Here is a 41,580-nt window from a genome sequence, read left to right on the forward strand (position 1 = left end):
GACCTGTAGCAGGTGATTCTGCACCATGTCGCGGAGCGCGCCGACGCCCTCGTAATAACCGACGCGCGAGCCGACGCCCTCCTCCTCGGCCACGGTGATCTGCACGTGGTCGATGTAGTTGCGGTTCCAAATCGGCTCGAAGATCGTATTGGCAAACCGAAGCACAAGCACGTTCTGCACGGTTCCCTTGCCGAGATAGTGGTCGATGCGATAGACCTGCCGCTCGGAGAAGACCTTGTGCACGGCCGCGTTGAGACGTTGGGCGGTGGCCAGGTCGGTGCCGAACGGCTTTTCGATGACGATTCGCCGCGTGCCGCGCGATTCGTCGGCCAGCCCGGTCGCGCCGAGCTGCTCGGCGGCCGGTTCGTAGAATTGCGGCGCCGTGGCCAGATAGTAGACTCGCGTGCTCTCGGCCCCTTGTTCCAATTCGTCGAGCAGCTTCTTCAGTCCGACGAAGTCATCGCGATGGCCAATGTCGCCCGCGTGATAGAAGATCGACTGGGCGAACTGCTGCCAACTTCCCGCGTCGAATTCCGAGCCGGCGAATTCCTTAGTTGAATCGGTGAGCTTTGCCCGCCACTGGTCGTGCGAAAATGACGAGCGGGCAAAGCCGACGATTCGCGTCCCCTCCGGCAGCCGCTTCTTGCGGAACAAGCCGTACAGGGCGGGGATCAGCTTGCGGCTGGTCAAGTCGCCGGAGGCGCCGAAGATAACGAGCGTGTGCGACATGATTTCATAGCCTCATCGCGGTGAAACCGCCGTCAACATAATATGCCGCGCCGGTGATGAAGCTCCCCGCCGCGCGGGACACGAGCAACAAAGCCGCGCCGATCAGCTCTTCCGGCGCCCCGAATCGGGCCAGCGGAGTTTGGGCGATGATCTTTGCCGTTCGCTCGACGTCAAGAATCTTGCGATTCTGTTCGGCCGGAAAAAAACCGGGGCACAGCGCGTTTACGCGGATATTGTGCGGCGCCAGCTCCCGGGCAATATTCTCCGTCAGATTGACCACTGCCGCTTTTGACGCCGAATAGGCGAACACCCGCGACAGCGGCAGATGGGCCGTGACGCTGCCGATATTCAAAATCGCCCCGCCGTTGCCGGCCGCGATCATCTGGCGAGCGAAGATCTGGCAGGCCAGATGCGTGCTCGTGAGGTTCGTCTGGAGGACCCGGTTCCAGTCGTCGTCGCTAACCTCAAGATAGACCGAAGCCGAATTGACGCCGGCGCAATTGACCAGGATATCAACGCGCCCGCGTAGGGCGAGGGTCGCTGCGAGCAAAGCCTCGATCGACTGGCGGCTGGTGACATCGCAGGCGACAAACCTGGCCTCGCTGCCGAGTTCTTCAATCGCCCGAACCCGCGCCTCACCCCGCTCCGCTCCGCGCCCCGCGACAACGACAAACGCCCCAGCCTGCGCCAGCCCATCGCAAAGCGCACCACCAAGCACCCCGGTGCCGCCGATCACCACGGCGACCTGGCCCTTAAGACCGAACAGTTTTTCGACGTAGCCTCCCGCCATGCCTAAATCCGTTGGCCTCATTTGGGAATGATGAGCGTGCGGCGCAGCCGCAGCCAGTCGCTGTGGAACGTGCCCGGTTTGTCGGTGCGTTGATAGGTGTGCGCGCCGAAGTAGTCGCGCTGCGCTTGGAGCAAGTTTGCGGGCAGCCGTTCGCAGCGGATGCTGTCGTAATACGAGAGGGCCGTGGTGAATGCGGGGATCGGTATGCCCGTCGCTGCGGCTGTGCCGATGACATGCCGCCACGATGCCTGGGCCTCGTCGATCGCGGCGGAGAAATAGGGAGCGAGCAACAAGTTCTCGAGATTGTGGTCCGCGTCGAATGCGTCTTTGATCCGCTCGAGGAACCGGGCGCGGATGATGCACCCGCCGCGCCAGAGCATCGCAATGCTGCCGTAGTCCAGCGGCCAATCATGTTCTTTCGCGGCCGCGGCAAGCTGCACGAAGCCTTGGGCATAGCTGCAAATCTTCGAGGCATAGAGCGCATGCCGCACGGCGTCGATGAACGCTTGGGGCTTTCCACGATAGGGCTGTGGCGGCGGGCCTTTGAGCACGCGGCTCGCGCGAATCCGCTCTTCCTTGAGCGCCGAGAGACAGCGAGCGTACACCGCTTCGGTCACCAGCGTGCTCGGCACGCCGAGGTCGAGCGCCAACTGGCTCATCCATTTGCCGGTCCCCTTCGCGCCGGCCGCATCGAGGACCATGTCGACCAGATAGTTCTTGGTCTCCTCGTCCTTGACACTGAAAATATCGCGAGTGATTTCGATCAAGTAGCTATCCAGCTCGCCGCGATTCCAGGTGGCGAACACATCGTACAATTCGTCGTTCGAGAGGCCGAGCACCGTCTTGAGCAGGAAATACGCTTCGCAGATCAACTGCATGTCGCCGTATTCGATGCCGTTGTGCACCATCTTCACGTAGTGCCCCGCCCCGCGCGGGCCGACCCATTCGCAGCAAGGGATGTCTTGGCCGGGGCCGACCTTGGCGGCAATCGCCTGAAAGATGGGCTTGATCAGCGGCCAGGCCGCCGGGCTTCCGCCGGGCATCAAGCTCGGGCCCAACAGCGCCCCTTCTTCGCCGCCGGACACTCCGCAGCCGACGTAGAGCAGCGCCTTCGATTCGACATATTTGGTTCGCCGCTCCGTGTCGGAATAAAGCGTGTTGCCGCCGTCGATGATCACATCGCCCTGGGCAAGCAGCGGCAGCATTTGCTCAATGAGCGAGTCGACGGCCGGGCCGGCCTTGACCATCATCATCAGTTTTCGCGGTTTCGCCACGCCGGCGATCAACCCTTCGAGCGAATGGCAGCCGACGAAGTTCTTTCCCTGCGCGCGGCCCGCGATCAATTGATCGACGACGCTCGTCGTGCGATTGAAAACGGCGATGCGGAACCCGCGGCTCTCGATATTGAGCGCCAGGTTTTCTCCCATCACGGCTAGGCCGATCAGTCCGATGTCGCAAAGTTGAGCCATGCAGATTTCGCTCCTAAAGATTGCAGGCGCGCTCTCGAATACCTTTACCACGAAGGTCACAAAGGACACGAAGAGAGGATTGTATCACAAGCTGATACGGAAGCGATGAATGACAAAACCAGAATCAGCAGAAATCGGCCGATCGCGCTGAACATCCACCCTCATTTTCCTTGGTGCTCTTTGTGTCCTTCGTGGTAATCAGTCTTCCACGACCGGCCAGGGTGGCCGCTCGGGGAGGCAACGGTCGAATTCGTCGAGCAATTGTCGTTGGTAGTCGCCGGCGAAACTCCGCGACAGGAATCGATCGATCCCTTCGTCGCGGAATCGTCGCCAGCTTGCTTCTTCCGCACCCGGATTGATCGGAAAGAACAGCGCGCTGTTCGCCACCGCAGCGCTATAATCGCCCGGGGCATCACCCACCATGAGTGCATGATTTGCCGGATACTTGCGGGCGACCGCGAGCGATTCCTTCTTGGCGCCGATTTCCTGGCCGCAGATCGCGCGAACGTAGCGCAGCAAGTCATGCTCCTCCCATTCGCGGGTCAACGCTTCATTCGGCGTGGCCGAGATCACGATCAGATCGGCGCGCGGCGCGAGCTTTTCCAGGCTCTCGCGAAGGAACGGAAATGGCGGCACGCCGCGGACGATCCGGGCGACCGCCTCGTTGACCGCGACCGACCATTCGAGCGCCTGCTTTAGATGCGGATCGCCCGTCGCCGCCACGGCCGCCTTGAGCGCCGGATTCGCCAGTTTCGTCTCCGTCTCGATCCAGCGCACCAGACCAGCGGGGACCGTAATCTCGACGCCGCGACCGCGAACCTCCGGGCGTTTGCGGAGCCACTCAAGCGTTTCGATCAGGGCCGGAAAGCGATTGATCCCTCGGCTCTTCGAATACAGATTGACGAATTCCGCCGCCTCGCGGGCATATTTGCTGATCCCCTGCAACTCGTAGCTATTGATGATGTTCGGGATGAAGCACTCCTTGTGCTTCACCTCCATCGTGTCGAACGCGCAGCCATCGGAATCGATGCCGACAAGAAAATCGTGTTGCGGATCGAGGTCGAACATGAATCGGAGGTCGGCGGTCGGAAGTCAGATGTCGGAAGTCGGAGCCCGGAGATCGAACGGTAGCCGGTTCGCTTGCGAACCGAAGTCAGCGGCGGTCCTCCAACCTCACACGTTCCGCTCGCGGTCGGCTTGCGGAATATATTTTTGCAGTTTTTGGTCCGCGTAGATAGGTGACAGACGAGCAAGACGTTGACGGCCGCCGACCAGGGGCAGGCTGACCATGTCTTCACCCACGAGCGGTTGGGCATAGTGCACGAATTCGTCCGTCACATCGTAACCGTTTGCTGCAATCCAGGCCGCCGGAAAACTCCGCTCGCTTGCCGCAACTTGCGCGAGCGGCACTTTGTCGTACCGCGCGCGATAGATCGGTCCCGGATCGCGGAGGATCGTCGCCATGAACCCGCTTTTGCCACGGGCCGCTAAGAGCGCCGCCATCTGGCCGCTCCGGTAGGCCTCCTCCAGATCGACGGTCGAAGCCAGCGCCATCGCGTGGCGCTGATCGGTGCCGGACACATTACCCCGAGCGGCCCCTTTGCAGGCCAGGCCGACGTGATTCAGATAGTTTACGACGATCTGGCAGACGGTCGTCTGGCTGGAGCTGAACGCCACGTGCCCGAAAGAATCGCGGGCCTCCCCGAGACTGCCAACATCGAACCCTTCGCTTACTACGACCAGGCAGCGGCCGGAGCGGCGCAGCTCGTCGTTCACTCGATCGGCGAACTGCTCGAGCGAACAGGGACTTTCGGCCAGGTAAATCTGCAGCGGCATCTCGCGGTCAGGATCGGCTAGCCGCGCCGCGGCGGGGATGAAGCCGATCCGCCGCCCCATCGCTTGCATCACGAGCACCGGATCGGCGGGCGAGGAGCCGGCGTTCTCCTCGTTGGCGTTCTGGACCATGTGCATCCAGTATTTGGCGACCGAACCGTAGCCGGGCGTGTGATCGATCAGCTTGAATTCGCTGTCTCCCACGTCGTTGTCGATCGTCTTCGGTACGCCGATGCCGACCAGATCCAGTCCTCGATCGTGGGCCAGCGCGACCACTTTGTTGGCCGTGTCCATCGAATCGTTGCCGCCGATATAGAGAAAATAGCCGACGTCGTGGGTCTTGAAGACCTCGATGACCCGCTCGAAATCCTTTGCCTGCGATGGCTTGAGCTTGTAGCGGCAAGTGCCGATCGATCCGGCCGCTGGCGTGAATCGCAAGAGCGCGATTTCCTCGGCCGGTTGAGCGGTGAGATCGAGCAACTCTTCTTTCAGCACCCCTTCGATCCCGTGCCGCGCGCCGTAAACCGTGCCGATCTCGCTCAGCTCGCGCGCCGTTTCGACGATGCCGCGAAGACTATTGTTGATCACCGGGCTCGGCCCGCCGCTCTGCGCGACGACCATGTTGCGAGGGCGAGGCATGGAACGAGGATTCCGGGGTAAACGAAGGGCGACCGACAAAGAGTGCCTTACATATCCGGCGGGGACTGTCCCCTTCTCCCAGCCGGATTCGTAAGACGCTCAAAGTACAAAGTAACGACAATTTCCGCCGCCCACAAGGACGATCTAACGTGGCGGGCGCACGGTATGAATTACGATCACCGCGTCGTCGCCGAAGATGCACACACGTTCGGTGCGCAGGCGTCGGAAGGAGTAGTCGATGCCGCGCCGGGCTTCGACAAGTCGTGTCCCGAGAAAGAATTGGCAACTAGCTTCCCGAAAGGGAATTTGCCGCATTGCTAAACGTCGTGCTCGCGTTCGAGCCGACGCGCTTGATGGCGACAAGGCAGACCATCACGATCATCGTGAGCAGAATGGCGTATTCGACGGCGGTCGGGCCATCCTCCCTGCGAAGCAAGTCTCGAATGAATTGCCATCCGCACCGCATGTTCGCATCCCTTGACGTGCTGAATTGGGCTGCAATCCGTCCACGTAAGCCTAGCTCACGACAGCCGGTTGGCAAGAAAACTCGCCCCGAGCGGTTGCGAAAACGCCTTGTAATTTCCAGCCAATCCAAGTGGACAGGGCCGGGATTGAACCGGCGACACACGGATTTTCAGTCCGTTGCTCTACCAACTGAGCTACCTGTCCGCCACGCGGCCCTTAGATCGCCTGACCAATCCGACTGGAAAAAGGAGACAGTCCCCGCCGGGTTTATCGGGCGATCTCAAGCGGTGCGAAGCAACCAATTGTGCTGCAAACGGTTGAACGTTTCAAGGGCCGAGCGGCGGCCAGAAAACGGCGGTTGCCGATTTCGGATGCCGGACTGCGCTTTGCTTGGAGACGCGGAAGCGCGAACTTTCCGACAAACAATCGGGGCCGCGATCCTGGCCACCCTCTGGCCAATGGATCGGCATGCGGGATGCTCGGCGAAACTTAGTTCCAAGCTGAATTCAATTCATGGACCTGAAGCAACTTGATCCGCGCCGCGCCTCCCCGCGCATAGACCTCGACCGACTTGGAATCCGCGGCGGGTACTACGCCAATCGGCATGTAAACCAGTCCGTCATTCGCATAAACCTCGAGCGACGAGTGATCGACGAGAATCCGCAGCCGGATGCGGCCCTCCTGCGGCGAAAGCGCGGCGGCGCTTTTGACTGCCGTCAGCTCTTTCTTTCCAACGTCGTAACGCACTGCGATGCCGCGGACCACGAGTCCCAGTTCCTGGGCGCTGCCGATCTCCAAGTCGGCGCGGATGTCGAGCAACTCCCCGCGAATATCCACGATTGTTGGTTGGGCGGGGGCCAACGGCTCGTCGCGGCGAGTCAAGCTGCTTGTATAGAGGCGTTCGATCTCCTTGACCGGCTCGGCGAACATGCGAACACCCTCGTCCGTGTCGCGGAGCTTCAATTCGTTCGGAAAGAGCATCATCTGGTTGAAGGGCATGCCGGGCATCGCGACTCGACCCCAAGCAATTTGGATCCTACGGCCATCGTTGGTGGGAATGTCGTTGAATGTCTGCGAAGCATAGAAGCTGTTGCCACGGTTGAAACGGTGTTTGCCCGATTCGACTTCAAACCGCTTCCCGTCGAACCGGCCGATTGAATAATCGCCGTCTCCAGCATAAATGACCCATTTCAGTTGATTCGGCTTACCGGTCACCGGAAGTTCGAACAGCTCGGGGCACTCGAAGAAGCCCTCAATCCGGCTCTGGTAGGTCCAGTGCTTCAGATCCACCGAGGTGTGGAAGGCAATGAAACGCTTGCCGTCCGACTCGTCGTAAACCGCCATCACCCAGGTCTGTCCTGGCGCGTACCAGATCAACTTCGGGTCCCGGCCGTTATGGCGCACGACCGGGTTCTCGGCGTAGTCGGTAAACGTCCTCCCGCGATCGTTGCTGAAGGCGATGCACTCGCCGCGGCCGGTGCTGGTATAAGCGGCAACGATCACGTCGTCGGCACCCGATTTGAAGCCGGCGGTGTTCTCCTTGTCCACCACCGCGCTCCCCGAGAAGCACCAATCGCCGAATGCATGGGGATAGAGCGCGATCGGGAGTTGCTTCCAATGGACGAGATCGGAGCTGACCGCGTGGCCCCAGTGTATGTTGCCCCAATCCCAGCCATAGGGATTGTGCTGAAAGAAGAGATGATACTCGCCGCGATAATACACCAGGCCGATCGGATCGTTGTTCCAGCCACGGAGCGGGGAAAAATGGAACTGCGGGCGGAGTTTTTCGTTGTAGGCCGTGGCGGGATCAGCCGGTTGATCGTCCTGGCGGACGGCGTTTAGCTCTGAATCGGCGGCGGGTTGGAGTTGGAGCGTCGCTTTCTTTCCGCGAATATCGGCCAGATCGAGAAACGCCCAGAAATCCGGATTCGCCGCGGACAATTCAATCTCGAACTCGCGATAGACCTTACCCTCCAGCAGAACGGTCATCCGTCGCCGCGGCGCGCCGCGCTTCACCGGCAAGAGCAGATAGCGCTTCTCGATCGTCAGCTCGCGGGTGGCGCCGTCAGGCTCGGCGGCCGAAATCATCGTGGATTCCAACGCCGCCAGCACGAGGACGAAGCCGGCGATTGCGGACAACGCAGTTCGGAAGCCGAGAGTCCGTTTCATGGAGTTTTCGGACTTTCCGCCGACTCGGGCGGGCGTGGCGGTTTGGAATCGACTTCCATTCGAGAGCCGTTTTGCAGCTTGGCGATTTCGGCGGCCTCGGCGGAGACGGCCGGCTTGCCGACGTGGATGCCGACATCGAGGCGGAAGTCGCGGGTGTCGCCTGCCGCCAGCTTTGGAACGCGCCCCGCGATTCGCTCGATTCGGCGGTTGTAGGGGAAGCCGGTCCCTGGTTCAAGCCCCGTGACGTAGCCATCTTCGGTGGCAGCCGTGTTCTTCCAGACGGTCAGATACGGGAGCTGGTCGGTCTTCCAGCGAATCGTTACCGCCCGATCGGCCGCGTTATTCTCCAGCATCACTAGTCCTCGACCGTCTGCCATCGCGATCGGAACAAAGCAATAGACTTGCTCAATGAACCCCTTTGTCGGCCCGTCGTAGGCGTCCCAGTTCGACAGTCCCTCGGCCGCATGGTCGTTGAACGGGGCAATTCGTCGGGCGGCCGTCAATACTCGCGAACCTTTTCCCAATAACGGCGGACCGAAGTTGCAGTGGTAAATGACCTGATACTCCTGCTCGAACGCCCCGTGATTCGTCACATGGTCTTCGATGCGGAAGGTATCGGCGCCCGGTTCGGTCGAGATCTCGGTTGCCAATTCCAGCTTCGGCCCGTAGAAGGCCTGTTCGTACACGGTCCCTTTGACACGAATTCGATGCGGCGCATCGCGATCGACAACCACCGAGACCTCCGACGCCGGGATGTTGCCGATTTTGCCGTGCAACGTAAGGTCCATCGTCGCCTTCTCACCGACGTTGTTGACGAATTCATCCTTGCCGGGGTGTCCGGCAAATTCCAATCCGCAGCGGACCATCCATTCGTTGAATCCTTCAAGCCAGCCGAGTCCATCGCGACTTTCTAGCCGCATGAACTGTGGATGCACGACTTGCTTGACGGGCGAATTCCAACCCAGCCGCACATCGCCGCTCTTGACTTCAAGCACGCTCATCCCACGGGTGGGAATAATCGTGATTTGCAGCTTGCCGTTGTCCAGTACGATTAACTCGCACCCTTCTTGTTTGCCGCCATGAAGCTGGAAGCGCTTGACGGACCACGGCATGGCGGATTCATACCTCGCATCGCGGCTCGTCATCTGCCAATTCGGCTGCGAATCGCCCGCCTTGATGGTCGTTAAGACATGCTCGCCACGATTCAGCGAATCTGTATCGCTCGGCCCGAAGCCGCCAGCGCTCATCGCCCCCAGCAAGCAGATGATCGTTTTACGCACGGAAGGTTCTCCAGAAGTGTGATCTTTATGTCGGCAGGCCGTATTTCAGCTACGATCTTCTCGTTGTCCAATTCGAGCCGTCGTTGTTCGAGCCAAGTGACTTCCCTGTCGCAATTGCAAACTGGTATTTGCCAATTCGGTTGAGCCTGGAAGAAACCCCGCTTCGAACGGTCGCCATTTTAACATCGCGTCCGACTCTCGCATGTACCGCATATTGGATTTGGAAGTGTCTCGAGATCGTGGTGGTCGGCGGCTAAGCGATCTTGCCTGCTCAATCGTTCGATAACGGTGCCGATCCAATTTGTTCGCCTTGTCAAGCTCTGACTGTCGCTCACGCCAGAATCGCGCGACCCCTGCGCTGAGCGAACAGGCCAGCGCCACAAGGGCGACTGCGATCAGCAACGTCCGCAGGCTGAATTGGAAGCAGCGGCGTTTGCGCTTAGGCGGATCAGCATTTGGCGGCTCGACATGCATGGCCGCATTATCCCCGACCGCGGGCAGCCGGAGCAAGCGACTCAGGAAGTCGGGCATAGCAGTTCCATTGACAATGGCTGTCGGTCACTGCACCGGCGTGGTTTGGGCCGCTCATTAGTCCGCGCGCTGCAAGACACTTAACGGTCAATTGGGCGCCGGTTACCGTTCTGTCTCCTGTCGCGACGAAACTTCTAGGCGTGAACCCACGATCGCCGAGCCAATTCATTTTTTCTCACGGCATCGCGGCCAGGACGGCCAGCGCATCGGCACGGACTGGTGCAAAAAGCAATGGCCTATCGCAACGTGACTCCACAGAATTCACCGCACCTGAGAACACCTGAAGGCGCCACGGACCGTTACGAGACAGCAAAACGCTCGCCGAGGTCGACAAACCGCGGACTGGCCGCGGCGTTGTCAACATCGCCGCGTTCAGAAGCACATTGCCCAACGTGTCGATGACGATGACAGTGGCCGCCTGGTGAGTCGCCGTAAACACCATGTGTCCCCCGGCGCCAACCGGCGGCACGAGCCATCCCTGCGTGCAGCCCCAGGACGCGATCGAGCGAGCGGGGATCAGCGCCGCTTCCTGCCAGTGTGACTTCCCGTCGGCCCGAATGCTGAGCGGAGCGAGCATCGCGCATGGTCCGCCACCCCAGATAACTTTATACACACCGGTCTCGCGGTCCGCGGGGATCGTATGTGCGCGACGATACCCTGCGAACCTCGGACGGCAGTAGGGGACATTGCCCTCTCCAGCGACGCCATGATCGTAAAAGTCGATCCGATGCCGGCCGGGCTGGGCAGGAGTCGTCAGCGTGATTTGCTTCGGCGAATCGACTGACGCCACGGTGTAGTTAGCGGCTCTCGCATATGCGTCATCCACGCACAACGCGGTCGCTCGATAGACCCAGGGCGAATCGAATTTCGGCCCAGAAATCCAAGACAGGATGGTCCCGTCACCCATTGCGGCGGCGATCGTCGTGTAGGGACTGATTGGCCGACCGCGCGGGCTAAAGATTTGCAGCACGCCGCCGGAATCCTGCTCTCGACCGTCGTTGTCGAAATTGATGGTCCAAGCTTCGTCGGTCGTCTTGAGAATGTAGACGACGACCCGGCGCGGATCATTGAATCCGTAGCTGCTATCCACCACCGGGTAGCAACCGTATATCAAGTTTGGCGGCGATTTCACGCCGAGCGTCCGCAGGCTGTGGAGAAGATAAGGCCAGATCAACGTTCGCAGTCCCTCGCCCGATTGGCCGGCTAGCGCTCCAAAACCGTCGTAGGCTGAATCGGGCGCTGCGACGGTGGCGTAGCGCAGTTGATCGTAAAAGGGCAAATGCCTTGTGGCATATGAGGGATCTCCCGTGATCTCCTGGCAGGCCAGATGCCAGTGCGCCGCCGTGGTAGCCCCAGGGCACAATCCCTGGCGGTGCTCGGCGCCCAACCCGTCTTCACGGCCCGAATTGAAAACCGACGTGTTGGCCACAAGGTAGACGGACATCGCTGGATCGCGAGTGAACCGCCAATAGTCGCTCATCCAAGTCGGATGCCAAGTCGCCGTCGACTGCTTGGCGATCGGTATCTCCATCAGATTTGCAGCCAGCGCCCGCATCGCCGGAAGCATTCGCAAGTCCCATTCTTGTTGAAAGAGATGCACGAGGCGAACCAGATCGCAGTGCGCATCGCGCTCGCGGCCGGCCAACTCGCAATAGAGTACGTTCCAGAAATACTTCAGCCACAGTTGATAGTTGTCCAGTGCGTAGCGATCGTCGGCGACCATGTAGCCGAGCAGAATCCCTTCCAGATCGACATGATGCCCGTTCGGCTCCGTTGGTCCCGCCCAGTGATAAATGCCCTTGTGGTAGAAGCCGGCGTATCCCGCGTAGCGGATTGCATCCACGCTGACGGCATGATCGAGCACGCGTCGGCCCAACGCCAGCAGGTCGGAATCGCCGCTTCGCAAATACAGCGTGAAGATCGTCATCAGCGAATAGTAGTGATTCGAGTAGCACGTGCGGTATTCGCTCGGCCTGTCCTCCGGCAGCACCCAATTGTGATGCGTGTCGCCGTAGTTGAACTTGCCGGTAAAGTTGGACAGCCGACCGAGATTGTAGAAGCCGACCACCGCTCTCTTAACCGCCGCCTCAATCTCCGGAAAGTCGGTGCCTTTTGCGGCAATCGGCCCGCTCGGCATCGGCTGAACAGCCTCGAGCCAAGTCGCGGGCGGCGTGGCCAATGGGTTTTGTAGGAAGAGCGCATTCCAGTTTGCCTGATTGTCGGCTGCCGGCATGATGGCGAACTCGGTTGTGAACGAAAGATAAGGAACTTTCGCGGCCAGCATCTGCGCGGTCGCGTTCCAACCAGGATCGGTTTCGTTTCTGTACTTGGCGTTGAACTGGTCCGCGTAGGCCTGTGGCCACTTTAGGGCCAGCAGATGTCCAGAATGGAAACACAGGCCGCGATGGAAATTCTGTGGCGAGAGCTGCTCGGCTTGCGAGTAGGTATTGTCTCGGCCATGCAATGGCCACGAATGGAGCACAATGCGGTCGCGGCCCCATTCGACTTCTTGCGGAAAGCGTTGCCAAAACTCTTTGACGAACAAGGTCATCGCGCGAGTTTCCGGCAGCACAAGGCTGAACCAGCCGTCGCACTTCCGCCCGGATACGCTGCCCGTGACAACGTCGTCGCGCTCTTGATGAGCAAAGACGGAGGCGGTGGCAGAAAGCGGGCCGCCAGCCGATTTGCCGTCTAGCCCAAGCGAGTATTGCGATGCTCCGGCAAATGGAATGTCGAACGCAAGGTCGGCGATCCGCGGCGCCTCCACGGCATTCCCATTCCACTGGAACGAATGTTGAAACCTGATCGCCGGCGAGTCCGCGGCGATGCGGATTCGCGTCGTAAACTGCCAAGGGCCGGCAGCTCCGGCGGCGTCACGAAATGTCCCCGTGATCTTGACGACCGCCAGTGCGGCGCCTCGCGACTCGATAACTACCGATGCATCATGGCCCATCATCCAGCGCTTGCCGTGCTCATCGACAATGCGCTGGGATGCCGGTTCTGCGCCGTTGATGCTAATTCCTCTGAAGGGATGCGCGATCGCGACTCGAGCCTGCGAACAAGTAATTGTGATTCCTGCTGGTGTTTCGTCTATCACGATGTCATTTGCGAGTTGCGGCGCCCCCGTATCTCGCAGACGGTAGAGTCGCGGAATTCCGTTGTCCCACTTGGCCGTGAAGAATGCGTGCAGCCATTTCGGCATTCCGATCCCGTCCCACGTCCCGACCACGGCGATCTGACTCGGGACCAACTCGTCGTTTTCGTAGATGCGCAAATCCGCGACATGGGCTCGAAGCATCTCGCGCGGAACCGGCACGAGAGCGTGTGTGCCGTACGCCGTGACGCCGTTGTTCGGCGGGCGGATTTCCGCAATACGCAGTGGGATTCCAGCATTCGGAAATGGATCAGATTTGTTGTTGGGGTTTCCGCTAGCCGCGAGCTTAGTAAACGAGGCCGTCTGCGCAGCGTTGCCATCCAGTTGGCAACGGATCGTATAGCCGCCCGGCGCAAGCGAAGAGATGTCGAGGATGAAGCCAAGCTTATTGCTGGCGACCGCCAAGGTCAGCGCGGAGTCCGCAACAGTGACGACGAGGTTCCCACCGGCCACCGGACCGGCGAGATTCGCGTAGATGTGTACGTACCGCTCGTCGGAGGCGTACTGAATGCGATCGCAAAGAAGCTGGTTGATACCGGCGATCGAAGCCAGCGCCGGCGAAGAAAGATCGAGCGACTGACTATTCAGAATGGTGACGGGCATCGATATCACTCTGGTTTGTCGGTCGCGGAAATCTTTTTTCGCCGGCCGCTGGACCAACTGTTGACGTGGGAGTTATAGAATTAGGACGAAGGCAAGGAAAAGGAAGCACGCGTTGAGTTGGCGCCGGCATGGGCGGCAATAAAGGTCGCTAATCTCGCGCCGCAGAGCACTTGATTTGAGCAGGAAGGGCGGCAACCAGGCACTGCGGGCACCCGCAGAACAAGTGATGGGCGCCGCAGATCGACTCGATCAAAACCCTGCCACAACGCTTGCAAGTGCCTTGCTCATCCATATGCCCGCCAGGTGCCACTCGGCGTCAGAAGCCGCGACACTATTCTCGCTCACGACCGGCGGCAAAGCGGGCGATCATGCCGCCGATTGTAGCGAGAATCAGTGCCCAAAGACACTGGCCGATAAGGCGGAAGTCTCCCGTCATCCGAGCGTAGTCCGTGCCGCCTGGCGCGTAACCTGTCAATGGGTGAAATCTGTTTTGCAAGAACCAAACGGATTGCGTCGTGACTAGACAACTGAACAATTCCGACGCCAATGGCGTCACCATGAGGGCTAGGTAGCCCCACACACAAATGGAGAATCCGACCCAAAACGGTCGTCCGTATACAGCCTGCACAACGGAGAAGAGCAATAGGAACACCGCAATGCTAACAGTCGCAAACGCCCAGCCATCCGTTGCGAAGCGCATCGCTGCTAATGCGAAGGAAAAGGCGACGACGGCGATAAGCAGCGTCCGCAAGCTGAATTGGAACCAGCGGCGCTTGCGCTTGTGCGGGTCAGCTTTCGGCGGCTCGGTTTGCATGCCCGCATTATCCCGGACCTCGGACAGCCGGTGCAGGGGATACGCGGGGCTAAGAAAGCCGCGATCGTGGCCGCCCTCTGGCCGACGCATCGTTCAAGTCCCACAGTTGACGCGGCCGGACGCGGGCGGTTGGATAGCGGGCGGCGTTGGCACGCGGGGAATGACACGCGTATCGTTATTGATTCTCTGACAGTGATTCCCCGCCGGCGCGCGTGGCCAATGCTTCCCATAGCGACTGATTGACCAAATCCGACACCCAGGTCACGCTCCCGTCGCCCATCAATATGTTACATCCGGCCGGATGATCGGAATGGGTATTATCCACGTCCCCTGACGGATCATTAGGTGGCTTAATCAAGGGAGGGTTTCCATGCGGTTCTGGTCCCGTATGAAAATTGATCTGCGGTGCCGCTACATCACAAATCGCGGCGGAATATCGGGGGGTCGGACACGTCGCGGCACCGGGGACAATTCCCACCCAAGTCGAGTCGCTGTGCGTCGGTGTCTGTTCGGCGGCGAACATCGTATGGCTTACGCCGTCGCGGATGTCTTTGACGCGAATGCGGCTGTTGCGAAAGAACACACCGTCCGCCACGCCGCTCAAATCCGGACGCGGATCGGTCCAGATGTCGTTCCGGCCGGCGCAGAGCACATAATGAGACCGAGAAAACTCCAATGGGAGGCCGTTCCGCTTCAGCGGAATGCCATTGTCATCCTTAATCACGTAAGTGACCGACTGATCGCCCACTGAGGGGCAACGGTAAATCGAAATGATCGTCTCAGCCAAAGTGGCGTTCCTCGCGTCCCACGACGGCAGATTTCGACTGAAACTCTTCAGCTTCGCCGTTTCTTCAATGTAGGGAAGCAACTGAAATAGGCCGGTGAAGCCGGGGCCGGAATCCCCATTGACATTAGTCGGTCCCATTGCGCCGCCGGGCGTTGCAAGATAGGCTGACGGGAATACATGTAGCGCCGATTCGTGGTTGTGCATCGCGAAGCCAATCTGACGGAGATTGCTGCTGCACTGCACCTTGCGCGCGGATTCGCGCGCCGCCTGGATCGCCGGCAACAGGATCGCGATTAAGATGCCGATGATCGTGATGACCACCAGCAACTCCACCAGAGTGAAGCCTCGCCCCTGTCGGAACCGATTTTGACTGAGTCTGCCGGAAGGCGAGCGCACGCTGAATTGATGTTGCATCGCCCCATTATCATCGACCGCGGGCAGCGGGAGCAAGGAAGACGCGGGGCCGCGGGAGCCGCGATCACAGCCGGCCGAGACTCGAATGCGTCACGGCGATCCTGGGCCTATCAACGGCGATTCGCCCCCGACCGGGTCGGGGGGGATAAGGGCCGGCTCGTTGAAAGCGTTGCTTTAGTCCTCGGGGTGTTTCCCGATGCAAGGCGAACGCCCGCTCGAGCGTTCGTGCTAGCAAATCTACTCTACAAATTGGAATTGCTCCGAGAGAGCGGGTTTCTGCAGGACCCCATCGGTACGCTTCCCCAAAATGGCGATTTGCTTTCGATCATGCTGCGCTGTGCGATTCTCGCCCACATCGCACCAAGTGGGCGCGGACATGCAGCGCCCCGGGGACCGAACTACTCCAAAGGTACTTTGCCATGTTGGCCAAATCGGCCGCGGCCGTGCTGTTGTTGAATACGTTCACGCGATTGGCGCCGGAAGAAAGTGCGGAGACATAGCCGGCCAGCCGGCATTCTCGCCGTGAGCGGCGATGATTGCCCAGGTTCGGTCGCCTCAATTCTCGACGCTACCGATTAGGCTGCCTTCAACGTCGCGGGATTCGCGGTCGATCGAGCCAGAAAACCTTTGTCTTGAAGCTAATCCGAATCTATAAAGCGCTCGGAGGAGATTGTAGCAATTCTTTGATCTCGGGCCGCTCCATGTTCTCCGGTGACACTAAGATAACACCGGTATCAATGCGTTTCTCAACCTTTTCGCCCCGCAAATGCTTGACCATTGTCATGATGGCGAGATAGCCCATGAGCACCGGGTTCTGCACCGCCAGACCCTGCACGTCACCACTTCTCATGTCGAGCACCGATTGCGAGCCGGCGTCGAATCCGATCATCTTCACCTTGCCGCCGGCCTTGCCAATGTCGCGGAGCGCCTTGGTCATGGCGATGGTTGAGAGTTCGGTCACGCAGAACACGCCGTTCACTTCGTTGCCGTACCGGTTCAACATGTTCTGCGAAGTCTGGTACGCCGTCTCGACGGTCGCACCAGCGTATTGATCGGTCGAGATCAATTTGATCCCGGGAAACTTGCCCATCGCGTCCAGAAATCCCTTCTCACGCTCCTCCGTGCTGTCCGAGCCGACGGCGTAGCGCAATAGGATGACGTTGCCCTTTCCGTCGAGCAACTTCGCCAAATACCCGCCCGCCAACTGCCCGCCCTTGAAATTATCCGTCGCCACGAAGCTGAGGTGCTTGTCCGACTTCAACCCCGAATCAATCACGACGACGGGAATCCCAGACTGCACGGCGCTGGCGACCGGATTCACCAGGGCCTGCGAATCGAGCGGGGCGACTACGATGCCGCTCACCTTGCGACTGGTGAAATTCTCGACCACCTGGATTTGCTGGTCGCGATCATCTTCGCGGAGCGGCCCTTTCCAGATTACGTCGATCTTGATCCGTTCGGCGGCCAGCTCCTGCTGGGCTTTCAGCGCGCCCGCGTGGACGGATTTCCAGAACTCGTGCGTTGTGCCTTTGGGAACGACGGCGATCGTGTAGGTTGTTTCGTCGGTCTTTTTCCCGCAACCGGCGAGCGCGATGAATGCAAGCGCCAGCCCGAGGTGGATCAGAGATTTCATGTCAGATTGTCAGTGTCGGACTTGGCCGGAGGTGCTAATCACCAGTTCAACGTCGCGGGAAAGTATTCCGCAATCAGATCTTCGTAGAACGGGCGCAGGGCCTTCACGTCCGGCCTGGCATGGCTCTTGGTGTAGAGATCGTAGAGGTTGAATTCTTGCACCCATGGGAGCATGGCGCGGTCGCGCGCATTGGTGAGGTGATTGTATTCACCCTCCCGATGCCACGGATAGAACGAATGGTACCGCAACATGTAGAGCGCTTCGTCCGGTAGATGATCCTTGGTGACATGATAAATGTATTCGTCGTGTCCCCATGAGATTTGGACGTTGTCCAAGCCGCAGCCTTCCTCGTAAACGCCGAGTGGCGTCTGGTACCGGGGATTCTCACTGTCCGGATTCTCAGCGAAGAATTGCGGGAACACGATTCTTTCGGAATGACGGCAGCCGGTCGGGAACGTGTCGCCCACAACAGCCCATTGCGGTTCGCCCCAAAGACAAAGGACCTTGCCGAGATCGTGGACCAAGCCCGCAAGTATGAACCAGCGCGGGTGGCCATCGGCGCGAATGTGCTCGGACGTTTGCAATAGATGCTCCAGTTGCGAGAGATCCGTGTCCGGGTCGCTGTCGTCCACGAGCGTGTTCAGGTATTCCATCGCCTCCCAGACGCTCATCTTGCGCCGGTCCAGGCCGAGGAATTCCTTCCGCTTCGCCTGTGCGAATTCATAGGTCTGGTGACGATGATTCTGACGGTAGAATTCCCGCACAGTCGGCCGCGCGTCGGTTTCGTAATCTCGGAACTGCTCCCGATTCTTGTTCGGGTCGACCGCTTGAAACGGTTTGCAGGGCGCTGAAGCGGGCTCGGGATACCGAATCTTCAGAAAACCTTCCCACTCATCCAAGCTTTGGAGAGGAGAATGACTGCTCGTTTGAGTTTCGCTCTTGATCGTGTTCATAGCATTCTTGCCTTTCATCGCGTTCTCATTTTACACTGACGCGTCGCTTCCACCCCGTTAATTTCGTCGGCCGATTCGAATCATTTCGCAAACTGGCTCTGGCGGAACATGTCGAGTCCCACGGCAACGATGATTACAACGCCGATAACGATTTCCTGCGTGAAATTCTGCCAACCCATTTGGTTTGATCCGTTGCGCAACACCGTCATGATCAACGCCCCGATCATCGAGCCGAGGATGCTCCCCGTGCCGCCGCTCAAACTCGCGCCGCCAATCACTACCGCCGCAATGATGTCCAGTTCCAGGCCGATCGCCACGGTTGGATCGCCCTGCGTGAGCCGCGACAATTGCATCAATCCCGCCAGTCCAAAGAACAATCCAGCAAGCGCATAAATCAGCACCTTTTGGAGAGGCACGTTAATGCCGCAGAGGCGCGCCGTCGCCTCGTTTGAGCCGATCGCAAAAATGTAATGCCCGAAAACGGACTGCCGCATAACCACCGCGACGATGATCGCCAGTCCGATAGCGATCCACACTCCGGGTGGCAGCGGGAACAACTCCGTCGGCGACATCCGCGCCATCAGGTTGTTGAGCGGCGAGTCGAGCGGATTGTTGACGGTTTGATTTCCGGCAAGCCATTTGGCCAAGCCGCGCACCACGCCCATCATCCCGAGCGTGACGATAAACGGCATCATCCGAAAGCCGGCGATGACCAGACCGTTGACCAGTCCTATCGCCCCCCCGGCCAGCACGGTCAACCCAACAGCGGCGACCGTTGAATAGCCCTTCACCAGCAACGTCGCGCCCAGTACGCTCGTCAACGCAACCACCGAGCCGACACTCAAGTCAATTCCGCCGCTGACGATGATCATCGTCATTCCCAGCGCGCCAATGGCAACGATCACGGTCTGGATCAAAATGATTTTTAGATTGCCGCCGGTGAAAAGATAAGGGCGCACCTCGGAACTGAGCGAAAACATGCCGAGCACCAGCAGCAGGCCGATGAATGGCCCAGCGACGTTGATCGCATGAAAGAGATTGACGACCCTGGCTTGGGCGGACTTCTTCATAGGCTTTATGCGATGGAGGCGGCGTCCCGTCCGAGGGCCACGGCGATGATCCCGCGTTTGGTCCATTCGCCGCCGAGGTCGAGGAACGCACGGCGAATCGTAAGTCACTCGAGATTTAGCTGCGCCTGTGTTTCGCGGGTGACATTATACCGACTGGCGCCTCGAAAAGCTGTCGGCGAGGCCGGCCGAAATCGAGCGTCGACCGAGCGTTCTTGCTTTCGGGCATCCAGGACTGCGGCCCCGAATACGGGCTATAAAATCGGCCCGCACATCGCAATCGGGACCTGACCGGTTTCAAAGTCGGCTGACAGACTATCTGCCGCACTTTCATCCGGCAGGTCTCAGTGATTTCTTTGAAGTTGGTGCCCAACGCCTCGGTCCGAGCTACCAACGTGATGAGGCTTTCATCGAAGGCAAAAATAACCGCATGTTCACCGCGAGCGGCCGCTGCCGCAGCGTATTGCACTGCAATGGTCGATTTTCTTGATCCGGCTGGCCCCATGAGCAGCGTGATGCTGCCGCGATCGGGCCCAGCACCCAATAGTGAATCGAGTGCCGTGACACCGCTCTTGATTCGCTCGCGCGTGAACGGGCTCGCTATGCTCGGATGCGATAAGGCGGGGAAATACGAAGAGTCCTCCTCCTCGAATCGCGAAATCATGGTAGCCGCCGCGAAAACTGGATCCACGAAACTTCACGACCCGCAGCCTGCATCGTTCAGCGCCCACGCGATCTGGTCCGCCACGCCAACAGGTCGCAATGCGCGTGCCAACAAACGAATGGGGAGTGGAACAGGCATTCGCGGGTTATCGGACTTGACCGATTGGCGTCGAGTTCAATTGCCTGTAGTGCGGACGACCCATCATGGTCGCCAAACGATCATCGTTCGTCGGGCGGAGATTTCCATTGAGCAATCGGCGGAAGCGCGCCACGGCAAGTGAATCGAACAAAATGCGCCTTCGCCGGATCGCCATCATTGCGGCATTGACATAGTTTGCGGCGGGCCGGGCGAATCAGTTTCCTTCTTTGTAAAGGCAGAGTCGTTGTGCAGCCGTTTATCTTTCCGTCTGGGATCGGCCAATCAGCCGGGCGGATACCGCGTTTTGCTGAAATTTCTGGTCCGCGCTTTGGGCCGAGTGAACTACGGTGACCGCCCCGAAACTCGCGATGCAAAAAAGGATAAGAGGCCCTGGCAGCTTTCGCCGCTTACCGAGTCTTTCCCCTGGATCGTTCCGTCGCGGAACAAAGGGCAAACAAAATCGCCAGGTAGCCGATGGTATGCGCTTTGCATACTCGCTACTTCCGAAGTTCAAAGGCGGCTACTTTCAACCCCAAAGCAGGAAGGTGATCTACGAAATGAAACGAATCATCGTCATCACGCTTTGCGCGGTCGGCGTGCATTCCGAAGAGAGCAAGGAGACTTCGCGCGCCAAGAAAATCTTCCAAGAGGCCGGCGCGGAGGATATCTCATCGTCCGGCGAAGCCGCCGTGGCGAAGAAAGATCGTTGATCTAGCCGTCGATTTATGGCCAAGTTCTTATGGAAATTCGAAAAACGAAGGAGATTATCATGGTCAGCCAACAAACTTTGAAAGGCGATTGGAATGAGGTTGCCGGCAAGCTCCGCTCGAAATGGGGCCAGCTTAATAACGACGAGATGCAGGAGTTCAAGGGAAATGCAACGCAGTTGGTAGGCTATATCCAACGCAAGACCGGCGAGGCGAAGGACAAAATCGAACGGTTCTTAAACAATTTGACGGAAGATGGCGCGGATTCTGTCAGTCGCATGGCTGGGGCTGCGAAGGATTTCGCGTCCCAAGCTGTCCAGTCAGCGAAAGACGGCGCGGAGACGGTCGTCGATCAGGCCCGAGCTGGCTACGCCGCGGCGGAGCGCATCGTCCAAGAGCGGCCGGCCACGTCGATAGCCGCCGCACTCGGTGGCGGCTTTGTTATCGGCATCCTACTCAGCCTTCTGCTCCGGTCCGAACGTTAGGAACGGAAGTCCGTGTCGATCAACGTGCTTTCGATAGATTATCGGAAGCTAAATAGGGGGATCCAATGTCTGCCATTGCGAGCGATCACTCAAAACCCGTTAGGCCAGCCTCCGCTGAGAATGACTCCCCATCCGCCAAGAACGAATGCCATCCGGTGAACGATCTAGTCGAATACTTGATTGCCTATAGCCGCGAAAAGCCGGAAGTAGCCGCCCTCTGGTGTCTGGGCGTTGGCTTCGTGTTGGGGTGGAAGCTGAAGCTTTGGTAAGCCAATTTCGAATTACGTGGACTGAGACCTACCAAAAAAACGCTCAATGAGGAAGGGAGAGCTGACAAGAAGCTCACGCAATTGGCCGAGAAAATCAATGTCGAAGCCGAGCCGGACGATGCCAACGCCAATGGCTCGGGACAGCCGAAGCGGAAGAGGCGGTCAGTTGGCGCCCGGACGTGACAGCGGGACGAGCATATGAGCCGGCCCTCGCAATGTCTTGCTACTGGGCCATGCGGGAGGGATTGGTTCGACGATCGTGAGTATTGCGACCTGAATTCGATTTGATGGCGACCGAACGTTTTTGACAATCAAACACACCGCAGGGGGATTCGAATGATCAGTCTGCCAACGATCTTACTCATCGTTCTAATCCTGATATTGCTCGGCGCTCTGCCGACGTGGCCGCATAGCCGGAATTGGGGCTACTACCCAAGCGGCGGCATTGGGTTGGTTGTGATCATTCTCGTCATCTTGTTGTTGATGGGACGAATCTGAAGCCCCTCCAACGGGCAGGTTGTTTTCGACAGCAAGTTCCAAGGCATGAATCGAAATCATTTTCACCGCTTTCAATTCCACCTGCGGACGCTGCTGATCGTGGTCACGCTCCTGACAATTCCATGCGCTTACATCGGCGCGCAGGCCGAGATCGTGAGGGAGCGGAAGGCGATGCTCGAAAATGGGCATCTCACCTTATCCGAGGCGACCCCCGCCAGGAACAGACTCCCCCGTTTACGAGTTTGGCTTGGCGACGTGGACTGCTTCATCCTGTATTTCGACCCGATCGTGAGCGACTCCGACCTCGAACGCTATCGAGTTGCGTTCCCGGAAGCGCAAGTGACGCGCTTTACCGATGGCCGCATGATTCGACGATGATGGCCAACGTGAGATATGCTCTTGCTGCGACTCGGGAGGACCTGATGCCGGAACCTAACTGCGCAATAAAAAGGGCGGGCCAGTTCAATTGGAAACGGCCTGCCCCATTCTTTGGTTTGTGGGCACGTCCCACTGTGAATTGCTATTTATCAGTCCCTGGAGCTGGGACGGTCTTGGTCTCGGTGGTGGTCTTTTGCTCGCCCGTGACCTTGCCGTCGACGGTCTCCGTCTTCTTCGTCTCGGTTGTGGTCGTCTGTTCCCCTTTCTTATCGCAACCGACGGTGAACAGGCCGATCGATGCAATCACGGGGAATGCTAGCCAGCGTTTCATTGCAAGTTCCTTTCTGTGAATTTCTAGTCGGCGTCTTCATGGCCCGAACAATCGCGGTGCCAATCCCGCCCGAACCCTACTGGGCGCGCTCGGCGGAGCGCGATTCGAACAGACCCCAAAGGCCAAAGAACGATGCGCTATTTTCCAAGCAACTTAGCGACGACGAAGATGACAAGGGCCCCAAGCAGCCCTCCTCCACCGAGCAAATAGACCAAAGAATATCCCGCCGCTGCGATCGGACCGATTGTGATTGCGAAGATGTCCATGAGTCGTTCTCTCCAAATAGGGACCATCGCCCGTCAAGCCTCGGCAAACATGGCACTCAGGCCCATTGGCGAATTCGTTACCATGACTGCATGACATGCGACCCGAGCAGTCATACGCTCCGTCATGCGTAGCAATATGCGTGCCGCGCCGAAGAAGTAGAGAAAGATTGACGCGTGCTATTGAATGAACCGCAGCAACCCGACAGGAATCCGAACCGAGTTGGCAAAACCGGTTCGGGCCGAACCAGATTGATTCCAATTCCTGCATCCATTTCTAGTGCCATCCTCCTCCCAATTCCACGAGTACCTCCAACGCCATCCGAAATGGCGACCCGCATGAGTTCACGCGAGTACATCTAGCTCGGCATACGAGTTGCGTAACACGGACCCATCAAGCGACATGAAATCGCGGCCTTTTCGCAAGGCCGCGAAGCTTCGCCGAAAACGTCCAACCGATCGAACTCGCAGCGACGATCAGCGCCCGGGCTAACCGAATAGTACCGTGACTCATGACGATCAAGAATCAATTGAGTAGTCTGCCGCGCGGTTTGCCCGTACTGTTGACGTTGGTGCTCGCCGTCGGTGCATTACATTTTGGGCGCGAGATTCTGATTCCGTTGGCCATGGCCATACTTTTGGCGTTCTTACTCACACCATTAGTTAAGGCTTTGGAACGTCGCAAGCTTGCCCGCGTTCCGGCGGTTCTGGCCGCGATACTGGGGGTGTTCCTGATCGCCGCTTGCGCTACCTGGGAGATTGGTTCACAGTTGAACGACCTGGTTTACCGACTGCCCACCTACCGGGAAAACCTGAAAGCAAAACTTGAGAGCATGCGCCCTTCCAGCGGTGTGATCGGCAATGTTGAGGCCACATTTAGCGATGTGAGCCAGAAACTGGAGGACAAGCAGGATCCACCGCAACCCGTCCGGATTGTCGGCACGGAGGCCAATCCTCTCGACCGCTTGCAGATCATCCTTTCGACCGCCATGGCCCCAATCGCCAATGCGGGGATTGTGTTGGTGCTCGTCATTTTCATGCTCATCAGCCGGGAGGACTTGCGGAATCGACTCGTTCGACTTTGTGGGACGAGGCTCGCGTTGACGACCCGAGCCCTCGACGACGTTGGAAGCCGGGTGAGCAGATATCTGTTGATGAATGCAATGGTCAACGGCGGATTCGGCGTTGCCATCGCAATCGGATTGAAGCTCATTGGAATTGAATATGCGTTGACCTGGGGGTTCCTTGCCGGCATTCTGCGGTTCATACCCTACATTGGGACGATCTTGGCCTCCGCCCTGCCGATCGGAATGGCTTTCATACAGTTTCCGGGGCACGATTGGTGGCATCTTGCTCTCGTGGCATCGTTATTCATTATTCTTGAACTGATCACAAACAACATCATCGAGCCGCTGGCATACGGCTCGCGGACCGGGGTATCGACGGTCGCCATATTGGTCGCTGCGATGTTCTGGACATGGGTTTGGGGGCCGGTGGGATTGGTAGTCGCCGTTCCGCTGACCGTCGTCATGGCTGTGCTCGGGGAGCATGTCGCTGCGTTAGAGCCGCTCTCGATACTCTTGAGCGACAAACCGCCGCTCGCAAATCACATCAGCTATTATCAGCGACTTCTGGCCGGAGATACCGACGAAGGGTACGAGATCTTGGAATCCGAAGCGAAGGCTTCGTCGCCGATGGAAGCCTACGATTCAGTGGTGATCCCCGCCTTGATTCTTGCCGAGCGCGATCGGGCCTCGGGCGAGCTTGGGGAGGGGGAACAGCAGGCCATTTGGCAGACAACTCGCGAACTGATGGACGAACTCATCCCCGAAAATGCCGTGATTGATGATGCGGCGCTCGATAGTCCGCCGAGCATCAAGGCACGCGTCGTGGGCTGTCCGGCGCATGACATGGCGGATGAGATGGTCTTACTGACATTCAAGCAAACGTTTAAAATTGCCGCCGGCGCTCGATTTGACGTCCTACCCGCCACAATGTTAGTTGCCGAGGTGGTGGCGCGCATTGATGACGAGCGCCCTGATGTCGTATGCATCTCGTCTGTCGGGCCGCTTGGAGTTCGTCAAACTCGCCATTTGTGTTTGCGTCTTCGACAAGCACTTCCGAATATGCGGATCGTCATCGGCCGATGGGGATGCGCAAACGATCGCGATAAAGTCGTCAACAGCTTCAAGAAGCGCGGGGCCGACCAGGTCGTGTTTTCGCTCGCGGAAGGTCGAGACTATCTGCAGAGGCTGATACCGCTTGTCGCAGCGGATGGCAAGGCTTCAGTGCTCTCAGTTGCATGACAAGGACGAGCCCGAGATTTTCCAGTCCCAGTCGCCCTGTGGCCTATCGCTAATCTTGGCCGCTAGCCGACGGTTTCAGGGCAGAGAAACACGCTCGGAATTCACGGCCGCATTATCCTCGACCGCCGGCAGCCGGAGCAAGAGATTCCGAACGCGATTATCGCCATAGCGCGCCTCGCCTGACGCACCGTCTCACGGATCCGGAAACTCAAGCCGCGTCGTTCGTTCGCCCACGATCTTCGAGGTAGTTGCCTGTTTGCCGTTCAGACGGATACGGCAAAAATACGAGCCGATCAGTGGAACGGTCTCGCCCGACTGGTAGCTGGTCCAAGGATAATCCTGCTCCGCCTTGCCGGCGTCTTTGAGCACCCAAGCGGTCGTTTGGCGAACGAGATCAATCGTCGCGCCTTGGGTGGCTAGAAGCTGAACGTCGTGCGCCTCCGACGCGGCCCCCGCGAGAAACTCGGCTTTTGCAAGCCCGAGCGACTTAGCGACCGCTTGCATGCCCTCGTCGTAGATCTTCTGCAGTTGCTCAGACAGATCCTGCAATTTCGTGTTTCGATCTTCATCGCTCAGCTTCTTGTCTTCAATCACGGCGAGCTTATTTGCGACGATGCCTTCCATTTTCACGTAGTATCGTTCAATCGTTTGCTTCGAACGTTGCCGCTGAAGCAAGTGCTTCCGTCGGAACTCGATCGCCACCTGATCGAAAAAAGCGCCAACATAAGGGTCGGCGAGATCAGCGTCCATCATTTCCGTAGCGTAGGCGTCGTTGACCATGAGCGAGTTCCCCTCGATGTGCGTTCGTCCTGGCACTTCCGTCACGGCGCCTGTTGTGATCGAATGCGCGACGAGTTCCTTAAGTCGCGCGTACGATAAACCGGGCTTCTCGGCGGCGCGCGAGTCGCTCGAAGCGCCCAGCAGCAATCCAAACAGCAACATCGAACTCGTCATCAGGTTCGCGTCGAATCGGCTGCTAAGCGGGCAAGGTCGGATCATAGCGAGACTCCTGGATAAGCCACCACAGACGATCGGCCAGCGCGGCCAACCCGGCCATTGTCGCCAGCCACGATAAGAGCATGATGCTGCGCACCAGGGCCACTGTCCAGGGGACCCAAATCGCCATCGGGTTGTAGCCTACTCCTTGGAATTCGTCTTCCACGGTCCTTCCGGGCGTTTGGTCCAGATTTCGAGCGATCGCAGCTTGAAGCCACAGCCCGCGGGTTTCGAGATTTGGCCAATCGGGGGCCGGGATTGTGAAGAACGCGAGCATGATGAGAAATGAGGTGAGGCAACTCGCCGTCACGATCAGCAGCCGGCGGGGCGCGCGGCGAGGAAGCACATCGCGTTCGACTCCAACATCGCTGGCGAACCACGCCATGACCATAACGAGCCAGCTCGCCACTGCTGTCGCTGCGGGGGGCGGCCACGGCGGACCGATTCCGACCACTCGGTGCAGCACTCCCAGCGCGACGGCTAACAGCGAGACCGCGGCCAGGCCGCCGTAGCGCCGCCAATGCTGTGCGGTCTGACGATTCGTATCGGCTTGGCGTACGCGGCCGCGGTAGGCCAGCACGGTCGCCTCATCGACGTTTACTTCCCTGCGAAGCAGATCGATATCGCCGATTTGTTCTTTCTTGAAGTACCAATCGAGCACGACCAATAGGGCGTCGAGCGCACGATAGGCATCGGCCTCCGAAAAATCCTTGCTCAGATCGCCGTGAGTTGCTGCATTGCCCAACTCGCGGATGTGATCGACGTAGGCCTTGATGTGCAGATCGAGGACGCCTTCCTGAACCAACCGCGTCACCAGATTGTCGAGCGGGCGGGTGCCGGCCTTTTCGGGCACATGCCGCCGAAACAGATCGCGGACCACATATTCCAGCACCCGCCGGGCACGGACCAGCGCCATTGCCGGATCGGGCTGGGCGATTCGCTTGAACTGCTCCAGCGATTTCTTGATATCCTCGAATGCCCGCGAGAGGCGATCGATCTGTGCCTGCGCGTCGCCTGCTTCGAGGTTCGGCGGTTCGGGAATTGGTTCGGACGACATGGCAAAACTTTGAGCCGGTGCGGGCGAATGTTGATCGAGAAATTCTACCTCAAATTGCGTCTTGGCTGTCGCCGCCGGCCGGATATGATCTTGGAGTTGTTGGCCGTTGGGTGGCCGGGGCAGGACCGAAGGGAAGCCCCAGTGCGCCGCCGTCGACCGTCGCGCCACCGGGCCTCGGCAGTGCCTCCAGCTCCGCCCATCGAAATACGTCATAATGGAAAAAGCCGGCTAAGAGCCGATCCGAGAGCCGCCGGGGACTGTCCCCCTTTTGCGCAGTCCGCGGAGCAAAACGGGGATTGTCCCCTTTGCCCACGCGGTTCTAGGATAGGCTCTCAGGAAACTCCGCCATGCATCGCGCCCAATATCCGAACCGAAGGCGCTATTTGCGGTGCAGCTTGATTTGTGGCGTCGCACTGCTGATGCTCTTCGGAGTCCACCCGGCCAGCGGTCAAGAGGCGCCGCCCCAGCGGGTCAACCTTATCGCCGAGTTCCAAAAACTCGGCCTGACGCCGCTGGCCCAGGGGGACCGCGACGTTTGCTCGTTGTTTGCCATCACCGCACTGGCCGAGTTTGAAAGCAACCGCCATTCGGCCAGCCCGAAGGGCCGGCTCTCGGAAGAATACTTGATCTGGGCCGCCACCAACGCTTGCCGAAAGGACCACGATCAGGCGATGTTCTACGAGGCGGTCCAGGGACTGAACGCGCTCGGGATCTGCGCCGCCGACCGGATGCCGTACACGAGCAAGCCCGATCCCAACCGCAAGCCATCCGCCGCCGCGATCGCCGACTCCGAACCGCTCCGCCAGCGCTGGCAGGTCGAATGGATTAAACGCTGGTCTGTTGATCGGAAGTTGACCGAGTCCGAGTTGCTGGAGATCAAACGGGCGCTGGCTGCCGGGCATCCGGTCGCTTGCGGGCTGCGCTGGCCGAATACGCTGCACGGTTACAAACTTCTCGATGTGCCGCCGCCGAGCCAGGTGTTCGATGGTCACAGCATCGCCCTGGTCGGTTACGAAGACGATCCAGCGAAGAAGGGCGGCGGCGTGTTTCAGTTTCGCAACAGCGATGGCCCGGACTGGGGCGCTAAGGGGTACGGCGAGATGTCCTATGCTTATGTCCGGACATACGCTAACGATGCCCTCTGGCTGCATTGCGGACCGCCGAGTTCCGAAGTGCCGCGGGTGCGATACGAAGCGGAGTCGCTGCCGGTACTGGCCGCAGAACGGTGCCGCACGAATCCGCAGTCGATGGATGATTTTGGCGCCGCGATGTGGAGCCATGGTAAGCAGCTCTTTTGCGGGGCGGAACGCGGCGGGTGGGTTGAGTTGGGCTTTGATGTTCCCAAGCCTGGACGCTACCGCCTTCGTGTTCTAGCCACCGCCGCCCCAGACTTTGGCATCGTCCGCGTCGCCCTCGACGAAAACCATCTGGCCCCGCAGTTTGATCTTTACTCCGGCCGGGTGTGCCCATCGGGTTCACTTGAATTGGGCACCCACGAGCTAGCTGCCGGTAAGCATCGGCTCCGCTTCACGGCCATGAATAAGAGTGCGGCTTCAAAGAACTATTCATTTGGACTCGATGCCGTCGACCTTCTGGTCGCGAAATGAATTGTGTGCGGGCGCCGACGTGCTTCTTCGCGGGCGAAGCGACGGATGGTTTGTTTAGTAGGTCCGTGCTTACGCGGCCGCTCCATTCAGGGCATCGCCCGACTTGATCGTGCCGGTCTTGAGGCTCTTGAACCAGCGGCGTTTGCGTTTTGGCGGCTCGGCTTTGGGCGACTCGGTCTGCATGGCCGCATTATCCTTGACCGCGGGCAGCCGGAGCAAGCGAGACTGGCGTAGTCACTTACTAACCGCCAGTTTCACTCCGAGCGCGACAAAAACGGCGCCGGTTACCCGCCGGATCCAGATTGCGAACGATCCACAGTCTCGCAAGCGGCGACCGATGGCCGAAGCCGACCAGGCCAGGACCAGGCACCAAATTGTGCCAGTGCAAATGAACACGGCGCCCAAGAAGAGGAACGTACCAATTTTGGAGGCTGCCGAGGGATCGACGAACTGTGGCAGAAACGACATGAAGAAGAGCGCCACCTTGGGGTTGAGCAGATTGGTGAGCAGGCCGGCGCGGTAGATCGCCCAGGATCGCGTCTTCCCGAACTCGGGCGTCAATGTCGTGCTATTCGGGTTTTGAAACAAGATCCGCGCGCCCAGGTAAACCAAGTACGCTGCACCGACGAACTTTACCATGAGGAACGCCGTACCGGACGTGGCTAGTATCGCCGACAGGCCAAGCGAAGCCGCGATCGTGTGAACTAGACAACCCGAGATGATTCCAAGCACCGAAACCAGTCCGGCGCGACGCCCTTGGGCGATGCTTCGACCGAGAATATAGAACGTGTCCTGCCCCGGCGTGAGATTCAGCAGAATCGCGCTCACCAAGAACAAGCCGAAGTTCTGGGTGCCGAGCATAGGATGGTCCCGCCGCTGTAGAATTCAATGATTGGCCGCGGACGAATGAACCGCCAAGCGAGCTGGAACCGTTCGAGCGAACGATGGACGCTGCCAAGATTAGACCAGACAGCGGCCGACCCCGCTACGATAGCTCGACATCCATTCAGGGCCTCGTCCAGCTTGACCGTGCCGGCTTGAACTTGACGCGATCACCCGCGAGAATCACTCGCGGAGGACTAAACCATGATTCCACGAGCGATTGTCCTGTTGTTTGTTGGCACAACCGTGCTGCTGGGCAATGGCGCGCCCAATTCGGCTTGGCCCGACGATCACCGTGTGGCGCTGTCCCGAGTGTTCGTCGGCTATGTGTACCAGCAGCCGCAGAACATCAACTATTCCCTCTATACGCACCTCTGCCACGCATTTCTGGATGCAAACGAGGATGGCAGCATTCGACCGAACAAGTCATGTCCGAATCAGCAACTTGTGACCGACGCCCACAAGTCAGGCGTCAAAGTCATTCTTTCTCTCGGAGGTTGGGGCTGGGACAAACAATTCACGGCGATCGTCAGCGAGCAGGAATCGCTTAACCGCTTCATCAACGCCGTGATGACCATCATTGAAAAGTTCGATTATGACGGCATGGATGTGGATTGGGAGTACCCTGATACCACAGCAAAGGCGGCCGGATTCGATCGGCTCTGTCGGCGGCTGCGCAGCGAATTGGATGCGCTCGGAAAAAGAAGGGACGGCAGTTGGTCCTGACGATGGCCGCGTCCGCCAGTCCGTCGACGCTCAAATCGGTTGAGAATGCCACGCTGCTGGACACGATGGATTGGATCAACGTGATGACCTACGACTACACGGGCGATTGGTCGTCTCAGGCCGGACATCATTCGCCATTATTCGCTTCGTCGAAACAGAGGGGGACGCCTTATTCGACCGAATTGTCGATGAAATCCCTCGTCGATCGCGGCATCCCGGCCAGCCGGCTGGCGATGGGCTTGCCGCTCTATGGGCGAACCTTTGCCGTCTCTGAGCCGTACGCCCCGACGAAGAACCCAGCCCCGCGACCGGCCGTGCGCGGCGGCAGCTATAGCAACATCGTCAAGCTCATCAAAGACAAAGGCTGGGTCCGCAGATGGGACGACGAGACCAAAAGTCCTTGGGCGCTTGCTCCCGATGGCTCGGCCATTATCGCCTACGACGACGCCGAATCACTGTCGATGAAAACCGAGTGGGCCATTAAACAAGGCTTCCGCGGCGTCTTCTTCTGGCAAATCCGCGACGATCAGATGCCCGATGGACGTTTTCCTTTGCAAGAGGCGGCGCATAAGAAATGGGAGCAAGCCGGACTTTGAGAGACGATCCTGGAGCTGTCCTGGACCGGCATGACGAGAGGAAATCAAGGCGGCAATTTGGAATCAACTTCGGTACGAGGCCCCTCGTTGCAACCAATGGATCGCCAGAAGCATCAACTCATCGCGGTTCAACGGCTGCCACGACACGTTTTACTAGTTCGGACTCGAAGTCCTGGGGATACTGATCGCCGACCCCGACGCGGACAAACACCAAATCTAGACTCGGAACTACGTAGCCATGATTGTTGCGGAAGCCAGCCGTTTGCACGAGGTCATGGGGCGCGTCCTTGTGATGCGGATAAATCCACCACTGGGCGCCATAGTCGGGCTTCGCCGAGATTGCGGCCCAAGCGAAGTCGTAGTAGCTGGCCGGCACGATCCGTTTGCCGGCCCACTCGCCCCGATGTAGGGCCAGGTAGCAGAAGCGGGCGTGTTCGCGCGCCGTCGTCGTGATTCCGCTGTAGCCTTGGCTGTAGGGTCCGATCGCGCCGTCGCCGCCATTCGTGACCCACCGCACCTGCCGCATACCGATCGGTTCGAATAGGTGCTCCTTCAGGAACGGGTAGAGGTCGACCCCGGTTGTTCGGTGGAACAGGAGGACGAGATGCGCGACCCCAGCATTGCTGTAGTGGAAGACCTTGCCAGGGTCGTTTTTCAACTTTGCCATCGGCGAGCCTTCGACATGCCCCAGGAACCACTCAAAGGGTTTCTCCTTCGGCTCGAACGGCTTGCCACCGGGCGGATCCGGCGGATTCTCTTCGCCGAGACCCGAAACCATGTTCAGCAGATGTCGGACAGTGACGTCTGCCTTACGCGGGTCCGGTAGTGGAAGAGATTCAGGGATCCACTCGGCATTGCAGACCTTAATGTCGAGCGCGAGCGGCTTGCCTGCGGTGCCGGCTGATGCGCCAAAGTCGGTGAGGATCATGCCGAAGGCGGTGCTGGTGTATGCCTTCGAGCAGGAGTAGATGTTGAAGTCGGTCCGGCGATCACAATCCTTGTACCACTCGCCGACGATATGACCGCGGCGGATCACGAGAAGGCCGGAAGCGCCATCGGCGGCCGCATTATGGCGCCAGGCTTCCCGCAGCTTATCCCAATCGACGCCGGCGACCTCGCGGATCCTGGCCTTCTGTTCGCGGTCGGGTTAGCCCTGCTCTGGCAGCAGGCTACGCCAGCCGCCCTGTTCCTCGGCCGGCGGAAAGTAATCGACGAGCGCGGGACGATCCCGCGGTTTCTCGTCGGCCGCAAACGAAACCGACATCAAGCCAGGCAGACATCCGATCACGACGCAGATGCAGTATCGCATCACTCGTATTTCCTTTCTCCATCGGTGGCGGCGGATCAATCTCAGAAAGTCGGAATTGGAACCAGCCACGGCCCGGCTTCTTCCTCGGAGCGAGCGGATCGGCGCTGGCTGGGTTTTCAAACGTGCCCGCATTTTAGCGGCAGACGATCGGGATTTCCCCTTTATTTCAGGCGCGACCGCGAATCATTGGAACGGGCCCCGCGGCCAAAAACTCATAAAAAACCTGTTGACAGGCTAAGACGTTTTGGATTATAAATAAGCTTTAATGGCTTAGAATGAGGAGGCGGCCCTGTATGTCCGCCCCGCGATCGCCGCCTAATTCAACGGAAGCAATCACACCGATGGCTCGGCCAAGACAAGATGTGACCCCCGCGGAACTGGCGATTCTGGAGTTGCTCTGGGACCGCGCAAAGGCGAGCACGCGGCAGATCGTCGATGCCCTCGATCCGGGCGGCGGCGCCGGACGCTATGCCACGGTGCAGAAGCAGCTCGAACGCATGGAGGCAAAGGGCTTGATCCTTCGTGACCGCAGCTATTTTCAGCACCTCTTCTCTCCGGCGGTCGATCGCGAGGAGTTGGCTGGCCAGCGATTGCGGACCGTCTTGGACAAATTGTGCGAAGGCTCGCTCGTACCGCTACTCAGCCATATCGTGCGCACCAGACCGCTTACGCCCGACGAGCGCGAGGCGCTGCGTGAGTTGATCGATCAGCCCAACGAGCGCAAGCGGAGCACGCCCCGCAAACCAAAGAAGGAGTGAGCGATGCTGCCTACCCTCCTGCGAATCGCCGCGAGCAATGCGCTATCAGCCGTCGTGTTGGCCGTCGTCGTGGCAGGGGTCAGTCGGCTCTGCGCGCGGCCGGCACTCACGCGGGCACTCTGGGTGCTGGTGTTGCTTAAGTTGCTCATGCCGCCGCTATGGACGATCCCGGTTGACGATTTTTTCGGCCACCAGCCGACCAGCACCGACGGCGTCCGGACGCTCACCGTCCGAGATGATGGATTGGCCCGAACCGGCGACGTCGCCGGCGTCGGACAAGCCAGTTCCGCTGGCGCGGCCGACAACAACAAGCCGGAATCGGGGCTCGACTCGCGCGTTGAGCCGCCAACCGCAATGCCCGCCGCGAGCCGCAGTCCGATTCCACGCCTCATCCCGCCGGCCGAATGGATTGCCGCGGCCTGGATTGCCGGCACGCTCGGTGGATTGATTGCGCTGGTCGCTCGTGTCCGGCAATTCTTGCGATCGCTGCGACACGCCGCGCGGGCACCGGCCCGAGTCCAAGGGCGATGCTCGGCGCTGGCGGCACAGCTCGGCTTGCGGCAATCGCCAGGAGTGTGGTTTGTGCGCACGTCATTTTGCCCGAGCCTTTGGGCATTCAGTCGGCCGGCGCGGGTTTTGGTGCCGCAACAGTTGTGGGACCGGCTCGAGCCGGCGCAACAAGACGCGCTGTTGGTTCACGAGCTGGCGCATCTGCGACGGCGCGATCATTGGGTGCGCCTCCTGGAAGTGGCGGCCACTCTCGTTTACTGGTGGCATCCGGTGGTTTGGTACGGACGGCGGCGGCTGCACGAGGCTGAGGAACAATGCTGCGACGCCTGGGTGCTCGGGATCCTGCCCTCCGTGGGTAACAGTTATGCGGCGGCACTTTTGGACACCGTGGATTTCATTTCGTCGGCCCATCCCGCCACGCCGGCGCTGGCCAGCGGGTTGGGCGAGTTCTCTCACCTGAAAAGGAGAATCATCATGATTCAGAATGGAAGTGTGCGCAAGGCATTGACGTGGACCGGCGCGATGATCGTCTTCGGCCTGGCCGGAATTGTCCTGCCAGTGGCCCCCGGCTTCGGGCAAGATAATTCGGCAAAGGAAAAGCCCAAGCCCGAACTCAAGGAAATCGAAATCGACGTCGATGCTGACAAGGCCCGCGCCGGCAAGGCTGAGGCCACCCAGGGCGAGGCTGCGCGGACCGAGGCCGAAAGGTCGATCATGCATGCGAAGCTCGAAATCCAGCAGCTCTCCGCCGAGATGCAGAGAATCCAGGCCACGCTCGCGCAAGCCAAAGCGAGGCTGCGCGCGTTAGAAGTGGCTCGAAGCAATGAAGCCGGGACCTCAAACCGATTCTTCGTGTCGGACACGACAAACAGTAATAACGATCGGCCTGCCAATGTTTACACTCAGTTGGGCAACAAGTTCGATAATCAACCTCAGACCGAGAAACATGACCCACGCTCGCGGGCCGACCGGCTCGACCAATTGGAGCGAGAAGTCAAACGGATCCTTGGCGAGATCCATGAGATGAAGGGAGACCAGAGCGGGCAACCGAAACAGTAGCTTGGCCGCATTATCCCTGGCCGCGGGCAGCCGGAGCAAACGTCAATCGGTCCGCGTGATTCTAAGAGCCTATCCGAGAACCGCCTGGGCAAAGGGGACAGTCCCCGTCTTGCTCCGCGGACTGCGCAAAAAGGGGACAGTCCCCGGCGGTTCTCGGATAGGCTCTAAATGGTCAGGCGGTGATTCGGCTCCAGCAAGGTGAGCGGCAAATCGCCGCGACAGTTTTGTCATCGGAATTGCCTGCCACGAGGATTCGTGGCGCCCCGGACACCCGCTCCGCGCTCCACTGTTCTGGCCTTCGCTTTTCCGAAAAAATGTGATGATCATGTCGCCCCTATTGGTTCCGTACGTGAAGCAGCGCGACACCGATACTTCCCGACTTGCGAAAGGGAACTATGAAAACTCCTGTCGCGCGAGCCCGAGCCGCGTCTTCCCCACCGGGGAGCGCGTAAATTCAATGCATGAGAAGCGGACATCGCATTGAAGCCTCGTTCCGATGGCCTGTCCCGATTACAATGGGCTGCGTCAAGGAGTCCGCGCATGCCCGATTCGCCATGGTCTCTTTCCCGCCGTGAGGTTCTCGCCGCCCTTGCCGCCGCCGGCCTGGCGCCCCTTGTCGCGGCCGCGCCGCTAATGCCCGCGAGCCGTCCGGTTCCCAAAATGATTGACCGGGCGATGAGGTGGGTGCAGCTCGCACTGGTCGAGAAGGATCCCGCGACGTTCGATCCGGACTGGTGGCTCGATCTCTTCCAGCGCGTTCACGCCGATGGCGCGTGCATCTCCGCCGGCGGCATGTGTGCGTTTTATCCGACCGACGTGCCGTTCCATCACCGCAGCGAATGGCTCGGTGATAAGGACACCTTCGGCTACCTCGTACGCGGCTGCCGCAAGCTGAACATGACCGTCATCGCGCGCGTCGACCCGCATTGCATCCGCGACGACGCGGCCAAAGCGCATCCCGAATGGGTGGCTGTCAATGCGAATGGTCAAAAGGCGCGGCACATGGTCATCCCCGACCGCTGGCTCAGTTGCGCGCTGGGGCCATGCAACTTCGAGTTTATGCCGCAGGTGCTCACCGAGATCGTTACGCGCTACGGCGTTGACGCCATCTTCGCCAACCGCTGGGCCGGCCACATCACGTGCTATTGCGATTCGTGCAAGAGCATGTTCAAGCAGGCGACTGGATTGGATGCACCGCGCACATCGCAGGAGCGCGGCTGGGAAGAGTTCCAGCGCTGGCGCGCGAATCGATTATTCGAAGTGTGGGACGTTTGGGACGCCGCGGTCAGCAAGGTGAATCCCGAGGCGTGCTGCCTGATGAACATGGGCGGCGTTCACAGCACTGACATGCCGCGGATCGGCGGGCGGGCCGGCATGGTTGCCGCGGATCGCCAGGGGCGGAATGCTGCCGTCATGCCACCGTGGGCCGCCGGTTGGAACGCAAAGGTGTTCCGCAGCGTGATGGCTGGAAAACCGGTCGCCGGGATCTCCAGCATCGGCAACGACGACGCTCACCGTTGGAAAGATTCAGTGCAGAGCGCTGCAGAGATTCGCCTCTGGCTGCTGGAGTGCATCGCCAACGGCATGCGCCCGTGGGTGGTGAAGTTCTGCGGCACGCTCTATGACCGGCGTTGGGTTCCGCCGGTCGAATCGGTGTATCAATGGCATTTCGAGAACCAACGATTCATGCGCCACACGCGGAACATGGCGCGCGTCGCGCTGCTCTGGTCGCCGCAGACCTCGTCAGCAATCGGCAACGCGAAGACCGAAGCCAGCCAGCTCGGTTTCTATCATGCCCTGGTCGAAGCGCGGATTCCCTTCGAGATGGTCAACGAAAGTTTCCTCGAACCCGAGAACCTCGACCGCTTCAAGCTGCTGATCCTGCCGGGGATCGCGGCGGTGTCCGACGCCCAGTGCGACCAAATCCGCCGGTTCGTCAAGCGCGGCGGCAGCGTCGTGGCCACGTTTGAGACGTCGCTCTTCGACGAAATGGGACGGAAGCGAAAGGATTTCGGCTTAGCAGATCTGTTCGGCGTCGAGGTCGCCGGAAGGACAGAACCGTATATCAAGAACTCCTACATCCATCTGGAGCACGAGACGCGTCATTCCATTCTGCAGGGCTTCGACGACGCGGGCCGAATCATCAACACCATTGGCCGCGTTGACGTGAGGCCGACGGCCAAATTCGCCGCGCCACCCCTGACGCGCGTGCCATCGTATCCCGATCTGCCGATGGAGGACGTTTACCCGCGCCAACCGACGACGGATACGCCGGAAATCTTTCTTCGCGAGTTAGATAGCGGCCGCGTCGCGTATTTCCCGGGCGACATCGACCGTACGTTCTGGGAAGTGCTCGATCCGGACCACGGTCGGCTCTTGGCCAACGCCGTGCGCTGGGCGTTGAACGAGCCGGACGTGGTGAGCGTTACCGGGCCGGGTGTGGTGGATCTTGCAGTGTGGGAGCAGGACGGCTCGATGACCGTACACCTCGTGAACCTCACGAACCCGATGATGATGAAAGGCCCGATCCGCGAGTTGTACGCAGTCGGTCCGCAACAGGTCCGCGTTCGCCTGCCGGCCGGCCGCCGCGCCCGCGAGGTGCGACTGCTGGTCAGCAAGGCCGACCCACGGCCACATGATGCGGGCGGCGTGTTGAGTCTGACGGTGCCGTCAATCCTCGACCATGAGGTGGTGGCGATCATGTATTGAACGGGGCCGCAGCCGCGCTTCGATCGACTTGCGAACAGCGAGACGAGAAAAGCGACCGCATTCTTGGGATTGCCAAGAAACCACCGATTCTTCGGTGCTCCGGCGGACCGCCGCAGATTAGGAATGCCTCAGAATCTTGACTTTGGCAATCTGGCGATGAAACTTTTCGGCAAATTTCGGACGCTGGCGCTGGCGAACGACTCTACGCCGCTGGAATCTGGCAGCCCCTCAATCAATGTCCTGTACGAGGGTGAACTTGGCGCAAAAAGAAACCCGCGCCAAGAATGACGCGGGCGTGTGTTCTTTGACAATTTGAAATCAGCTACGCAGTTCGGCGGCGATGCCAAGTCAAGCCGATCAGGCCGATGCCAACGAAGCCGAGCAGGATGACAATGCTGGAGGGCTCGGGAACGCCGACATCAGACCGCACCTGGACCCCAAAACCGGGGAATGTCGACCCAATCAGCCCGGAGACGTCTTCAAGTAAACCCGTCTCGGGCAGAATAGGCACAGGTGCTGTGGGCGGGATCTTGCTCAAAATGGACGCCAAGTCGGGATTGTTATCCGAGACGAGGGCGATGAATGGGGTATTCGGATTGGCAAGACCACTGACGAGCAAATCGCTCACAACCACGGGTCCGTTCGGGCCGGAAAACGTGACGGGTGGTAGCGCGGTTGGATCGATCGGCTCTCCCGGAGGCTCAGCAAAAATCACGAAAGAAGCCCCGGGGACCCCTGCCGGCGGGATCAAGCCGGCCAACCCGCCCGGCGCCACCAGCCCAGTAAGGGTCGTCGTCGGAGCGAATAACGCTGAGGGCTGAGTTCCAGCGCCAGCCGTTTCTGGGATCACGATGTCGGCGGCCGGAGGGCCGCCTACGGGAGGGGTAACGACAAGTTCGTCACTAGCAATAGGCGCGCCCAGCACGTTACTGTCGTTGGCAAGAAAAGTGAGGCCAGACAATACAACAGTCACACCGAGCATTCGAGCGGAGGATTTTACAGTTGTCTTCACGAGCGGGCTCCTTTGCGAGAAAAACTCTGTTGTGCGGCGATCACCCTAGTAAAAAAAACAGCTACCCAATCCAAGGCGGGTTGAGAATCGCTACCTCTCCACTCTCCCAATAGCCGCGATTGTAACCCCACCTCTCCTCCCGGTCGAGAATTCTTTCGGTTTTTTTCTGGCCAAACCCCAAACTTTGACCGGCCGCTCGACGAGCTGCTCGACGCCGTCGACGTCGAGGCGATCGCTGACCACCGGCTAGCGCGGTTTAGCGGGTATCGGTGACGCGAAAACAATGCGACCGAAAGCGGTAGCGAATGAAAGCGCCTGGTGAACCAACGGCGCCGCGTCGTCGCCCACGTTCGCTTCTCGCGGGCCGTTCTTCCTCCCCTTTTTCCATTGACCAACCCGCCTCCGCCAGCCGCGACACGACGCAACGTGCGCGAAACTGGGGCGGGAACACGGTTGGCGTCTCCTCCGACACGAGAGGCGCCAAAGCGCGTCGGTTTGATCGACCGAAGTTTTTGCCAACGTCGGTCGGGCGGACCGCTGCGCTTTTCCGCTGGGGCGGGCGAGAGTCTGGCTATTCACGTAAATGTCGCAATCGCTTGACACCTGGCGCGTCGTGGAATAGCTTCACCCCTACTGCCCTAACAGGGGAATTCGCCAACAACCACCCAGCGCCGCTACTGAAAAGAAAAGCTGTCTGGATTCTCTTCTCGGCCCTGCCGTAATGCGGCATCGTCGCAATTAGAGATTCCTGGCAGCTTTTCTTTTTTTTGACCAGCAACGACCACGACGACGCAACCTGAGGTCCACGGCAGCGCGTTGCCAAATAAACGGCTACCGATTCAAGACATCACAATTGCTTTCCTGGGTTGCCAGAAGGCCAAAATGGCACGTTGGATTACCGCTTTGTTTTTGGTCGTGATCTGCGCATCGAACGCCGTCGCCCAGCTTGCGACTCCCCAGCAACTGCTCACTTGGGGCCAGACCACGTATCAGTCGACTGTCTCTACCCTGCAAGTTCCGGGCACGGCTCTCTATGCCGAGAATGCGTCCCTTGGAGGCGGACATTCGGGAGGCGACAGCGGATTCTCCTACGTTTGGGACGCGAGCGTGCAAATCCGCGTGCTCGACACGCTGACCCAGATCAACCCCGCAACCGACGCTCCCATATTGCAGAGTTTTTCCACACAGCTCTACGACAAGTACTGGAATGCCTCAACCGGCGGCTATCGTTCGGGAGTCAGCGCCGGCGCCACCGAATTCTACGACGATAACGGACACCTCGCCGTTGCATTGGCCACCGCTTATAACGTCACCGGCAATCCGACCTATCTCAACCAAGCCAAAGCCACCTACAGCTTCGTGCGCCAAGGCATGGATAATGTTGGCGGCGGCGGTATCTACTTCAAGGTTGGTGACTTCAGCTCCAAAGACACGGCTACGACGCTGCAGGGCGCCCATGCCGCGCTGCTGCTCTATCAAGACACAGGCGTGCAATCCTATCTCACTGACGCGACGTCGCTCTATAGCTGGTCATGGAACACGACTCAGCGGAACGATTTGTTCTATGAACGACTCTATTTGACTGGCTCGAAAGCTGGAACTATTGGTGATTATCAACTCATCAACTCCGCCGGCTTTGCACTAGACGACGCCATGTTACTTTTCAAGGCCACCGGCCAAGCGACTTACCTCACCGAAGCCGAGAACATCGCAGCCGCTTCGATCCCGCGTTACTTCAACGCCACGACTGGCGCTATAAACGATGAAGGTTATTGGGACTTCGAGCTAGCCAACGCACTCGACGATCTTTACAAGCTGGATCGTAACAAAACCTGGCTGAATGACGTCAACCGCGCTCTCGATTGGCTAGACGCAAATCGGCAGGACCCCAATGGCCACTACGGCACGCTTTGGGGCCGCGGCGGAACACAAGTCGGCGACCTCAGTTCCTGGGATCTGATCGATCAGGCGGCAGTGACGCAGAGCTACCTCTATGCTTATACATTCGCGGTGCCGGAGCCGTCGTCGATTGTGCTCTGCTGCGTGGGAGTGGTCGGATTATTCGTGGTGGGCAACCGCCGTCGCCAAGCGTAGGCCTCGGTCACGTTTGCGAAGCGCGTAACGGCTGGTTCGGCATCACGCTGACACCGCGCCGCCCCGACCAGCATCCTCCAATACAAGAATCGACCGTTTTATGGTTTCTGAGACGACCCAGAGAGCCGTCGACTCGCCAAGCTCGGAATTCAATGAACAAGATGCGCCAATGCCATTTGGTGCGTACGCACCTGCCGTTCAGACAGGCAATCTTCTTGTTCGCGAAGCAGTTCAGAGAGAAAGACAGGAAGTCACTCTCGCAGAATGAATCGGTATGGAACCCGCGACCAGTCGCCACTGTATTCTACCCCGATGCGCGGAGTCGTCTCTATCCGCTCATCGGGAATGACGATCGAGCGATTCTCGAACCAGAGACCACTCGACTTCTTTGCTGGTTTGCCATTCAATGATTTGTCAATCTGGAGGCGAGCCGTAATCCGGCCGGGGCCGTTAATGTTCGTCGTCCCGCGAATGAGCACGGCCGCTGGATATCCCGGCTCTCCGGTGACGACATTGAGCATCCAGTGCATGCCGTAAATCAAGTAGACGTAGAAGACGCCAGCGGGCCCGAACATTACTTCGGTGCGCGGCGTCCGGCCTTTCGAGGCGTGAGAGGCCAAGTCTTCAGGGCCATCATAGGCTTCGACCTCGGTCAGCGTCGAAGAGATTATGTTGCCATCGGGACTTCGCCTGACCAACGAAGCGCCGATGAGTCCTTTGGCGACCTCGAGTACTGGCCGCTCGAAGAATTTTATGGGCAAAATTCCGGGCATGCCTGAAATGTAACCGATGCCTCGCCGAAATGCAGGGCGGCCACCGCCAGATAGGCAATGAAGTCCCCGGTCGGAATGGTCGCGGAAAAGTATCGCGACATCGCGGTAAGCAATGTGGGATCA

General features: G+C 59.4%; 34 protein-coding genes, 1 tRNA gene and 1 pseudogene. 12 read left to right on the forward strand and 24 right to left on the reverse strand.

What is annotated here, in order from left to right:
- The 15 genes from VGY55_20320 to VGY55_20390 form a co-directional block, all read right to left on the reverse strand.
- The coding region (locus VGY55_20320; GenBank protein ID HEV2972332.1) for a glucose-6-phosphate dehydrogenase at positions 1-729 on the reverse strand (729 nt) is incomplete at its 3' end.
- 4 nt (positions 730-733) lie between these two features.
- Positions 734-1,519, reverse strand: coding sequence for an SDR family oxidoreductase (locus VGY55_20325; protein HEV2972333.1), 786 nt, complete (start codon positions 1,517-1,519; stop codon positions 734-736).
- Positions 1,520-1,536: 17 nt separating this feature from the next.
- The gene (gene gndA / locus VGY55_20330) at positions 1,537-2,988 is read right to left on the reverse strand and encodes an NADP-dependent phosphogluconate dehydrogenase (protein HEV2972334.1); all 1,452 of its coding nucleotides are present in this window, start codon (positions 2,986-2,988) and stop codon (positions 1,537-1,539) included.
- A gap of 198 nt (positions 2,989-3,186) precedes the next feature.
- Positions 3,187-4,056, reverse strand: a complete 870-nt coding sequence (locus VGY55_20335) for an HAD family hydrolase (GenBank protein HEV2972335.1) — start codon at positions 4,054-4,056, stop codon at positions 3,187-3,189.
- 105 nt (positions 4,057-4,161) lie between these two features.
- Entirely contained in the window at positions 4,162-5,460 is a 1,299-nt protein-coding gene (locus VGY55_20340) for a diphosphate--fructose-6-phosphate 1-phosphotransferase (protein HEV2972336.1), read from the reverse strand.
- A gap of 286 nt (positions 5,461-5,746) precedes the next feature.
- A complete protein-coding gene (locus tag VGY55_20345; GenBank protein HEV2972337.1) occupies positions 5,747-5,926 on the reverse strand; it encodes a Flp family type IVb pilin in 180 nt (59 codons plus the stop codon).
- A 130-nt stretch (positions 5,927-6,056) separates the two neighbouring features.
- Positions 6,057-6,129 (reverse strand) — tRNA-Phe (locus VGY55_20350).
- Positions 6,130-6,414: 285 nt separating this feature from the next.
- On the reverse strand, positions 6,415-8,094 hold the full coding sequence (locus VGY55_20355) for a glycoside hydrolase family 32 protein (GenBank protein HEV2972338.1): 1,680 nt from the start codon (positions 8,092-8,094) through the stop codon (positions 6,415-6,417).
- Positions 8,091-9,374, reverse strand: a complete 1,284-nt coding sequence (locus VGY55_20360) for an aldose 1-epimerase family protein (protein ID HEV2972339.1) — start codon at positions 9,372-9,374, stop codon at positions 8,091-8,093. Before VGY55_20360 ends, VGY55_20355 begins: the two co-directional genes overlap by 4 nt.
- Before the next feature lie 706 nt (positions 9,375-10,080).
- Entirely contained in the window at positions 10,081-13,662 is a 3,582-nt protein-coding gene (locus VGY55_20365) for a hypothetical protein (GenBank protein HEV2972340.1), read from the reverse strand.
- 331 nt (positions 13,663-13,993) lie between these two features.
- Positions 13,994-14,566 (reverse strand): hypothetical protein, encoded by a 573-nt coding sequence (locus VGY55_20370; protein ID HEV2972341.1) that lies wholly within the window; start codon positions 14,564-14,566, stop codon positions 13,994-13,996.
- An 85-nt stretch (positions 14,567-14,651) separates the two neighbouring features.
- Positions 14,652-15,677 carry a DUF1559 domain-containing protein gene (locus tag VGY55_20375; protein ID HEV2972342.1) on the reverse strand — a complete coding sequence of 342 codons (1,026 nt, stop codon included), beginning with the start codon at positions 15,675-15,677 and terminating at the stop codon, positions 14,652-14,654.
- A gap of 649 nt (positions 15,678-16,326) precedes the next feature.
- On the reverse strand, positions 16,327-17,310 hold the full coding sequence (locus VGY55_20380; protein HEV2972343.1) for a substrate-binding domain-containing protein: 984 nt from the start codon (positions 17,308-17,310) through the stop codon (positions 16,327-16,329).
- A 38-nt stretch (positions 17,311-17,348) separates the two neighbouring features.
- On the reverse strand, positions 17,349-18,281 hold the full coding sequence (locus VGY55_20385; protein HEV2972344.1) for an inositol oxygenase family protein: 933 nt from the start codon (positions 18,279-18,281) through the stop codon (positions 17,349-17,351).
- Positions 18,282-18,343: 62 nt separating this feature from the next.
- Positions 18,344-19,333: an ABC transporter permease gene (locus VGY55_20390; protein ID HEV2972345.1), complete on the reverse strand. Its 990-nt coding sequence runs from the start codon at positions 19,331-19,333 to the stop codon at positions 18,344-18,346.
- 1,146 nt (positions 19,334-20,479) lie between these two features.
- Between VGY55_20390 and VGY55_20395 the strand changes: the two genes are divergently transcribed.
- From VGY55_20395 to VGY55_20415, 5 genes are all read left to right on the forward strand, one after another.
- Positions 20,480-20,842 carry a hypothetical protein gene (locus VGY55_20395; protein HEV2972346.1) on the forward strand — a complete coding sequence of 121 codons (363 nt, stop codon included), beginning with the start codon at positions 20,480-20,482 and terminating at the stop codon, positions 20,840-20,842.
- Between the two features lie 59 nt (positions 20,843-20,901).
- On the forward strand, positions 20,902-21,324 hold the full coding sequence (locus VGY55_20400) for a CsbD family protein (GenBank protein HEV2972347.1): 423 nt from the start codon (positions 20,902-20,904) through the stop codon (positions 21,322-21,324).
- Between the two features lie 65 nt (positions 21,325-21,389).
- Positions 21,390-21,593: a hypothetical protein gene (locus tag VGY55_20405; GenBank protein ID HEV2972348.1), complete on the forward strand. Its 204-nt coding sequence runs from the start codon at positions 21,390-21,392 to the stop codon at positions 21,591-21,593.
- A gap of 336 nt (positions 21,594-21,929) precedes the next feature.
- Positions 21,930-22,091, forward strand: a complete 162-nt coding sequence (locus VGY55_20410; protein ID HEV2972349.1) for a DUF3309 family protein — start codon at positions 21,930-21,932, stop codon at positions 22,089-22,091.
- Between the two features lie 45 nt (positions 22,092-22,136).
- Positions 22,137-22,469, forward strand: a complete 333-nt coding sequence (locus VGY55_20415; protein HEV2972350.1) for a hypothetical protein — start codon at positions 22,137-22,139, stop codon at positions 22,467-22,469.
- 142 nt (positions 22,470-22,611) lie between these two features.
- Here VGY55_20415 and VGY55_20420 read toward each other — a convergent pair whose 3' ends face one another.
- Together VGY55_20420 and VGY55_20425 are read right to left on the reverse strand one after the other, a co-directional pair.
- Complete coding sequence (locus VGY55_20420; protein HEV2972351.1) at positions 22,612-22,800, reverse strand: hypothetical protein; 189 nt, start codon at positions 22,798-22,800, stop codon at positions 22,612-22,614.
- A 137-nt stretch (positions 22,801-22,937) separates the two neighbouring features.
- A complete protein-coding gene (locus VGY55_20425; protein ID HEV2972352.1) occupies positions 22,938-23,066 on the reverse strand; it encodes a hypothetical protein in 129 nt (42 codons plus the stop codon).
- Between the two features lie 509 nt (positions 23,067-23,575).
- Between VGY55_20425 and VGY55_20430 the strand changes: the two genes are divergently transcribed.
- The gene (locus VGY55_20430) at positions 23,576-25,369 is read left to right on the forward strand and encodes an AI-2E family transporter (protein ID HEV2972353.1); all 1,794 of its coding nucleotides are present in this window, start codon (positions 23,576-23,578) and stop codon (positions 25,367-25,369) included.
- A 192-nt stretch (positions 25,370-25,561) separates the two neighbouring features.
- Here the strand turns inward: VGY55_20430 and VGY55_20435 are convergent, their stop codons facing one another.
- Positions 25,562-26,368: a hypothetical protein gene (locus VGY55_20435; GenBank protein ID HEV2972354.1), complete on the reverse strand. Its 807-nt coding sequence runs from the start codon at positions 26,366-26,368 to the stop codon at positions 25,562-25,564.
- Positions 26,346-27,422 (reverse strand): DUF4145 domain-containing protein, encoded by a 1,077-nt coding sequence (locus VGY55_20440; protein ID HEV2972355.1) that lies wholly within the window; start codon positions 27,420-27,422, stop codon positions 26,346-26,348. Before VGY55_20440 ends, VGY55_20435 begins: the two co-directional genes overlap by 23 nt.
- A gap of 347 nt (positions 27,423-27,769) precedes the next feature.
- On the opposite strand from VGY55_20440, the gene VGY55_20445 reads away from it, so the two are divergent.
- Positions 27,770-29,029 (forward strand): C1 family peptidase, encoded by a 1,260-nt coding sequence (locus VGY55_20445; protein ID HEV2972356.1) that lies wholly within the window; start codon positions 27,770-27,772, stop codon positions 29,027-29,029.
- Positions 29,030-29,263: 234 nt separating this feature from the next.
- Here the strand turns inward: VGY55_20445 and VGY55_20450 are convergent, their stop codons facing one another.
- Positions 29,264-29,890, reverse strand: coding sequence for a LysE family translocator (locus VGY55_20450; GenBank protein ID HEV2972357.1), 627 nt, complete (start codon positions 29,888-29,890; stop codon positions 29,264-29,266).
- A 225-nt stretch (positions 29,891-30,115) separates the two neighbouring features.
- Here VGY55_20450 and VGY55_20455 point away from each other — a divergent pair.
- Positions 30,116-31,233, forward strand: a pseudogene (locus VGY55_20455) (glycoside hydrolase family 18 protein).
- 118 nt (positions 31,234-31,351) lie between these two features.
- Here the strand turns inward: VGY55_20455 and VGY55_20460 are convergent.
- The gene (locus VGY55_20460; protein HEV2972358.1) at positions 31,352-32,269 is read right to left on the reverse strand and encodes a serine hydrolase; all 918 of its coding nucleotides are present in this window, start codon (positions 32,267-32,269) and stop codon (positions 31,352-31,354) included.
- 111 nt (positions 32,270-32,380) lie between these two features.
- Complete coding sequence (locus tag VGY55_20465) at positions 32,381-32,542, reverse strand: hypothetical protein (GenBank protein HEV2972359.1); 162 nt, start codon at positions 32,540-32,542, stop codon at positions 32,381-32,383.
- Positions 32,543-32,883: 341 nt separating this feature from the next.
- Here VGY55_20465 and VGY55_20470 point away from each other — a divergent pair, with 341 nt between their 5' ends.
- The 3 genes from VGY55_20470 (at position 32,884) to VGY55_20480 (ending at position 37,578) form a co-directional block, all read left to right on the forward strand.
- Positions 32,884-33,300 (forward strand): BlaI/MecI/CopY family transcriptional regulator, encoded by a 417-nt coding sequence (locus tag VGY55_20470; protein HEV2972360.1) that lies wholly within the window; start codon positions 32,884-32,886, stop codon positions 33,298-33,300.
- Positions 33,301-33,303: 3 nt separating this feature from the next.
- Positions 33,304-34,869 carry a M56 family metallopeptidase gene (locus tag VGY55_20475; GenBank protein HEV2972361.1) on the forward strand — a complete coding sequence of 522 codons (1,566 nt, stop codon included), beginning with the start codon at positions 33,304-33,306 and terminating at the stop codon, positions 34,867-34,869.
- Between the two features lie 540 nt (positions 34,870-35,409).
- Entirely contained in the window at positions 35,410-37,578 is a 2,169-nt protein-coding gene (locus VGY55_20480; GenBank protein ID HEV2972362.1) for a beta-galactosidase trimerization domain-containing protein, read from the forward strand.
- A 322-nt stretch (positions 37,579-37,900) separates the two neighbouring features.
- Here the strand turns inward: VGY55_20480 and VGY55_20485 are convergent, their stop codons facing one another.
- The gene (locus VGY55_20485) at positions 37,901-38,590 is read right to left on the reverse strand and encodes a hypothetical protein (protein ID HEV2972363.1); all 690 of its coding nucleotides are present in this window, start codon (positions 38,588-38,590) and stop codon (positions 37,901-37,903) included.
- Between the two features lie 882 nt (positions 38,591-39,472).
- On the opposite strand from VGY55_20485, the gene VGY55_20490 reads away from it, so the two are divergent.
- Positions 39,473-40,684 (forward strand): glycoside hydrolase family 76 protein, encoded by a 1,212-nt coding sequence (locus tag VGY55_20490; GenBank protein HEV2972364.1) that lies wholly within the window; start codon positions 39,473-39,475, stop codon positions 40,682-40,684.
- 251 nt (positions 40,685-40,935) lie between these two features.
- Here the strand turns inward: VGY55_20490 and VGY55_20495 are convergent, their stop codons facing one another.
- Positions 40,936-41,457: a DNA-3-methyladenine glycosylase gene (locus VGY55_20495; protein HEV2972365.1), complete on the reverse strand. Its 522-nt coding sequence runs from the start codon at positions 41,455-41,457 to the stop codon at positions 40,936-40,938.
- Positions 41,458-41,580: the final 123 nt, after the last annotated feature.

This window comes from Pirellulales bacterium (assembly GCA_035939775.1).
Classification (GTDB): domain Bacteria; phylum Planctomycetota; class Planctomycetia; order Pirellulales; family DATAWG01; genus DASZFO01.

What these genes read in the sequence shown, in the direction of transcription:
- VGY55_20325 (HEV2972333.1), bottom strand. Translation starts at nt 1,519, where the DNA reads ATGGCGGGAGGCTACGTCGAAAAACTGTTCGGTCTTAAGGGCCAGGTC.
- gndA (HEV2972334.1), bottom strand. Translation starts at nt 2,988, where the DNA reads ATGGCTCAACTTTGCGACATCGGACTGATCGGCCTAGCCGTGATGGGA.
- VGY55_20335 (HEV2972335.1), bottom strand. Translation starts at nt 4,056, where the DNA reads ATGTTCGACCTCGATCCGCAACACGATTTTCTTGTCGGCATCGATTCC.
- VGY55_20340 (HEV2972336.1), bottom strand. Translation starts at nt 5,460, where the DNA reads ATGCCTCGCCCTCGCAACATGGTCGTCGCGCAGAGCGGCGGGCCGAGC.
- VGY55_20345 (HEV2972337.1), bottom strand. Translation starts at nt 5,926, where the DNA reads ATGCGGTGCGGATGGCAATTCATTCGAGACTTGCTTCGCAGGGAGGAT.
- VGY55_20355 (HEV2972338.1), bottom strand. Translation starts at nt 8,094, where the DNA reads ATGAAACGGACTCTCGGCTTCCGAACTGCGTTGTCCGCAATCGCCGGC.
- VGY55_20365 (HEV2972340.1), bottom strand. Translation starts at nt 13,662, where the DNA reads ATGCCCGTCACCATTCTGAATAGTCAGTCGCTCGATCTTTCTTCGCCG.
- VGY55_20370 (HEV2972341.1), bottom strand. Translation starts at nt 14,566, where the DNA reads ATGCGTCGGCCAGAGGGCGGCCACGATCGCGGCTTTCTTAGCCCCGCG.
- VGY55_20375 (HEV2972342.1), bottom strand. Translation starts at nt 15,677, where the DNA reads ATGCAACATCAATTCAGCGTGCGCTCGCCTTCCGGCAGACTCAGTCAA.
- VGY55_20380 (HEV2972343.1), bottom strand. Translation starts at nt 17,310, where the DNA reads ATGAAATCTCTGATCCACCTCGGGCTGGCGCTTGCATTCATCGCGCTC.
- VGY55_20385 (HEV2972344.1), bottom strand. Translation starts at nt 18,281, where the DNA reads ATGAAAGGCAAGAATGCTATGAACACGATCAAGAGCGAAACTCAAACG.
- VGY55_20390 (HEV2972345.1), bottom strand. Translation starts at nt 19,333, where the DNA reads ATGAAGAAGTCCGCCCAAGCCAGGGTCGTCAATCTCTTTCATGCGATC.
- VGY55_20400 (HEV2972347.1), top strand. Translation starts at nt 20,902, where the DNA reads ATGGTCAGCCAACAAACTTTGAAAGGCGATTGGAATGAGGTTGCCGGC.
- VGY55_20405 (HEV2972348.1), top strand. Translation starts at nt 21,390, where the DNA reads ATGTCTGCCATTGCGAGCGATCACTCAAAACCCGTTAGGCCAGCCTCC.
- VGY55_20410 (HEV2972349.1), top strand. Translation starts at nt 21,930, where the DNA reads ATGATCAGTCTGCCAACGATCTTACTCATCGTTCTAATCCTGATATTG.
- VGY55_20415 (HEV2972350.1), top strand. Translation starts at nt 22,137, where the DNA reads ATGAATCGAAATCATTTTCACCGCTTTCAATTCCACCTGCGGACGCTG.
- VGY55_20420 (HEV2972351.1), bottom strand. Translation starts at nt 22,800, where the DNA reads ATGAAACGCTGGCTAGCATTCCCCGTGATTGCATCGATCGGCCTGTTC.
- VGY55_20425 (HEV2972352.1), bottom strand. Translation starts at nt 23,066, where the DNA reads ATGGACATCTTCGCAATCACAATCGGTCCGATCGCAGCGGCGGGATAT.
- VGY55_20430 (HEV2972353.1), top strand. Translation starts at nt 23,576, where the DNA reads ATGACGATCAAGAATCAATTGAGTAGTCTGCCGCGCGGTTTGCCCGTA.
- VGY55_20435 (HEV2972354.1), bottom strand. Translation starts at nt 26,368, where the DNA reads ATGATCCGACCTTGCCCGCTTAGCAGCCGATTCGACGCGAACCTGATG.
- VGY55_20440 (HEV2972355.1), bottom strand. Translation starts at nt 27,422, where the DNA reads ATGTCGTCCGAACCAATTCCCGAACCGCCGAACCTCGAAGCAGGCGAC.
- VGY55_20445 (HEV2972356.1), top strand. Translation starts at nt 27,770, where the DNA reads ATGCATCGCGCCCAATATCCGAACCGAAGGCGCTATTTGCGGTGCAGC.
- VGY55_20450 (HEV2972357.1), bottom strand. Translation starts at nt 29,890, where the DNA reads ATGCTCGGCACCCAGAACTTCGGCTTGTTCTTGGTGAGCGCGATTCTG.
- VGY55_20465 (HEV2972359.1), bottom strand. Translation starts at nt 32,542, where the DNA reads ATGCGATACTGCATCTGCGTCGTGATCGGATGTCTGCCTGGCTTGATG.
- VGY55_20470 (HEV2972360.1), top strand. Translation starts at nt 32,884, where the DNA reads ATGGCTCGGCCAAGACAAGATGTGACCCCCGCGGAACTGGCGATTCTG.
- VGY55_20475 (HEV2972361.1), top strand. Translation starts at nt 33,304, where the DNA reads ATGCTGCCTACCCTCCTGCGAATCGCCGCGAGCAATGCGCTATCAGCC.
- VGY55_20480 (HEV2972362.1), top strand. Translation starts at nt 35,410, where the DNA reads ATGCCCGATTCGCCATGGTCTCTTTCCCGCCGTGAGGTTCTCGCCGCC.
- VGY55_20490 (HEV2972364.1), top strand. Translation starts at nt 39,473, where the DNA reads ATGGCACGTTGGATTACCGCTTTGTTTTTGGTCGTGATCTGCGCATCG.
- VGY55_20495 (HEV2972365.1), bottom strand. Translation starts at nt 41,457, where the DNA reads ATGCCCGGAATTTTGCCCATAAAATTCTTCGAGCGGCCAGTACTCGAG.